The sequence below is a fragment of the Paenibacillus sp. J31R109 genome (assembly GCF_059692055.1).
Map to the genome: position 1 here is coordinate 1 of NZ_JCAUAR010000031.1, position 56,716 is coordinate 56,716.

Below are 56,716 nucleotides of genomic sequence, written 5' to 3' on the forward strand. Positions count from 1 at the left end.
TGATTTAGTAAATTCAGTTAGATGGACCGCGGAGTGCTTGGAAACAGGCACGCTCCGTGCGGAGCAGGGGAAAAGCTGGAGATCACTTCAAATGCTTACCTATTGCAAACCCCAAGGATTCTGTACGTATCTTTGGGGACATTCTAGGGCGCAAAGCAGAAGCGGAACAATGGATTACGCAATTTGATACGAAAGTAGAAGCAGCTCGGAAAAAGGTTTCCAGTAAAGTTAGCAAAGATGAAACATTCACTATCTTTAATATTTGGAAAAATAAACTGCGCGTATATGGGTTTGTCAATATGGGAGGCTACGCTTTGTATGAAGGCCTGCAAGTGACGCCTAATCCCAAAGTAGATAAAGAATTCCGCAATGCTAAAGAGTGGTATCGTGAGATCTCTTACGAAGTGCTGCCTGAATTTGCAGGCGATCACATTATCTTGACGACCTATGACCCTGATGGTACTTCGACTGTTCTTAAAGAACTGGAGAGCAGCCCTCTCTGGAAAAATTTAAAAGCAGTCAAAAATGGAAACGTCCACGTTGTTAACTATAATTACTTGTATAATGATGATCCTATTGCCGTCGAAAATCAGATCGATATCTTGGCAGATGCCATTCTGGCTGGCCGATAACATGTAATGCCGTAATCTAAATGCAGACCCTCTTCTATCCGTTCGAATACGGTTATGAAGTGGGTCTTTTGGCGCATAAAGGGATTTGTAAAAATTTGTCGGCAACGAAAGGATGTATGCATAATTTTGTCGAATCTATAGGTATACATGAAAATTTTGGGTTATTCCCCCAAGAGGTGCGCAAATGAAGCGTTTTCAATTAATCTTGTTACTACTCACATTAGGCGGAGCTGCCTTCTTGGCATTGCTCTTGTATCCCAATTTAAGCTCATCGGAGAATTCCACTAATACTCCAATAACCACCTGGGAAGTGCAATGGATTCCTGTGGGAGCTCCAGAAGAGGCCCTACCTGACACAGGCGGAGAGTGGCTGTCTGCCACGGCTGAGCACCCGTTCGATGCCATTCCCGAAGGGAATGTCGGCGCATGGATTCACCTGACGGTTCCCCCGACGTCCAACCTTTCCAAACCCGGGTTGTATATTGAACGCCTATACGCCATGAACGTAATGGTTTATGAGAAAGGCAGGCCCGTCTATCAGGTCAATCACAACTTTGACTTCGAGCGCACCCTTCTCCAACTGCCGCTTGATCATACTGAGATAACTAGCGATCTCTATCTACGGCTTACGGCAAAGGAACGGGCAGGCATCAGCAGTGCTGTCCAGCTTGGTGAGCTTCCCGAAAACTCCCGGCAAGCTGTCCGCAAGGAACTGCCTAACTTGTTGCTGGGGGGAGGCTTCGTTTTCCTCTCATTCTTGATGCTTCTCTGCTCCTGGTACCTAAACCGGTCCCAACGCAGCACCGCCTTAGCGCTGACCCTATTCGTCATGTGCAGCGGCATCCTAATCATGACCTACTCGGCTATGCCTTACTACTATTTTCCTGAACTTGGACACGTTTTCGTATTTCTATTTGATACATCTATTTATATTTTGTTTCCTGCCCTGCTGTACTTCGTCATCCATATATTTGAAGGTCGGTACCCATGGTTTAAGCGGGTGTTCCGCTGGCTCGTCGTTTATTATTTGATTAGCTTCTGCATAATGGTATTGTATAAAATCATCGGAACTCCCTTGTATTCTCTTTACGGGTTTCTGACCTTCTGGCTGGGTGCACCGCTCATTATCGGACAATTAATTCTCGTCAGCGTCCTCGCCTTTCGGAACGCCATGCGGAATCCGCTTTCCCGGATCCTCTCCCTGGGTATTCTGAGCTTTACCCTTTGCAGTGTGGCAGATCTCTCGCTGATGTATGCGATAGATACACTTCGTATATTCAGTTTTTGGAAGCTTGGCATCATCATTCTGATCGCTTCTCTGGTGATCATCCTGAACCGCCGCATTGCATCTGACTATGCCCGGCTCCTATCCTACTCCAAGGAGCTAGAGCTCTACAATCACCAATTGCAACGGACGGAGAAAATGGAGATCATCAGCGAACTGGCCGCATCCATTGCTCATGAGGTGCGCAACCCGCTTCAGGTCACAAGAGGCTTTTTACAGCTACTCTCTGGAAAATCAGTGGATCACGACAAGTCCTACTTTAGCTTAGCCATTCAGGAGCTGGATCGAGCGTCAAGCATCATAACGGACTTCCTGACCTTTGCTAAACCTGAGCTGGATACCCTGGTAGAGCTGAATTTGCAGCATGAACTCGCACAGATCGAAACCATGATGACGCCGCTGATCTTGCTGAACAATGGTGAGCTGGAGGTCCACGTGCCCGAACCTCAAATCATTCTGGGCAACTCATCCAAGTTCAAACAAGCATTGATCAACATCATCAAGAATAGTATCGAGGCCATTCAAGAAAATGGCCACATTACCATCAACGCTTGGGCCGAGGGAGGAACCGCAGTCATCCGAATTGTAGACAACGGTGAAGGCATGGAGCCGGAGCAGATCGCGAAACTTGGAGAGCCTTACTTCTCAACGAAATCCAAAGGAACCGGCCTTGGCCTAATGGTTACCTTTCGTATCATCGAAGTCATGGAGGGCACCTTAGCATTCTACAGTGAAAAAGGAAAAGGAACCGAAGCCATCGTCCGATTCCCTCTCGTTTCCAACCCTAGTTCCAAGAAAACTTCACTTCTGCCCCAGTAGACTTTAATTGATCCATTTCCTCTGGTTGCGGGGGAATGACCAGCGCATAATGAGCTGGTGTTTCTGCCAGTACACTTAGCTCAATATCTTCAGGAACTTCAATGCCGAAGTCCTGCTTTAGCGCACTACGGGGATCTGCCAACAAGCGTGCCTTGAAATCGGCGTCTTCCCAAGCTTTCTGAATAATCTTCACTCTCAATGCATCCGTGGACATGACAACACAACCCTTCAAAATTTAGGATATCCTGCCTTTTCATAATACCACGGAACTAGATCTTTTGTACCATTGTTTTCCATTTATAGACAAAAAAATTTCAAATTCGCCATTATTCAACAAATCCAGGCGCCCTGAAATTCCATAAGTACACAGGAAAGGAACCGAAGCCATCGCTCGGTTCTTTTCCTGTTTTACTCAAGCTCCAAGCAATGAACATAGGTGTACATATTGTACTACACCTGAAACCGGCTCACGCCATCATCTAGCTCGCCAGCGAGTGAACGGAGCTGGCGAGCGGCTCTGGCGACTTCTTCGACGGAGGCAAGCTGCTCCTCCGACGCCGCAGCCACTTGCTGTGAATGGCTGGAAGCTGCTTCGGCGTTGCGTCCTGATTCCTCAAGTGAAGCGGCAATCTGCTCGCTGCAAGCGGACATTTGCTCGGAAGCGGCGGATACTTCCTGCACCTGCTCCGAGACTTGCTTCACCGATCCCAGAATCGCGCGGAACGATTTACCGGATGTTCCGGCAAGCTCCGTGCCGATGCGCGCCTGTCTGGCGGATGTGGACAAGGCCTCGCTGACTTCGCCGGCCTGGGAGCTAATGGCATGCAGAATAGCGGCGATTTCCTCCGAGGACTCTTTGGAGCGCTCGGCCAGCTTGCGAATTTCTTGAGCGACGACAGCGAAGCCTTTACCATGCTCGCCGGCTCTGGCCGCTTCAATGGAAGCGTTCAAGGCAAGCAGATTCGTCTGGTTAGCGACATCGGCAATGTGATTAAGAATGTCGCCGATTTTACTGTTGGACGCATTGAGCTCCTCCATTGTTGCCGCCGCTTGAACGACTTGATCCTCGATCGTCTGCATCTGAACCACGGTGCGGTTGATAACCTGCTCGCCATTTACGGCTTGCTCCGTCGTCTCCATAGCCAAGTCCGAGACCGACGACGATGATTCCGCGATGCGTTGAATGCCGACGGCCATCTCAGTCATTGCCCGCAGGCATTCGTCCATGCTTACCAACTGCGTGGAAGCGCCTTCCGCCACCTGTTGGATAGCCAGCGTGATTTCGTTTGTGGCCATAGCCGTTTGACCAGCGGTTTCTTTCAGATTGCCGGAAGAAGAGGCGACTTCGCCGGCGGTTTGTTTAATATGGACCGTCAAGGTGCGCAGGCTGCCGATCATTTCGTTGAATGAGCTTGCCGCCTGACCGATTTCATTCTCTCCGAATGCGGGCACCTTGACAGTTAGGTTGCCTTGAGCGGCAATTGCTGCCGTTTGCGCGAGCAAGCGGAGCGGCCGGACGACAAGGCGGACGAGCACCAGAACAAGCGCGATAGCAAGCAGAGTGACGAGCAAGCCGACACCAATGGCTTTGGCCAGAATGAGATTTATTCGATTCTGCACTTTCCCATAATCGTAGTCCAGCCCGATCACGGCGATTGTTTGGCCTTGCGCGTCGACGATCGGCGACAGGTAAGTAATCCAAGTGCCAAATGCATCTTTGTACGTAGCCGAAAGGGAAGCTTGTCCTTTAACCGCTTGTTTGAACGCATCCAGCAACACGTCTGGAGGGAGAACTTCGCTGCCGATGGCTACGCCCGCGGCGGCGAGCTCCTTACTGGCCAGCACGTCGAGCAGGTAAGTGCCGTCAGTTTTAGCTATGGAGACGGTTGATACTAAATAAGCATTGGTCATGATATCCTTATCCGTCATGCTATCGAGCATGAGCTGTAAGGTTTGCACATCGTTATCCGGCGTGGGCCCCTTCGTATTGACAGCTTCTGTGAGCAGTCTAACATGGTTAAGATTCGCTTGTGCTTGGGCGCTGAGCTTGCTTCCGAGGTCGATAAACTCGTCATACGCAGCGTTCTTCTGCGTGTTGTAGAGGAGAAAAGCCATGATCCCGATGATAAGTAAAAAAACGAGAGACAGAATCAGCGAGCTGCTGAACAGGAGACTTTTTCGTTTGAACCAGCGTAACAAAAACATACACCTCTTCGTTATAGGTCATCATAAATCTCTTCAAATTCTTCTTCTAAGAAGAATTCAAGGTAGGCACAGCCATTCCAATATTACAAACATTATAATATTGCATGGAGATGATCAAACAAGAGATTATTAACTCTGTGTACAGAATTATTTAACAGCTGTTATCTCCACACTCCGCTTTACCACTATTTCAATATGTTCGTAACGATTCGATTATTATTGCTGCATTATCCTTAATCCCTCAGGGAGTAGGCATGCTATGAGTGATGCCTATACGGAAATTAAACGCAAAAGGGCGCCCTATTGGACGCCCCTTCCGTCATAACTACAGCAATTTAATCAGCTCTTCTAACTCTTCCACCAATACTTTTGCCTGTTCAAAATTAGTATCTTTTAATGCCAGTTCAATTTTAATTTCAACTGCTTTTTTATTTTGTTCTTTTTCTAGATAGTCTCTATCAAAATGGCTCGCATAAATCATCTGTCTAAATTTGCGCATGCTCATCTTTCTAATCGTCTTCTCATCAATGATTAACACATAATCCATCCCATTAACGACAGAATAGAAATCATGAGAAATCATGAGAATCGCACCTTTATAGTCCGTAATGGCTTTCTCCAGTGCAATTTGTGTATAGGTGTCCAAATGGCTTGTCGGTTCATCAAGTAGCAGCAGGTTTGCCTTACTAGCTGAAACTTTAGCCAATTGAAGTATATTTTTTTCTCCACCAGATAAAGATGCGATCTTTTGATCAACGATTTCCCCTTCAAAGCCATAGTTTAAAAGATACGATCTAACCTCATCATACGTTTTAAACCCAGCATCGATGAATTCTTCTAGGATTGTATTAGAATCCTTTAGCACTTCACCTTGATTCTGAGATAAATAAGCGACTTTAACATCAGCATTTATTTCAATTGAAGCATGATTATTAGCAAAAATATCTCGGAGTAAAGTCGTTTTCCCGGTACCGTTTGGACCAATAATGGCTACTTTATCTGTAGATTTTATTTCAAAGTTAACCTTGTCTAAAAGCAACTCATCAAACGTAACACTGTAATTATTGACACTTACAACGATCGTGTCTTCCAGCTCATTTTCAATACCAAAGCTAATTTGGGGTTGCTTAATATCAACAAAAGGCGCTTTAATTCTACGCGCTTCCAATCTTTCTTGAAACCTAACTCTAGCTTTTAACGCTCTACCTCTAGAAGCTTCTGAATTATACGTTGCAATAGCTCTAAGATTATCAATAATGTTATCGTATCTCTCAATTTCCACTTGTTCAGCGACTGCGATTTCTTGCAGCTCTATTTTTGTTTGAAGTAACGAGAAGTTGTATTCGATATATCGCCCATCAAACTCTTGGATTTCCCTATTTTCAAGGTGTAGAATTTTGTTGAAACAGTGATTCAATAGATATCGGTTGTGCGTAACAACTAGCAGTATGCCTTTGTGAGAATTAATCAGATTCTTAAGTGCATTTAAATTTTCAAAGTCTAAAAATACATCGGGTTCGTCCATTATCAATACGTCAGGACTACTAAGCATTTCCTTCATCACTTGAATCAGTTTGAATTCCCCGCCACTCAGGTCGGATACACTAAGATCTTTGAGCTTCATGAGGTTTGCTAGATTTAGTTTCTTATTAATATTACTTTCAAAATCAGCCCCGCCGATGGTATCAAATGTGTCTAAAGCCAATTGATACTTTTCTAATAACGCATCCATATCCGATGATGTTTCCATCTCCGTACAGATAGCTGTTATTTCATCTTGTATCTTAATAAATTCTTCCCCTAAATATTCAAAAACTGTTATTTCTTTCGTTTTGTCGAATTGTGGAAATTGACTAACATGCCTAATATTACAAGTCGGGTCTATTTCTAACTTGCCCTCGAACAAATATCTTTCTGGATCCATCAGTATATCGATTAATGTACTTTTCCCACTGCCACTTGTACCTATAAAAGCGCAATGTTGCCCCTCTTCAAGCGTAAATGAAACGTTTGTATATAATTCTTTTTGCGGAAATGAGAAGGATAAATTATCAACTTTTATCATCGTATTACCTTTCTTTATAACTAAAATAGTGACTATTAGTAGGTGTTTCGCAAAATATAGTTTTTGAGTATACCGTTGTAAGAGTAACACTGTTTATAACCAACTTCAATGGGGTCAAATTTCCATGTTACTTTTTCAAATAAGGCCGAATGATCTCGTTGAAAGAGCTATTCTAAAACCAAGATCATCTATTTTAAAATCGGGCATGCTTTTCCTTCTACTCGTAGAACCACAATTGTTCTCGATCTCAGCCCAACTGCCACCGCGGAAGACTCTATAGTTCCCATATCGTTGCGTATCATATAGGTCCCAACACCATTCCCAGACGTTCCCAATCATATCGAAAAGCCCCCATGGATTAGGAAGCAATTGTCCCACTTGTTGAGCTGATCCATTGGCGTTATCTTGATACCATGCAATTTGTTCAATTCCTGCATACCGATATCCCGTGGTACCCGCTTTGCACGCATATTGCCATTCAGCATCTGATAGTAATCGAAAGCCATTCGCTGACTTGTTATATATCGTGTTCACACTTTCATTTGCCATGGTGTAGCATTCAGTCTTCCCAAACATTCTAGACAATTCATTACAAAAGACAATCGAATCCAGCCACGAAACGCCGGTAATTGGTAGATTATTCGAAATTAATTCTATTTCTTCTTCGTTCATTACAAAATGATACAACTGCTGTGTTACCGGATACTTCATTACATAGAAACGTTCAATCATCTCCGTTCTTGTAATGGCCTTTTTATGACCTCCGGGATTCGATAGCTTGTAATCAGAACTTAACCATTGATCCGTATTAACATAATCGCGTAATTCAACAGTTCCTTCTTTTACTGGGACCATCATATTCATTAATTCGATTAGAATACGTTCTCTGTCACTTCCGTACTTTTGGACTGGCATGATGACCACCCGCTTATCTCCGTATTTACGGCAAGTTTTGATGTTTAGTAAGCTTGTTTCTATTGTTGAATGAACCGGCACGTTATCATAATCCCCAAATCGCGTCTCGTCAAGAGATAATGTGCGAATGTGCGACATTGCGGGAGATCCCCCTTATGCTTTCTAAATAAGAATGATATTGCAGGTATGCGGGGTGTTATCGCTTTTTCCAATTCATCCGGTGTCACGTAAAATATTCTTCAGACCGATGAGGAATAAGGAAGGGAGATCTGCATGAACAGCGTGGAAAAAATTAAATTTTTGCTCCTTTCTGGCAAAGCACCTGAGGCTACTTGTTACGGGTATATGGAGCTGAATCGGGATGGCCATATGATCTCGCTCTACAATAGTTCCGGCGAGGAAATCGACATGTTTGGCGGACATGAATTTGTTAGGGTGAGAGCGCTTGGCAAATTTGATAATGAAGACCGTGATAATTTTTACACTTTATTAGAAAGTGATGGTGTAGGATAACCTGCATGACAGACAGGTGAAAGTTCGGTGTCAAGCGCCCATCAAGATGCTTCATACCCATCGCGCATAAGTAGAAAATATTGTATATTTAAGTAAACATGTTAAGAAGCTTGAACGCTTCTTTGGAAGAGGTTGCAGATATGGGTGATTTCAAGAGCGTGTACTGCCAAGGATGCTGGCAACAAATGAAGGTGCCGATCTTTATCCGCAGCCCGATATCTATTCCTTTTCGGCTAATGGGAATAAAACCTAGCCGAATGCATCCAAATCTATGCACGATTTGTGAATCTATGTTTACAAGGGTTAAGAAAAACAAACAGATCGAAATCCAGGCCACCGTCATGTTTGCCGACTTGAGGGGATATACCCGTCTATCGGAACATGCCGATCCAGCTGACATTGCACGGTTGTTAGAGAAATTTTATGATGAATGCGCGCCGGCGATTTGGAAGAGAGATGGCATTATTAATAAAATGATCGGTGATGCGGTGCTTTCTATATTCAATTTCCCCTTGGAGCGGCACGATCACGTCCATCAGGCTGTCATGGCCGCCATAGAGATCCAAAGGAAATGTAGAGATATGCAGTCCGAATTTTCAGCTATATCAGGCGTGGACGCCCCGGTGAAGATCGGAATTGGCATTCATACAGGGACGGCCTCTATAGGCGAATTTGGCACAGCTTATAAAGATTTCACGATTATTGGGTCTGTTGTCAATAAAGCTTCCCGAATTCAAGGCGCAGCCCAAAACGGGGAAATCTTAATATCAGACGATGCCTATCACTGCATCAAAGCCAATTATCCATATTTGGAACCCCATACTTATAACCTCAAGGGTATTGATCAACCCGTTGTTGCCTACGCTGTTCCGTTGTAATATAACCTAGCCGGTATTAAACTGGCACATATTGCTATCGGCTGCCTTACCACTACTTATGATAAGGCTCCCCCCGATTTATCCGCATCGCGCGATAAATCTGCTCCACCAGCACCAGCCGCATCAGCTGGTGCGGCAGCGTCATGCGGCCGAAGCTCAGCCGCATATCCGCACGGCGCAGCAGCTCGCTGGACAGCCCCAGCGAGCCGCCTATAACAAAAGCCACCTGGCTCCGCCCATAGGTGGCCAACTTATCGAGCGAGCTCGCCAGCTGCTCGCTCGACCACATCTCGCCGTCGATGGCCAGCGCCACGACGTACACATCTTGGCGCAGCGCAGCCAGCAGCCGCGCGCCCTCACGATCCCGAACCTGCTGTTCCTCAGCAGGGCTCATGTTCTCCGGTGCCTTCTCATCCGGCACCTCCACAATGCTGATCTTGGCATACGGGCCAAGACGCTTCACGTACTCCGCGATCCCATCCACGAGATAGCGCTCTTTTAATTTACCAACGGTCAGTATCTGTATCTGCATAACGTTTCGTTCCCCTTCTTTTATCTCAATCTTTTATCGATTCATTCTTTCTCAGATAATCGTTCATTCTTTTTTCATTTATTCATTTCCTCCCATCATACCATTCGAAGTATATACGCACCAATAGCACCTGTTAACGCCAAAAAAGCCCAGAGTTATACCAACTCCAGGCCCAGGCTCCCTGCTCATTCACATTTAATTCGAAACGATTAATTTCGGGTCCGTTTTCCAGAACCGTTCAAGGACCATGACCACGACAGTGGCAATTAACAGCCCGTTGCCAAACGCATACTGCATCACTACAGGAAGTTCAGGCATAGGTGAAGCCGCAATAATGGTGAAGCCGGCACCGACGAGAATTCCCATTCCCAGAATCGTCAGCTGGCGCTGTGTCTGAACGACGCGCGATAAGGAGGAGAATGAGTTACTGGTCATCTGCACGAAAGTCGCTAACGAGACTGCACTAGCTACGGATGTAGGCAACTGAGCAAGGAAATGAACGATCGAAGGAACAAGAGCAATTGCCGAGAGCGCCAAGCAGGCGATGATGAACGGCATTCTTCTCGTTTGCCCCGTCATTTTGATAAAACTCGCCGTAACCGGAAGCGAAACGACACCGACAGCGGAAAATAAAGCCGAAAGCCCATGAGATACGCCTGCAATTAGGCTCCCCCGGTTGTAGACATCCTTGCCAGGGAGTTCCTTCCGCGGGACGGCCTGCTGGCCCGCTGTAATAGCGGCAACAAGATTTGAAACAAGGATCAGCGTAAATAGCGCAGCCGTCAAAGCCATGCCTGGATTCAACTGGGGTGATCCCCATGCCCATATATCGGGAAGTTTGATCCATGCACCAGAGGCCGAACCTGAACTAGAGTCTCCTCCGACGGCTAATGCTTGAAGCACCCAACCTCCGGTAATCCCCAGTAGTACGGCATAGTTACGCGTCCATCCTTTCCCTTTTACATTCAGGAACACTACGCCACTGAATACCACGAATGAGATCAGAATCGTTCCATAATCTATGGCACCTTGCCCTGCTTTCAAGCCGAACATGCCTTTCAGAAATACACCACTTAGCTGCAAAGACAAGATGAACAAGAATAAATTCGTAACAAGCGGTGTAAATAAGTTGAGGAGTTTATAAAAAAGACCTGTAATGCCCAGTAAAAACAACAGCACACCGGCCATCAGCAGCCCGCCTTCTAGAACCTGCAGCACTTCTTTGGCAGTGTGACCTTGGTTTGCGGAAATACCGGCCATCATGACAAATACGCTTACCCATGAACCCGCTGGACCATCCACGATTGGAAACCGATGCCCAAGTACTGCTTGCAGCATGGAACTGAGTCCCACTACGAAAAATGTACGCTGCATCAACGAGGCAATCTCATCCTGAGACAAATGAAACAGACCACCAATTACGATAGGAAGTGCCACGGAACTAGCGATCATAAAAATAAACCATTGTAGAACATGTAAATACGGATTGGAATGATACTTTCGAAGCATAAAAAGGCTCCCCCTTTTCTGTCGGCTTCTATGGTATCATATCGATAAGCATACGAATAATATCTATATTCTTTGGTTTTCATACTTTAATCGTTTGGAAAGGAACGTCACTACGATGGATATCCGTCAACTTCGCTATTTCATCGCAATCGCTGAAGAGAAGCAAATTACGGCTGCCGCCCAACGATTGCACATGACGCAGCCCCCTTTAGGACAACAATTGAAGCTAATGGAGCAAGAGCTCGGCGTCGACCTTATTCTACGGACAGGTAAGGTCATCGAACTGACCGAAGCCGGACAGGCCTTATATAAGCACGCCCTACATGTAACGAAGCTTATGGAGGAAGCGGAGAATGATGTCAAAGAGATCGGCAAGGGAACGCGCGGCAAGTTACAAATAGGCGTTAACACCCTGTCCTCGGCCCAGCTGCCGCAACTGCTGCGTATTTTCAAAACTCGCTATCCAGAGGTTACGTATAAAATACAACAGAATGAATCCGCGCAGTTGCTCCGGCTTATTCGGGAACATGCCATCGAGCTTGCTATCATCCGGCTTCCCATGGAACTAAGTGATTTTGAAGTCATCCAACTGCAATCTGAACCTTTTTATTTCGTTACAGCGAAGTCTTTCGCTTCGGAATCACAGGCATTCTCTTTCGCTGATATTCAACGTTATCCGCTCATTTTGCCTAGTACAGAGGGTCTTGGGTTGTATCATAGTATCATCGATCAATTCACGGAACGCGGTTTGCAGCCTAACGTCATCGGGGAATGTTCCGACATGGTCACGCTATTGGAATGGGTATCCTCTGGGGATGCAACAACGATTGTGCCAGAGTCCATTGTGAAATGGCATCGCGAATATGCGTTCCAAGCTAATGAAATCGCAGACAGTCAGCTCAAATTAGCAACCGGAATAATATGGTTGAAGGAACGCCATGTATCCAAAGCAGCCCAGCATTTTATCGAGCTTCTGCAAGAAACCCAATAACATTTTCTCTCCCCATTTAATTTCAAGATATCAATTCGATGAGAAAGCTCAAATCCCAAACATATTCCTGTTTATACAAAGAAAAAAGAGGCCTAAAGGCCTCCCTCATACGATTAGAAAACGTGATAATGACTGGCAATGCTCGCAGTGCTCAGGCGGTGCCCAGTGGGCAAAGTGGGTTTTCTGCAAATCCACAACGTCTGGAGCTTCCTCGTACTCATCAACAAATTCATCTATGGCTATTTCCACATGATCTTTACAAACGACATGCATGTTTAGTACCTCTCATCCGATAGCGGTTCTGTAGATTTCTTTAATCTTTTATCCTATACTACTTATCCGTCGCCTCAACCAGCGTCAGCACCGTCGATAACTTCTTCCCGCCGCGATAGTACACCACGTTGATCTTGTCGCCGATTTTCTTTTCATTATACAGGTATTTTCTCAACCCAATCGTGCTCTCAATCTTGCGATCATCTAACTGTACGATCACGTCTTGCGCTTTCAGTCCCGCTTCCTTCGCAGGCCCTGACACGTCAAAGACGATAACTCCAGTTTTGACATCTGCAGGCAGCTTTAATACATCCGTGCCCTTAAAAGCTTGCAACTCCTGTGTCGACACCCCAATCAATGGCCGTTTCACCTTGTGATCCTTGATAAGACTATCAATAATCGGTTTGACACTATTAATCGGAATCGCAAAACCTAAGCCTTCCACGCCCGTATCCGATATCTTCATGGAATTGATGCCGATAACCTTGCCCTCGATATTGACCAGCGGTCCCCCGCTGTTGCCTTGATTAATCGCGGCATCCGTTTGGATGACGTCCATTTCCCAGTCATAATCCGTGCCCTCACGGGAAAGTGAGACAGGTATCGTCCGTTTCGGCGATGAAACGATGCCTTGCGTCACCGTTGGTGAAAAGCCCAGTCCTAGCGGATTGCCCACGGCAATCGCCATCTCACCCGCACGCAGCGTGTCAGAGTCTCCGAACTCAGCAAGAATTTTAATGTCTTTGCCATCTGCCTCTAACACAGCAAGATCCGTAATGCGATCACGGCCAACCAACGTAGCTTTGCGATGCTCACCTTCGAAGTTCACGATTTCGAACTGGTTCCCGTTCTCCACGACATGACTATTCGTCACAATGCGAACTTTATCCCCGTTCCGTGCAAACATAACGCCTGATCCAATGCCGATGCCCGACTCTTGCCCCGCTTCATCTTTTTTCGAGGAGATGACGCTGACCACGGCTGGTTTTATTTTGTCCGTTGCCGCAACAACCGAGTCATTGCTATTCATTGGATGGACATCCGCTTTGGCTACCACAGGAATCGCAAGCGCGTTCTCTGACGAACTACTTCCACCAATAGCTTGAACGATCCCTACAACTATCAGCATGCCTAGTGCCCCGATGAACCCTGCGATGAGGGCAACATACCGTCTTCGACCAGCAAAACTCGTGAAACTGGATAAATTCCCTGTCCCTTTGGGACGCCAAACCGGCTCGCGCCTTCTGGATCTTTTGGTCGAATAAAAATCATCATCAAACAAACTCATTTCGGATCCCTCCTCGCTGACGGGGCCAACTTAACACTCGCGTTGCTTTATTTCAATCGGTGGACGCGTTCAAGACATCCTGTGATTGTTTTTTTGCAAAAAATAGGAATGTTTCGCTCGCTTCTTGCCTACAATAATAGTAAACCAAATCTCTTACAGAATTACTAGAGTGATAGCAAATTTTTAATAGACCTTATTTAAAGGAGAATGCCAAGATGAACCGTATTCCTTCTCATTTTGAAGAAATTAACATGATCGGTAAGCTAGCTGACCTCAAGGAAAGCCACTATCACCAGTCCCTCGTTCTCTCATCTCTCATTCAAGTATTGATTGATAAAGGTCTCATTACCGCACAAGAGCTTCAGCTCAAATCCCAGGAGCTTGACGCAGCGCTTACTCCGAATCCAATACATCCCATTTCGTAGAACGGTCAAAATACGTATCCATCAGCCGCAGCTGTTTCGCCTCTGGCGCCCGCTCTTGTACTATATTATTCACGGTTAGCCTGGCCAAATCCATTAAGTTATGATCACGGCTAAGGTGCGCCATATAGACAGATTTCGTCTTATTCGTCATGATATCACAGAGTGCTTCCCCTGCGGCTTCGTTGGATAAATGTCCCTTGTCTCCAAGAATGCGTCGTTTAATGCTCCATGGATAATGACCCACGCGCAGCATGTCGACATCATGATTGGTTTCCAGGACCAAGGCATCGGAATCTGAGATCTTTTCCTTCACCTTTTCGCTCATATAGCCGAGGTCCGTCACTACACTTAACTTTTGTTCCCCTTCATAAAAGACGTAACCAACCGGCTCCGCCGCATCATGTGAAATCCCGAAGGATTCCACTTTGAGCGTTCCAAACTCCTCTACGCCGCCCGTGTCCATCACGCGCTTGTTCCCTTCAGCAATGACGCCAATTTGGCGATCTAGCTCTACCCACGTCTTCTCATTCGCATAAATCGGCACATCATACTTACGAGCGAACGCACCCAACCCTTTAATATGATCAGAATGCTCGTGTGTGACCAAAATGCCATCTATACTGCTCGCCGCGAGCTCCCGCTCCTTCATGAGCAGCTCCATCTTCTTCGCACTGAAGCCTACGTCGATCAACAGCTTAACCTCACCGTTATCGACAACCGTTGCATTCCCCGTAGAACCACTTGATAATACCGTAAATCGAATTCCCATCTTCCCTACTCCTCTATGCCTACCTGTGTGCCAATTCGTTAATCCTTACTACTTCTTAGGCGTACTCTTATCGCCTGGAGATGGAGAAGCTACTCCACCTTCTGATTCAAATGGTACGGGCTCAGAGCCCTTTTGCAGTGACTCTACTGCTCCATTGAATGCTTGCACATAATACACATATCCATTATCAATCGTAATCCGCCACTGTGGGAACATCGGTTGTGTTTGCGAATTATAAGGTTGTCCATGATACCCTAAGCGAACCTCTGTAATAATCGAGCCATCGCTTAAGTAATTGTCCACTAAACTGCGGACCGCTAATTGGGCCGAAATTAACTTCTGCTCCGTCTGTTCTACTTCTGATTCTACTTCAACAAAAGCTTGACGGTAACTGGTAATTTCTCCATTATTCTCTTTGAGTTCGACTGTCACATCAAAGAGTGGAACCTTGCCATACAATTGGGAGAATACATAGATCCCATTTTGACTCATAACAGAATCTAGTTGATACATGGCGAAGTTCGGAATCTCCGAAAGTGACTGCGCTTCTTTACTTGCCCCTTTTCCGAGCAACGTGCTCATGTAAATGGGAGATTTGAGCTTTTTCACCTCACCCAGCTTGATGCTGTCATCATATTTCACGGTTATGACCTTTAGCTTAGGCGAATCTGTCGGCAGCTCGTCTGTCAGACGAATATTTTTGTTGCGGAGCGCACGATTCAAATCCTCTACCGTACTGGATGGGTCTAAAGAAGTCCCCTGGTTGGAGCGATTGGTGGACCACAGCTGGAAGCCGAGAATCATATTCAACAGTAAAAATGAAGCAATCAAAATTGTCTTGGCCCTACTCCAATTCATACTCTCACCAACCCACCCCTGTGATTCTGTCTATTCAATAAAATCATACGTGCCATCCCGCAGCTCCAGTGCCCATGCACTCGTTAAGGTTAATGTCTTATCCGAAATGACGGGACGATAGGCTGGAAAAATAGAAACGATACTGGATCGACGCTGGTAGTATTGTAATCGTTGCTCTACAGCCTCGCCTGACATCAACTCATTCTCTCGCCGCTGCCCCGACTTCAGGTCAGGAATCACCATGGATCGCTCGAATCCGGAAATGACACCCTTCTGCACGTCCATTCTCATCGTACCAAAGCCATCCGGCTGCGCGGTTATAATGGGAAGTGATTCATAGTACTGGCGGAACCTGAAGGTCTGGTTGTCCAACTGTTTCTCTGGCGTACGGGCGACCATGTATCTGCCATCCCAACCAATGTGCTGATTGATGAATTTGATTCCTGCCATCAAATCTTCCAACACCTCTGTTTTACTAGCCGCAGGTGCTACCGGATCGAAATACGTAATCCATCGTTGATCTCGATTAAGCTGGAATCCTCGCTTGCTATCAGTGTATATCTCCGACCCGTCTCGCTCTTTCAAATAACGAGTAATCCCAGGGTCCACGAATAAGCTCTGCTTCAGCTGCTCCGCTGTAAGCTGCGTATATGTGAACGAAAAGCTAGGTAAGTGCAGCGGTTTCAACGGCAAATAGTAATCACCGCTATTGGTTGTCTTGTATAGGTTCGTTGGCTCGCCATAAGCAACGAAATTTTCAACGTCCTTGCTCGTGAAATCCGCCCCAATGACCTCATAGCCAACACCCGGCGAATCCGTGAAAAAGAACGCACGAACCTCATCATTCGTTCCCTTGGAGTAAATCCAAATTTTCGTAATTTTATCATTCTCAACTGGAATTTCGCCTTCAATACGGAATAGCTGTTGCAGGATCGTGAAGGGAATTCCTTCCCGGAACCGAATCTCTACGCCAAGCTGCTTCGTTCGAACATCTTCCCAGTTTACATTAACTAGGTACATTGACGTTTTGCGAAAGCCTTTGAAGCTCCGTTGCTTAATATTATCTAGCAATCTGGTGTAGTAATAGTTGTTCGGGTATAGCACAGAATGCTGCTGATTACCTAAGTGAATAATAAGCTGATCTGGAAATAGCATATCCGACAGCTCTGATTGCTTGCCCAAAGTCTCAGTCTGAACATAATTACTTTGCTGAATCGGTTCAATCTTCGGAGGGCTGTAGGAAGCAAGGATAAAGCTCTGATACAAGCTTGTCCCGATCAACAGCACAAGAAAGATCGTTTTCAAGCTCTCTATCATACTTCCCCCTCCTCTTCTTGCCGAATTGGCAATGTAAATAGGACGCGTGTTCCTTGACCAAGCTCGGACTCCAAAGCAATTGTTCCACCATGCGCTTTCACTATTTCCCGGGCAATGGACAGACCTAGTCCTGTGCCTCCCATGTTGCGAGAGCGTGCTTTATCTACCCGATAGAATCGGTCGAAGATACGCGACAGATCCTTCTTCGGGATCCCCATGCCATTATCTTGTACCGATATTTCTAGCATGTCTTTGTCTACTTTGCGTGCTTCCAACCGAATGGTTCCTTCATCGCCTGTATATTTAATCGCATTGGATACCAAATTATCGAGGACCTGATCAATTTTATCGCGATCAAGCAATAGGCGTGTTACGCCATGTTCCACGTGTAACATTATTTGAATTTTTCGTTGCTGCAGCTGAAAAGAAAACCGGTCCGCAACCTCCTCCAGCATCTCGCTGACAAGTGTTGAGGACTTACTCATCATCGACTGCTTCGAATCCAGTCGTGACAAATGCAGCAAATCCGTCACCAAGCGGATCATCCGCTCCGTTTCACTGCGTGTCACGCTGATGAACCGTGACGCGAGCTGCGGCTCCTCGATCGCTCCGTCATCGAGCGCTTCGAGATAGCTCTTGATCGTCGTCAGCGGTGTTCGCAGCTCGTGAGAGACGTTCGCTACGAACTCCCGTCTGGCTTGCTCCAGCTTCTCTTGATCCGTTACGTCCTGCAGCACCGCAATGATCCCGTGCTGGCCTTCGCCACGTTTATGAATCGGCGTGAACGTAATCCGAACCGACAATTGCTCATCCTCGTCGTCTGGTAGCTGAATATCCAGCAGCGTCGTATTCACTTGCCCAGTAACTAAAGCGCGAATCGTATCGATTGGAATGCTGATAACCTCAGCAATATCCCGACCTAGCGTTGTTTCCTCTTCTACTTGCAGGATCTGCTTCGCGCGACGATTCAACACGATCACTTGTCCTCTATCGTCTGTAGCAATGACGCCATCGTTCATATTCGTGAGAATCGAGGCGAGCTTCTCCTTCTCCTCTTCATTCAGCGAGAGTGCTTCCTTCAGCCGATTCATCATGAAATTAAAGGTTTGTCCCAGCTGACCGATCTCATCCGTCCCTTGAATGACGACTTGTTGATCGAAATTACCCTCGGCTACAGCCGTTGCTTGCTTCGTAATCTCTTTAATAGGATTCGTAATGGTACTCGTTAAAATGACACCCAGAATCGCTGTCAGCCCCAACGCAATCAAAGTACCGGAAATGAGGATTCGGTTAATCGAGCGAATCGTCTTGTATACATCTTCCATGGAGGCGATAATGTACACGGCCCCTAAGACACGTACCCCGCTGCCGACCGGCTTGGCGATAATCACCTTCCGGTACCCATCCTCATCTGTGAAAATCCGCTGATTATCCTTAATCCCTTGCAGCGCCCGAATGACTTCTGGCTGTGTATTTTTTTGCTTCAAATGGCTCGCGACCGACGTGCTAATCACATTCCCATTCGCATCAATGATTTGGATTTCTGCATTATTAATAGAGAATAGATTGCTAACGAACTCATTTAAATCCGCATACGTCTTCTTACCTTCTGTCGCATTCTTGCTCTCCTGATCCCCCGTCAAATACGATTCAACGAAGCCAGCAAGCAGCGTAACCTGACTATTGCGGGAAGCTAAGAAGTCATTTTTGAAATATGTCTCTACCGTCTTATAGAAATACACGCCAATTAGCTGCATCGCGATCAGAATCAGTAAAACATAAATAATAATTAGCTTCGCTTGAATCGATTGAAAGAAGCGGATGCCCTTCATCTTTAGAAGCCTCCGGCTTTCGGACTGCGCATCAAATAACCGAGGCCCCTACGCGTCATAATGTATTCCGGACGGCTAGGATCTGTCTCCAGCTTCTCGCGCAGACGGCGAATTGTCACATCGACAGTCCGTACGTCGCCGAAATATTCAAAGCCCCACACTGCTTGCAGCAGGTGCTCACGGGTCATTACTTTACCTGAATTTTTGGCTAAATATTGAATAAGCTCGAACTCCCGATGCGTCAGATCCAGCGGAGTTCCATCTTTGTAGACCATGTACATATCGTTATCGATGAACAACGCATGAATGCGCATCCCGTTCCGCTGTGCTTCCGGCTCGTTCGTAGTCGATTGCACCTTCGTCTGTCTGCGCAGATGCGCCTTTACACGGGCTAGCAGCTCTCTCGTGCCGAATGGCTTCGTCACATAGTCGTCTGCGCCCATCTCTAAGCCCAACACCTTGTCCAGCTCCGTATCCTTCGCTGTCAGCATAATAATCGGTGTATTGAGCTTAGAGCGCACCTCACGGCATACATCCATGCCATCTTTTACAGGCAGCATAAGGTCAAGGAGAATGAGATCCGGCTGTTCGGAGAACGCCAGCTCTACAGCGCTTCCACCATCGTACGCACAGATGACCTGATAGCCCTCTTTCTCCAGGTTGAATTTCAAAATATCTGCAATTGGTTGTTCGTCATCCACCACGAGAATTTTTCCAAACATGTGACCACCGCCTACTATAAAGTAACTGACACTGCCACACCTCATTGCGCGCACAGCTGTCAGAGTTAGATCCTTGTTCCAGCCAGTAATTTCCTACATACTCTTCTTCATTTTAACATACATTTAACTAAAAAGAGACAAGGCCCCCGAGTTGTCCGGTTCGACCTTGCCTCTATTTTTATTTAGCGATTTAAATATTTCAAAGGATTTTCTAAGTTACCACTGCTGTGAACTTCAAAATGCAAATGCACGCCAGTAGAGTCGCCTGTGCTTCCCATAATTCCAATTTTTTCGCCCTTTTCGACGATGCTGCCTGACTTCGTAGTAATTTGGCTTAAATGTCCATAAAGTGTTTCATAACCATTCAGATGGTTAATAATAATATAATTGCCGTAATCTGACTTATAGCCCGTTTCAACGACTTTCCCATTATCTGCTGCCATAATATTTCTGTTACCTGTGATGTCGACGCCTTTATGTAGCTTGCCCCAACGATAACCGAATGTACTTGAGATGCTTGGTGAAATAACAGGCCATGCGAACTTCCCAGTACCTTCACCCTTAATGACTTTCGTTCCTTTTTTCACCTTGGCCGTGACAGGCTCATCAATAATGTCCTCATTCACAACCTGCTCTTCAGTCAACAAACCATCGACTTTCGTCACTTGAATCGTTACTTTCTTCAGTCCATTCTTACCTGCGGAAATCGGTTGGATGACACCTAAGCGCATCGAATCGTCCTTCACATACTCGGTATCGTACTGAATCTCTTGATTCTTTACGATTTTCTCCGTCGTTTTCACAGAAAGAGTTGGCTTCAGTACCGTTACGTCTAACTGACTGCCCAGCTTAAGCTTATCATCTTGAATCCCTGGATTATTATCATAAATAAATTGCTTGGTAATCCCTAATTTCTTCGCAATACAAGAAACACAATCCCCTTCAACAACGGTATACTTAGCTGGTGCAATATTGCCAGTCTGCAATGTCTTCACGACATCTTCAGGCTTTGCTAGCTCCGTTGGATCGATGGGAACTTCCGCTGTATCGACCTTTTGCACGAACTCCACTTTTTCAAGCTCGGATGGTGCAGTAGATATATCCTCACCTAGACCGGTAGATAAGGCAGCTACTTTTTCGTTGTTTTTCCCTTTGGGTGTGAATGGTTCACTTACTTGATTGAGAATTTGATCGGCAGTAGCCTTATCTTTCACAATCGCGACCGTCTTGCCATCCACTTTCATGGCTACACCCACTGGTTGCGGTACGAGCAATTGATCCAAGGTGGAAATAACAGCAGAATCGTCTGTTTTCTTATTGTAAGCCCTTTCAGACGTGTAGGTGATTCCATCTGTTTTAAGCACCACATGAACACTTGGGAAATTCTTCTGTACATCTAACGGTTTGTTCGTTTTATATTCATCAATTATTGTATTGTCGCTTACGATACCTATTTCTTGGTTGTTAAGCATCACATGATACACATTGTCCATGCCCGCTTCTACATATTGATGTCCGGCGAACGTAATCGCTCCAGTAAGTGCTATAGCACCTACGCCTAATGAAAGTGCCCATTTGTATCGTTTGATCACCGTTAGTGTCTTGGATGTCGTTACTTCGTCTGGTTGAACTGTCTCTAGCTGCTTGTCTGATAATGATTCATTTCCGGTCAAGCTTTCTCGCTTAGGCGTGAATCTCTTCATGAGATCCATGACAAAACGCATTCCCCTGAAACCTGTCATGATCTTCTCCCTTTGAACGGTTTTGCATCCGTGCTGTAACATCGTTACTCTGTGGATACATAAATAAACCTTGATTAGACATAATATCCATTATGACTATCTTTCTTTTGTTAAATTTAACACACTTTCTGTGCCTATTTCAACAAAATACTCGATAACCATGTGATAGATTCGTGTCCACCACCAAAAGAAGTCGCTAAAAGTCTGGTTTTTTGTTCGAATTCCCAATTTCATTTGCCTTTATTTCACAACAATTGACGAAAAGGCATGAAACTTAGCAGGGAAGCTACGGATGAGATCCATGGGTCAGCAACTCCCCTAACCTAAACCTAATATTTGTTTAAAATATCAGTTAACTGCGCCAGCTCTTTGTCGTTCAAATATTTTTTAAGCGTCGCATTTACTTCATCAAGCTCTTGCGTTGTAATCCCATTTTCCAGGATCCCGGAGAGAGTCTGCACCTCTGTCTGTGGAAGCTTAGCAACAACAAGAGAAAATATTTTCATTTTATCATCACTGGAGAGGGCTTCCTTCTTCTTCGCAAAATCCTCTGTAGACATGACAAGCTCCTTCTTCTCGCTCTCCTCCGTTCGAGCGCTTCCCATCACGGCTATCGCATCGTCCTGATTTGTTGTAGATGTAGATGCGTCTACACCGCTTGACGAACTAATACCGCCTACAGGTTGTTGATCATTCGGATTTGGACTTGAACTTGGGCTTGGAAACGCCCCTGACGGGTTAGGATTAGGAGTTGGCGTTGGCTTTGTTGTAGGTGTTTCCCCTAATGCTGCCTTCTTCCCCCCGTCTTTCCCCTTAACTATATTCAGCTCTTCCGCCAATCTTGACGCAAATTCACCAAATTGAATCTTTTTACCCATCGCGGGTAGCTGATACTGTCGAAATATATCCTCCACGTACATGTTTACCACATACCACGTTGTAAACATCGTAATAGATGTAATAAGGACGGTACTTATGACGATTTTACTTAACCAAGTTAATAGTTTCATATGCTTTATATCACTCCTAACATTGCTCACACAGAGATAAGCTTCTCTTCCCAGTATGGACGAAAACCCTGCCATTATATCCCTATAGGCAAAAGAAAAATCCCCTAAGCTGCGAAAGCAGTCTAGAGGATTGTTTAGGTTATCTATGATTTAAGCGTAGATAGGACGAACTAGATTTGTTTGCTCACGGTTACGACCTACGGAGAAGATCGCGATTGGGATACCTGTCAGCTGGGAAACACGCTCAACATAGTGTCTTGCGTTCTCAGGAAGATCGCTGAGCGTACGTGCCTCAGAAACATCTTCTGTCCAACCTGGAAGCTCTTCATACACCGCTTCACACTCGGAGATAGCTTTCAAGCTAGCTGGGTAGTGCTCAATCAACTCACCGCGGTACATGTAGCCTGTGCAGATTTTGACGGTTTCTAGACCTGTCAGAACGTCGATGGAGTTCAAGGACAAGCCTGTGATGCCGCTAACACGTCTTGCGTGACGTACGACTACGCTGTCGAACCAGCCTACACGACGTGGACGACCTGTTACTGTACCGTACTCGAAGCCTTTTTCACGAATCCAAGCGCCAATTTCATTATCCAATTCCGTTGGGAAAGGACCGTCGCCGACACGTGTTGTATAAGCTTTTGCCACACCGATGATGTTGTGAATCTTCGTTGGACCTACACCAGAACCGATACACACACCACCAGCTGTTGGGTTGGAAGAAGTAACATACGGGTATGTGCCTTGGTCGATATCCAACATAACGCCTTGCGCGCCTTCGAACAACACTCTGCGGCCTTGGTCAATATATTCATTCAGGATAACCGAAGTATCCTTCACGTATGGACGAATGATTTCAGCGTATGCGAGGTACTCTTTAAGAATTGGCTCTACATCAAGACCTGTTGAACCGTAGACTTGCTCGATCAAAACATTTTTCTCAGCAACAATACGACGAAGCTTCAATTCGAACTCTTCCGCATCCATCAGATCCGCGATACGAATACCGTTACGAGCAGCTTTATCCATGTAAGCAGGACCGATCCCTTTGCGAGTCGTACCAATTTTGCTATCGCCTTTACGATCTTCTTCCAGACCGTCAAGTACCAAGTGATACGGCATAATGACATGCGCGCGATCACTGATGTTCAAATTCGTTGTTGTAAAACCATTATCATGAATGTAATTAATTTCTTCAATGAGTGCAGCCGGATTAATAACCATCCCATTCCCGATCACACAAGCTTTATCTTTGTAAAAAATACCGGAAGGAATCATCGTTAGCTTGTACTTTTTCCCGCTAATAATGATCGTGTGGCCTGCATTGTTACCACCTTGATAACGCGCAACAACCTCAGCAGATTCCGCTAAGAAATCCGTGATTTTACCTTTCCCTTCATCTCCCCATTGCGTACCGACAACAACAACCGTTGACATATGCACTTACCTCCGTACGGTGACAAGTCACCCATAATGAGCCTGTTATGGCTGTAAGACCACAGATGAAAGTTGGACTTCATTAAAGCGCTAAAGCGTTCAGCGTCCATTGCACTTTCCCTCTGGCGATTCTGGTGATGCAACTACCTCTATTCACTGCTACGCGCGGCAACAGCAAGAGAGCTAACTCTCACTTACTCACCGCAAAGGAATATCTGGTCTCTTTCGGCAGTGATCTGCAGGAAGGAAACCTACCCTTCGGCATGAAAAAACGACCTTATTTCGAGTTACCTGCTTGAAGCCGGCTTATCGATCAAGGTTTTTTCACCGTCTTTAGTTTAGCAGTCCCCCATGCCAAAGTCAATGAAAAACGAACGATTATAGGGGTGTATGTATAATTGTTCGGAAATTACGCATACTTTTTCATTGCTGTCGCTGAAAGAAAGGAAACCTCTGGCTTTGCCATTTTCGCATGGATTTTGTTACCCCTAAGATTCCTCTTCGGGGCTATTTTTATGTCTGTTGCATGGAAAAAGTCATACATATTCGGTCCAATCTTACTGGATTCTTCACCTGAGACGTCGAAAAATGCAGGCTCAGCAACACGGCGACATCACTTTCCTTCCGAGACGTCAAATATTGCTGGCTCGTTCATTTAAGTCAAGCTATTTGAGCGTATTGCCACCTGAGACGTCGAAAAATGCAGGCTCAGCATCGCGGCGACATCACTTTCCTTCCGAGACGGCAAATATTGCTGGCTCGTTCATTTAAGTCAAGCTATTTGAGTGTATTGCCACCTGAGACGTCGAAAAATGCAGGCTCAGCATCGCGGCGACATCACTTCCCTTCCGAGACGGCAAATATTGCTGGCTCAGCACAGCCTCGCCCCCTCCCGACTCGAAAAAAAGCAGCCGTCAATACTGCCCGGCTGCTGCTTCTTGATGACTACGATCCATATTCACGAACTTATTGAATTGTTTAAGGAAAGCCAGCTCAACGGTTCCTACGGGACCATTCCGCTGTTTAGCAATAATAATCTCGATAATGTTCTTCTTCTCCGATTCCTTATCGTAGTAATCATCCCGGTATAGGAACGCTACGATGTCGGCATCTTGCTCAATGGAACCGGATTCCCGAAGGTCAGACATCATCGGACGCTTGTCCTGCCGCTGCTCAACGCCCCGGCTCAGCTGCGAGAGCGCGATAACCGGTACATTCAGCTCACGGGCAATTTGCTTCAGCGTACGAGAGATCTCAGAGACCTCCTGCTGACGGTTGTCGCCGCCTTTTCCGCCACGGCCAGCAATGAGCTGCAAGTAGTCGATGAGAATCATGCCGAGGCCCTTCTCCTGCTGCAGTCGCCGACACTTCGCGCGGATATCCGCAACCGTAATCGTCGGCGTATCGTCGATAAATACATTCGCCTCGGACAAAGCACCGATCGCCATCGTCAGCTTCTCCCAGTCGTCTCCTTCTAGATTACCCGTACGCATGCGATTCGCATCGACGTTCGCCTCAGCGCAGACCATACGTTGTACGAGCTGTGCGGCGCCCATCTCGAGCGAGAAGATCGCGACGGTCTCTTTGGCTCGGACGCCGACATTCTGCGCTACGTTCAGCGCGAAGGCGGTCTTTCCTACGGAAGGACGCGCCGCAAGAATGATCAAGTCTGAGCGCTGGAAGCCAGACGTCATCTTATCCAGATCAATGAATCCCGATGGGATTCCCGTTGATCCGCCTTTGTTCGAGTAGAGACTTTCAACCTTCTCGAATACTTCCATCAACACGTCTCGGATTACCACGAAACCCGTGGAGCTGCGGCGCTGCGAGATCTCCAGGATCTTCTTCTCCGCGTCGCTGAGCATCATCCCGACATTGTCCTCATTGGCGTAGCCATCGGACACGATCTGTGTCGCGGTACGGATCAAACGGCGAAGCATCGATTTCTCCTCGACAATTGCCGCGTAATAGTCAATGTTGGCAGCGGTTGGTACCGCGTTCGCTAAATCGGATAAGTACGTGACACCGCCGATCTCTTCCAACTGTTGCTTGTTTTGTAGGAGCGCCGTTAGCGTAATGAGATCGATCGGCTCTTGCGCTTCGGCGAGCTCAACGATCGCCTCGAAGATGCGCTGATGAGAGCCGCGATAGAAATCATCGCTCGTGATCCGCTCCATCGCGGTAATTAACGCATCACCATGAATCAGGATCGCCCCTAGGACGGCCTGCTCTGCTTCTATATTTTGAGGCGGAACACGATCCACAAACATATTATCTCCATTGCTCATGCTACTGTGCCCGCCTTTCATTTTCACTATTTAATAGATTACTAGTTTTATGTCTACAAGAGAGAAGAGCCCCAGACTGGGACTCTCGTTCTCTTCTTTCTATGCGAATCTTCATGCCCTGTGCTCCAAAAGCTTACTTCTCTTCCGTAACTTGAACGTTCAAACTAGATGTTACTTCTGCATGCAGCTTAACGGGAACCTTCGTTACACCTAGTGTACGAATTGGCTCTTCCAGCACGATTTTACGCTTATCAATAACGATTTTATATTGTTTTTCCAACACTTCTGCGATTTGCTTACTTGGAATAGCTCCGAACAGACGTCCACCCTCGCCAGATTTCGCCTTAATTTGTACCGTCATTTCACTAAGCTTCTCGCCCAGTGCCTGCGCATCCGCCTTCTCTTGATCCTTACGGCGTTGTTCGGCTTTCTTTTGATTATCCAACACTTTTACCGTGCCCTGTGTAGCTGGAGCAGCAAGTCCTTGTGCGATTAGGAAATTTTGCGCGTATCCCTCGGATACTTCTTTTACTTCGCCCTTTTTACCTTGGCCTTTTACGTCTTTCAGTAGAATAACTTTCATTCGAAAAGTCCCTCCTCTTCCTCTATATCGGCTAGTACTTGTTTTAATCGATTCGTTGCTTCCTCTAATGTACAGTCCGTCTGTGTGGCTGCATTGGTTAGATGCCCACCACCGCCAAGACGCTCCATGACCACTTGAACGTTCATTTGACCTAGCGATCTCGCGCTAATCCCAATTAATCCGTCCGGTCGTTCGGCAATTACAAAGGAAGCCATAATATTCGTCATATTTAACAATGTATCAGCAACTTGCGCAATCATCAACTGAGAATATTTGCGTGACGGCTCAGCAACTGCCAATGCGATATGATCATAGATTGTTTCTGTGTGTTTAATAATCTCGGAACGCTCAATATAAGAATCCAAATCTTCCTTCAACAGCTTCTGAATGAGTGCAGAATCTGCTCCATTACGTCGTAAGTAAGACGCTGCCTCGAAGGTTCTCGCACCTGTCCGAAGACTGAAGCTCTTCGTATCGACAACAATACCCGCTAGGAGCATCGTAGCTTCCAAAACTTCCATGGACAGCTTCTCGTTGATATATTGCAAGAGCTCGGTCACTAACTCACACGTAGAGGACGCGTAAGGCTCCATATAGACAAGCGTAGCATCATGGATGAACTCCTCACTCCTACGGTGGTGATCGACCACTACGACCCTGTGTGTCAGCTGCAGGAGCTTGGGCTCGGCGACCATAGAAGCTTTATGCGTATCGACGACAACTGCAAGTGAACGCTGTGTTGTAATTTGCATCCCCTGCTCAGGTGTAATGAACCAACGGTGCAACCGCTCATCAGCCGAAATCGTCTCCATCACCTTCTGAATTGCAGGATTCACACCCTCCAGCACGATGTAGCCTTCCTTGCCGACAACCTGAACCGCCTTGAGCACACCTATCGCCGCGCCGATCGAATCCATGTCCGCAAAACGATGCCCCATGATAATGACCTTGTCGCTGTCCTTCATTAGATCACGCAGTGCATGAGAAATCACTCGCGCTCTTACCCGCGTACGTTTCTCGACCGCATTCGTTCTTCCGCCGTAAAAGGACAGACGCTGCCCGACCTTCACTGTCACTTGATCGCCGCCGCGGCCGAGTGACATATCCAGTCCCATTTGTGCCATCTGACCTAGCTCTGTTAAGGATTCCGAGCCAGAGGCGATCCCAATACTAAGCGTTAGAGGAAGCTTATTCTCAATCGTCAGATCGCGAACATCATCCAATAATTCAAAGCGGGTTTGCTCTAATTGACGCAACGCTTTCTGATCCATCAATATCAAGAAGCGATCTGAGGACGTCCGACGTAGATAAAGTTGATTCTTCTGAGCCCATTCCGTAATCTCACCGGTCACCTTGGCCAACATAATACTGCGTGCCTGATCATCCAGTCCCTGAGTAGCCTCTTCCAAATTATCCATCATCACGATACCAATCGCCGTCTTACTATCTTCGTACTTCTTCGCTAGTACAGCATGCTCCGTAATTTCACGTAGATACAGGAGTCGCTCTTCCGGTTTGGTCCACACTTGATAAATAAATTGACCAACCGTCAGCTCGATTTTATCACTTTTGTCTTTCTTGTTTTTGAGATCTGGGAAATAATCAAAGAGTGATTCACCAATCACGGAATCCTGTCCTAGCATTTTCGCTACAAAAGGGTTGTGCCACTCGATACGTTTCTCTTCATTATATAAAATAATGCCGATGGGCAGCCCGCTCATCACTTCATTGCCGGCTTTCTTCACGCGATGGGTTATCGTTCCGACGTACGTATTCAATTCTCGACGAAAAGCTGTCTCCGCTTGCAGTGTAAAATACGCCATTGCCCCGCAGAGTAAGAAAGCCGTTAGGCCCAGCCACCATTTGAACATATAAATAATGGCCGTCAAGGCGATGAGCAGAACGAACATCCACACAATATGCTGACCGTGCCACCGCTTCAAAAGGAACTTCGGCATTCGAACTAGCTCCTAATCCTATAAATTTTTCTTGAACCGTTCACGGATTGGAAACGCAACATCAAATACCCCTAATAAGCTATACACAATAAATAGTGGCGGCATGAACACCAATACGATGATCGCCACAATCGGCAGGATGGGTTTCCATTTATTCGCATGTGCCACATAGAACAGAAAGCCTATCGCTTGAACAGCGAATGCAAGCATCAACAGCGGCATGGCATTCATCAGCAACGTCGAAATAAGTGAGCTCGAATCAGGTTTTGAAAATAGATCTAAGACAAATGCCACTAAATAAATCCAGACTAGCGATCTCTGCAGCTTCCACTCTCTCATTGGTCGCAAGCCTGGGATACCTTCACCGGATTTGTTCAAAAACCATCGCGTTACGCCATGCGTCACAAAAGTTATGAACAACGCCACAAAGATCAAATACAACGGAATGACTTGCACAATGAACCCAACGTACCAGTCTTGATCCTTCGGTAAAATGTCTTGAATGCTTTGCGGCATGGTTGCAATACTATCTATCATAAATTGTTTGAATTTCGCAACCGGATTAAGACCTAATGCAAAGCCTAGTAGCAAGCTTATTAATGACTCAGCCAAAATGGTAACGATACCTGCGGTTAACACAGATCTTGCTGCCGCTTTACGTTTGTACAGATTCCCCATCACTAACACAGGTGGCAATATGAACAACGCAATTGTTATTAAATAGAGGCCTATCCACTGTGTAAGTATGTAAATAACGAGCAGGCTAAGTACATAACTTACGACGAAGCGCTTTGTACTTGTTTTGACATATAACATTAGAACCGGAACCAATAGAAAACTACACGTGAAAATAATAAATGGCGTCATCAACGATAGCAATGAAATAATCATAACTACGCTCCAGATGACACTTTGCCAACTTCGATTCCCCAACCGGGCTCACCTCTTACGTAAATGTTCTTCGAGCGATGAAATGTCGCCGTACCAGTCCTCAAGTTGATGGCCCTCTTGGCGGTGCTTCTTCATTTTCTCAATAATAGCTTCGTCCAAACTGTGATAAGAAATCCCCAGTCTTCGGCCTAAAATATAGCCACTCGAAATCAGACTGGCCAATCCGTCCATCATCTTTGCATGACTGCCTTCCCACATGCCTTTGAGCAGGTGAGCTACATGATCTACGACTTCTGTTTTGAGCCACTCAATGACTTTGGCCCGTCTGGCTAGGTCAACTTCTTTTTCCCTATTCAGCAACCGTCATCACTCCTCATCTCAGCAGAAACGATATTGATCAATTATACCACAAATAGGCACTAGAAAAGAAAGCCTCTGCCCGAGTATTCATTCTCTTTCTGGACAAACAAAAAAGACAGCCGTCTGACCAGCTGCCTTTGATGATAAAACCTATTCCGTTGTGTAAGGAAGCAACGCGATTGTACGGGAGCGTTTGATCGCAATCGTCAAAGCACGTTGGTACTTAGCGGAAGTACCAGTTACACGTCTAGGAAGAATCTTCCCGCGCTCACTGATGAACTTTTTAAGAGTCTCGATATCTTTATAATCAATATGCTTGATTTTGTTTACTGTGAAGTAACAAACTTTACGGCGTTTGCCTTTACCGCCTTTGCCACGAGGAGCAAATTTGCGATCAGCACGATCATCACCATTGTTGTCTCTTTTTTGGAAAGCCATTGTGTCTCTTCAGTCCTTTCTACGTTTAAAATGGCAAATCATCATCGGAAATATCGATCGGTTTTCCGTCATCTATGAAAGGATCCTGCTGCTCGCGCGATCCACCGCCACGATTGCTGCTTCCGCCGCCGCTATAGCCGCCGCCTGCGTTTGCATTAGAGGATCCGCCCTCTTCGCGATTCCCGCCGCTAGATTCAAGGAAACGAACATTGTCGGCAATAATTTCGGTCACGTAAACACGTTTTCCTTCATTGTTGTCGTAGTTACGCACTTGAATGCGTCCTTCAACTGCTGTTAAACGACCTTTACGCAAGTAATTCGCGCATGTTTCGGCAAGCTGCCTCCACGTGACGATATTGATAAAGTCCGCTTCACGTTCTTTCGAGCCACCGCTCGTGAAAGGACGATCTACAGCTAGTGTGAATTGGGTAACTGCTACCCCAGCTGGTGTATAACGAAGTTCTGGATCTCTGGTCAATCGACCGATAAGAATGACACGGTTCAACATGGAATAACCCTCCTGACGAAAATACTGGCATTGATTAAGCTACGTCGTTTACGATTAAGTGACGAATAACTTCGTCCGAAATCTTAAGTACGCGATCAAGTTCAGTTACAACAGCAGGTTCTGCGTTGAAGTGTACAAGCACGTAGTGCCCGTCACGGAACTTCTTGATCTCATACGCAAGACGGCGTTTACCCATCAGGTCATGTTTGGAGATTTCTCCCCCACCGTTCGTGATGATGCCTTGAAATTTTTCTACCGTAGATTGAACAACTTCTTGCTCAACGTCAGTACGAATGATGTACATCATTTCATATTTGCGCATGTATTTCACCTCCTTTTGGACTAAGCGGCTCCTATTCAAACTTGCTAGGCAAGCGATGGAGCAAGGAGCGAGGATTCTTATTCAAAACTCGCACCTGAATACTATAGCAAATCACGCGGCAAATTACAAGTTTTTATCCCACGATTCGCACAGGTGGAAGCTGGTAAGTAATACGCTACATGCTTCCGCCCTCTTGGGGCAATCTAACTATGATTGTTATTCTGATAAAGAGGTGATTCAATCGTGGGTGAATGGACACATTTTAATGAAGGCGATCATGTTCCTAACGATGGTGAATATATGGAAGTTGGCGAGAATGCCTTCCATATGGGGATTAACAATCCCAAGACAGTTACTTTGAGAAAAGGCGATACCTTCCCAGCAACAAGCAATCATAATCGCAAATGGCATAAAAAAGGCGGCAAGCGGATGTAACTTCATACAAATAACAAACACCCCTCACTTTAATATAAATGAGGGGTGTTCGTTATTCTATCATTTCATTACTTCTGAAGAACGCGCTTCTCCGAAATCTTCCCATCGGCAAAGTAGACAATTTGAGCGTAATATCCTGGTTGATTCGTAATAACAAATTCATACGTGCGTTTGCCATTCTCTTCTTTCACTAACTTACCTTTCGATCCCGTTTGTTTCACCATATCATCGTATGTGCTCGTCATCGTGATCTTCTCTACTTGTTCTTTGGTTATCGGAGAAGGTGACTCTGCCGCTCCACCGCCTGTCGTAGCTTTCGGTGTAGGAGACGCTGTTCCAGCCCCACCACTCGGCGTCCCGCTAGGCGTCGCTGAAGCCCCAGCTGAAGGCTGAACCGTCACACCCGGTGTTGGACTAGCTGTTGTCGCATCTTCCTTCTTAGCGCAGCCTGAGGCCATTACAGCAACCACCGCAAGTGCTATCATCCATCTTTTCATGTATATCGTCCTCCTATAAGCTATTTTCCATAACCTAACTTTTATTTTGCTACGTGTTCTTAGGTTTTATCCCTTATCTTTCATATAAACCACTATCACGATATCTAAACAGGAAAAAAAAACCGCCTATACCCTTGAAGGATATAAACGGTTTTATCTTGTGTGTTCTAGTACGGAAAGAGTGGGAGTCGAACCCACGCACGCCTCGCGACGCCTAACTGATTTCGAGTCAGCCCCCTTGGACCACTTGGGTACCTTTCCAAGAAAATGAGAACAGGACTTATTGTATCAAAAAAGTCTGTCTCTCGCAAGTGTTTTACTATTTTTTGTGAAAAGTTTAGCTCGGCTCTTCTTCTGTCGCGGCATTGCTGCGCAATATTTTTTTGAGCTTGCTTTCGAACTTCGTTCTTGGCACTAGGACACTGTGCTTGCAGCCTACACATTTAATCCGAATATCCATGCCCATTCGAATAATTTCCATTTCATTTGTACCGCATGGATGGGGCTTTTTCATCTGCACAACATCGCCAAGTTGGTATTCTTTCTTCTCCATCTTAGTTCCCCTCCACCTTTTCTTGTTTAATGCCATGGGTATCTAAATACTTCTTAATCTCTGCATTTAAAATTCGGCTGACTTCCCCTTGTTTGTTCGGTTTGCATTCCGCAATCACTCGGATCTTCAAGTCCGTGTTCCCGATCATTTGCACACCGAGTACTTGTGGCGCTTTAACGATACTTTCTGTGCGCTCATGCACTTCAGCGACAACTTCATTTAATAAGACCATCGCACGATCAATATCAGCGTCATACGCAATGGATACATCAACGATTGCAATTGAATTATAAGTGGAGAAGTTCGTAACCTGCTTAATATTTCCGTTAGGGATAATGTGAACCTCACCGGTCCAGCTTTTGATACGCGTCACACGAATGCCAATTTCCTCAACGGTCCCTTTGAATTGATCAATTTGAATAACATCGCCAACTCCGAACTGATCCTCGAAAATAATAAAGAATCCTGTAATAACATCCTTCACCAAACTCTGTGCTCCGAAACCTATTGCCAATCCGAGAACACCTGCACCTGCAAGTAAGGGACCTAAGTTCAAACCTACCTGACCGAGAATTAACATGATAGCAACTAGATTTACTGTATACGCGATAAGATTATGTACAAGAATTGAAATGGTATTGGATCTACGTCTATCAATTTTGAGAGGTGACTTCTCTCTCGCAATGACCATATGAGCGATTGTTTTGTCAGCAATTTTGATGATAATTCTAGCAATAACATAGATTAGTACAATTTTAATCGTAATCCAGAATATCGAGGCAATGATTTCAGGTTTACTAATGTGCTCCCGAATCCAATGCATCATATTTTCAAAAAATTGTGTTTCAAAAGACACTAGTAAGCCTCCTTATTTTTCTACTATGGTACCATATCCATCTTCTTTTTTAAAATAGATTCCCCTAATCTCAACGTTCTCGCTCTCTATGATTTCTTGAACTTGCACAAGATCGGCTCCTGGAAATTCAATAGATAGCGCACATCCCGCTGTAATCTCTTTCGGTGTGGGCCTGATATCGATCTCGATATCCGCATACTCTAGCAGCATCTCTGCTCTTAATGCTTGTTGGGTAGAATCGAAAGCTAGCAACATAATCGAATATTCCAGAGAAAGCTCTCCCCTCTACGTATAAATGTGCCTCTCTCTCCATATACTAGTAAAAAAAGATTACTACCTACTTTGGAGGGATATCATGAAATTCCATTTTGGATTCGACGGCGATAAAACCCCAGTGCAAGAACCATTGAAAATTCAGCATACCGATTCCAATACACCATATCTTCTCGCAAAGCATTTGCAAGCCATTTTTAGTAAACTACCAACCTATCAACCTATTGTTGTTATCTGTGTAGGGACAGATCGTTCTACAGGGGACGCTCTCGGTCCATTGGTTGGTTCTCATCTAAATCGTACAACGACTCTCCGCAATCTTCATTTATTCGGCACATTAGATGAGCCTGTTCATGCGATGAATTTAGCCGAAACGGTTGAAACCATTCACAAGCAATTCCAAAATCCATTCATCGTAGCGGTTGATGCATGTTTAGGGCAAGTTGCTAGTGTGGGCTGTATTCAGGTAGCTTATGGACCGCTTAAGCCAGGTGCCGGCGTCAATAAAGATCTACCTCCCGTTGGTGACATTCATGTCACGGGGATCGTGAACGTAGGTGGATTCATGGAATACTTCGTCTTGCAAAATACACGGCTTAGCCTTGTTATGAATATGGCGACGGTCATCGGCGATGCCCTTTACGCTGCAATCAGACGTACCCAATCTTTTGCCCCAAGTGCTACGACTGCTTTAAAGTTTGAGTAAGGGTTTCTTTCTCTTCTGGACTTAATGTGTAACTGGATTGCCCCTTGGTGATTGGCTTTGCATATACATACATTTGCTCTCGACTATGTATTCCTGTAACAATCACACCATCTTGTTCTTCATTCAGCATGGCCAACGAAAAGCTGAGATCACTACCACCTTCATTGAAAGCATTGTAGCGACGAATTTTTATGCTTGATGTCATCTTCTTCATGGATTGATGAATATTAGAAATTTGGGTCGAAGCCTCTTGGGATTCGGCCTTTTGCTCATTCAACGCGGTCTGCATATCGAGTAATACCTGCTCCATATTCTCAGCACTAGAACCATTAATCATCCGCGTATAACGTTTCCGCAAAGATGACAAACGAACTGAAATAATAATAATCGTAATAAATAACACCAGAATACATGCGAAACAAACTAACATTACGTATTCTGCATTTAAGCCAAACAGTTCCCCCATGCCCAATCCCTCTTTCTACTTCGCATATTGCGTTTGAATCTCTTTGACAGCTTCAATAAGTGCAGCTACTTCTTCATCCGTTGTAAAATAACCGATACTCGCGCGCACTGCACCATTTGCTAGGGTCCCCGCAACTTCATGGGCAAGTGGTGTACAATGGTAACCTGCTCGTACGGCTATTTGGAATGACTGATCGAGAATGAAAGCCACTTCCGATGAATCCACATCTTGAATGTTAAAGGAAACGATTCCTGTTTTATTTTGTCCAAGCTTCGGCCCTAGAATCGTCACTCCTTCAATTCCCAGTAGCCCCTCCATTAATTGCTGCGTGTGGGCCCACTCTCTCGCATGAATCTTGTCCACGGTTTCGCTAAGCACGAATTTTACACCTTCATTTAAACCTGCGATGCCAGGTGTGTTCTGTGTCCCTGCTTCATAGCGATCAGGACGCACCGTAGGTTGATGGATCGCTTCAGATTGACTGCCCGTTCCACCGTGTAGTAACGGTTCCAAATCCATGTCCGGATGGATATATAACCCACCCGTCCCCTGAGGCCCCAGGAGCCCCTTGTGGCCTGGGAAGGCAAGCATGTCTATATTCATATCTGCGACATGAATGGGCAGTACACCGGCACTCTGAGCCGCGTCTACAAGCAGCTTCGCACCATGGCTTTTGCATATCTCGCCGATTTCGGCAATCGGCATAATTGTGCCAAGCAGGTTAGAACTATGATTCACCACAACCAATGTTGTATTTGGTCGAAGAGCTTCTTTCAGCTCATTTAAATTCATATTTCCTTGTTCATCATGTTGCAAATAGGTAAGCTCAACCCCAGCAGCTGCCTTCAAATATTCAAGAGGTCTTCTCACCGAATTGTGCTCAACATTAGAGCAAATGACATGATCGCCAGACTTGACGAAACCTTTAATTGCCTGGTTTAAAGCATGAGTAGTATTTAATGCAAAAGAAATGTCATTGGGGTTTCTAACACCGAACAACTTTGCTAGATTCTTTCTAGTCTCAAATAGCGTACGACTTGCCTTCACCGCCATTTGGTGGCTGCCCCTACCTGGATTGGCTGCATACTCTTGCATGCATTGTATCATCGAATCCATCACTGCAGGCGGCTTTGGCCACGAGGATGCTGCTTGATCGAAATACATAACGCCCTTCATGTTCCCAACTCCTTTGAGAAATTTCTACCTGCATCATCAACACTTGCCCATAAAAAGGAGACGTCTATATTGGAAAGTAGGTTCTATCGCCAATAGAAAGTACACATTTGAGCTCTTTAATTACCGTTTCTATATATGTGTGGTCAAAAATATAGCATACCTTAGTTTGTTCCTTCTTCTCGAAAGAAAAACATAGGAGACAGTCGGTTCACTGTTAATGAACTGACAGCCTCCATAGGTACGCTAGCAATTTTTAAGAGATTTTACCTTGCAATAATTCTAGCAGACGGTTGAGATCATCTTTTGAGTAATAGAGCAGCTCGATCTTCCCTTTATCCTGCTGAGTTTTAATTTTAACGGATGTCCGATAAATGTCTCGCAATTGCTCTTCTGCTTGATTAATATACGGATCTCTATTTTTTTCTTTTTGTTTTGCTTTTTCCTTTTCAGGACCAGGTTGTTCTTCTAGCATTTTAATCGCTTCTTCAAGCTCCCTAACACTCCATTGTTTAGAGATCGTTGACTCGGCAAGTTCTTTCTTAATCTTATCGTCCTTCACACCGACAATAGCTCTCGCATGTCCCATTGATAATGTTCCACGTGAAACATATTGTTTAATCGCTTCCGGTAGAGAAAGCAAACGAAGGAAGTTTGCAATGTGTGATCTACTTTTCCCAACCTTCGCTGAAAGTTCTTCTTGCGTTAACGAGAACTGATCAATGATACCTTGGTAAGCAAAAGCAATCTCCAATGCATTGAGATCCTCGCGTTGAACGTTCTCAATCAAAGCAATCTCCATGACCTGCTGATCTGATAGAATGCGTTCAACGGCTGGAATCGTTGGCGTTCCTGCAACTTGTGATGCACGGAAACGACGCTCACCTGCAATGATTTCGTAACCTTTAAGAACTTTCCGAACAATGATTGGCTGAATAACGCCATGCTCTTTGATCGATTCTGAAAGCTCTTTGATGCTATCTTCATTGAAATGTTTCCTTGGTTGATACGGGTTAGCTCTTAGCTGAGCCAATGGAATTTGAATGACTTTATCGCTCTCATCAATATGCAAGGACGTAATTAATGCGTCTAATCCTTTACCTAAACCTTTAGAGAGGCCTTTGGTCATACTGAGATCACTTCCTTAGCAAGTTCTAAATAAACTTCCGCGCCTTTTGATCTAGGATCGTACGTAATAATGGATTGCCCATGACTCGGCGCTTCACTCAAGCGTACATTGCGAGGGATAATCGTCTGATATACCTTTGTTTGAAAATACTTTTTAACTTCTTCAATAACTTGGATACCTAAGTTTGTTCTTGCATCAAACATCGTCAATAGTACGCCTTCAATTTGAAGACCTGTATTTAAATGTTTTTGCACCAAACGCACGGTGTTCAGAAGTTGACTTAAACCTTCTAATGCGTAGTATTCACATTGAATAGGGATGATTACGGAATCCGCGGCAGTTAAAGAGTTGATCGTTAAAAGGCCAAGTGATGGAGGGCAATCTATCAAAATATAATCATATAAGTGTTTGACAAGTTGAAGTGACTTCTTTAATCGTACTTCTCTTGAAATGGTTGGTACTAATTCAATCTCTGCACCAGCCAATTGAATTGTAGCTGGAACAATTTTAAGATTCGGTACATTCGTATCAAACGTCGCATCTTTCGGATGCACATCATTGATCAAGACATCATAGATGCAATTTGTAACATCAGCTTTATTAATACCAATACCACTTGTTGTGTTCCCTTGAGGGTCAATATCGACCAAAAGAACGCGTTTACCAAGCGAAGCTAATGAAGCGCCTAGATTCACAGAAGTCGTCGTCTTACCGACGCCACCCTTCTGATTCGTTATTGCAATAATTTTAGACAAAACCATTTCACCTCTATCGCTTATGTTCCATAATGCTATTTAACAAGCAGTAGTACTATCTTACCATATCTAACTCTCAGTTACCTTATGAATATTTAATAGATTCGTGCCATTAGATGCAAAAAAAACGGCTTGCGCCGTTTTAGGTAGCAGGAATGCCTAAATTATCGCTTAGGAATCTTAATTATAATTTCGTAATGATCTTCATGATCTTGTTCTGATGTATTAATATGTAAGCCCGAACTAGAAACCATTTCAACGGATTGTCGAATCGTATTGAGGGCAAGACGAACATCTTTTGTAAAGGATACACGACGCGACTTCTTAATCTTCGCCGCTTCCTTTAGAAAGCTAATTTTGATTTCTGTTTGTTTCACATTTAATTCTTTGGTGATAATTTCTTCTAATAACTTAACCTGTTGCTCTTCTTCATCCAAAGCTAATAAAGCTCGTGCATGGCGTTCCGTAATTTTACGTTCCATCAAAGCCATCTTAACCGGTTCACTCAATTGTAAAAGGCGAATCTTATTCGCAATCGTTGATTGACTTTTGCCAAGCCTTTGTGCGAGACTCTCCTGCGTAAGATCATGCATTTCGATCAATTGATGATAAGCAGCAGCCTCTTCTATCGCAGTAAGTCCTTCACGCTGCAGATTCTCAATAAGCGCAATCGATGCAGCTTGTGAATCATTAAAATCTCGAACAATAGCTGGAATAGTATCGAGCCCTAACTTTTTCACAGCTCGCAAACGTCGTTCGCCAGCAATCAATTCAAAAGTACTATTTTTGACTCGAACAACAATGGGTTGAATAATTCCATGTGTACGAATAGTTTGGCACAGTTCGTCAATACGATCATCATCGAATAATGTTCTCGGCTGATAGGGACTAGGAATAATACTATTTACGGGTATGTTTTTGACCTCATCTGTCGTTGAACGATCTGCAAGGCCAAATAGCTTCGATATTTGTTCTTTCATAGGAAAACTTACCACCAACTCTTCCCGTAGTTTAAGCGATCAGTACAGTTGCAATAAACGGCTACATCGTCCGCTAATAATCAAAGGGTTCTGTCCGTCCTGTACAAGGTGAAACGATCTATTCGCCGTTCCGAGACGATGTCATTCATGCTGTCTGATTCTAGTAAATTTAATCTATCAATTGCGAATATCCTACTACAACAGCACAAATAAAATCTAAGGCGAAGCCAGTATGAGACGGGCTTTCACCTTATATAAGTATTCTCCATTGAAGGCAATAATCCTTCTATTTAGCAAGATTGCTATGAAATGTTTCACGTGAAACATTTCATTATTTGGTAAGTGGTTCTTTTAGCGGAAGTCCTGCCTTACGCGGGTATTTAGCAGGAGTCGCAGCCGTCTTCCGAATTTCAACAAAGTGTCTCACAGATTCTTCAACAGGTAAAATCATTCGATGAATCGTGAAAACTTTGCCTCGTAATTCTACTAAACTAAAGGAAGAATCGTTAATCTCCTCCTCTATTTCAGATCCTTTCATTGCAATAAAAGTGCCGCCATTCTTAACAAACGGTAAACAGAACTCATTCAGCACCTGCATCTTTGCAACTGCTCTAGCAGTTACGAGATCGAAGTGATCTCGATAACGAGGCAATCTTGCAATATCCTCTGCCCTACCGTGTACGCAATCCATATTCGTTAGACCTAATTGAGCCACGATTTCTTTAAGAAATAAAATCCGCTTATTCAAGGAATCAACGATCGTAACTTGAAGATGAGGAAAGGCAATCTTAAGCGGTATACTTGGAAATCCAGCACCTGAACCGATATCAGCAAGAGACTTAACCTGCGCCATATCATAGTTAAAAGCCACGGAAAGAGAATCATAGAAATGTTTGAGATATACTTGATCTCTCTCCGTAATGCCAGTCAAATTCATTTTTTCGTTCCACTCTACAAGTGTCTTGTAATACTGTTCGAACTGAACTAGCTGTTGTGTAGAAAGTGTAATATTTTCTTTTGCTAATAAATCTGTGAATTGTTGCTGTATAGCATCCATATCTTAACCTCTAGCCGCTATGACTCTATTGTAATGTTCGAGATATACGAGCAAGATCGAAATATCCGATGGCGTAACGCCACTAATCCGCGATGCTTGACCGATTGAAATTGGGCGGATTTTCGCGAGTTTCTGCTTAGCTTCCGTAGCAATTCCATGAATTTCGCTGTACTCAATATCATCCGGAATCTTTTTCTTTTCCATTTTACGTAGACGATCAACTTGATTGCTTTGTTTTTCAATATAACCTGCATATTTCACTTGAATGCCTACTTGCTCTTTCATATCTTCATCTAAGTCAAAAGGAGACATCGTCATTTGTTCAATATGCTTATATTCAATCTCCGGACGACGCAATAATGAAATCGCAGGAACCGAATTCGTTAATTCAACACTCTCTAAGCTTCGAAGCAATTCTTGAACGTGAGGTTCTGGTTTTACCTTCACCTCAGATAACCGTTCGATTTCTTGCTCGACTAACGTTTTCTTATTCAAAAACTTCGCATAGCGCTCTTCCGAGATTAACCCAATCTCATGACCTATTGGCGTCAAGCGTAGGTCTGCATTGTCATGGCGAAGTAGCAAACGGTACTCAGCACGTGAAGTAAGCAAACGATACGGTTCGCTTGTTCCTTTCGTAACCAGATCATCGATCAGCACCCCGATATATCCTTCCGAACGATCCAAAACAATCGCTTCTTTGTTTTGTACTTTACGCGCTGCATTAATACCAGCCATTACACCTTGACCGGCTGCCTCTTCATAGCCAGATGTTCCGTTGATTTGCCCAGCCGTGAACAGGCCACTAACCAACTTAGTCTCTAATGAAGGTTTAAGTTGCGTAGGCACAACCGCGTCATATTCAATCGCGTAACCAGTACGCATCATTTCTACTTTTTCTAGACCAGGTATGGAACGTAGAATACCCAGCTGTACGTCTTCTGGCATACTTGTCGACAAACCTTGCACGTAGTATTCAGACGTACTGTGACCTTCTGGTTCTAGGAAGATCTGATGTTTAGCTTTATCCGCAAAACGAACAATTTTATCTTCAATAGAAGGACAATACCTCGGCCCCGTCCCTTCAATAGCACCAGAGAACATCGGAGCGCGATGCAAATTATCATTAATAATTTGATGCGTCGTGGCTGACGTATACGTTAACCAGCAAGGCAGTTGTTGATTATGATTAGAGCCATACTTCGTTTCGAAAGAGAAAAACTTCGGCTGCTCATCACCTGGCTGAATTTCTGTTTTACTAAAATCAATCGTATCACCATGAACGCGCGGAGGCGTACCGGTTTTGAAACGAACTAGATCGAAACCAAGCTTGCGCAAGGACTCGGATAATTTAACAGATGGCTGCTGATTATTAGGGCCACTCTCGTACATCAGTTCGCCCATAATCACTTTACCGCGTAAATATGTCCCCGTGGTCAAAACGACAGATTTCGCGTAATATTCAGCGCCGGTCTTCGTGATCAGACCTTTACAAATGCCGTTTTCAACAATGAGTTCCTCCGCCATTCCTTGACGTAAAGTTAGGTTAGGTGTGGCTTCAATTGTTTCTTTCATTTTGTGCTGATACGAAAATTTGTCAGCTTGAGCACGAAGTGCATGAACCGCCGGCCCCTTGCCTGTATTCAACATACGAAGTTGAATATATGTTTTATCTATGTTGCGACCCATCTCGCCACCAAGAGCGTCGATCTCACGAACAACGTGTCCCTTCGCTGGTCCACCGATAGATGGGTTACAAGGCATAAAAGCGACCATGTCTAAATTGATCGTTAAAAGCAAAGTGTTGCACCCCATACGAGCTGAAGCTAACGCGGCTTCACAACCAGCATGACCGGCACCGATAACAATAACATCATAATCTCCTGCATGATATCCCATAGAAACGTCCCTCCCTCTTTTATGAAAACGCAAATGCTGTCGATTTTCATTTTCCTAAGCAGAATTGTGTAAAAATTTGATCTATCAGGGACTCGCCTACCGAATCTCCTATAATTTCGCCAAGCTGCTCCCATGCAGCTCGGATGTCAATTTGAATCATATCAATCGGAACATATTGTTCATTCGCATCCAAAGCATCCTGCAGAGAACGCTTAGCCTGCTTCAACAATGAAATATGACGAACATTGCTCACATACGTTAAATCACTCGACTCTAACTTACCTTCGAAGAATATCGCAGCGATTGCTTTTTCCAAATCCTCAATACCTTTATTCTCAATCAGAGATAGCTCTACGATACGTTCTTTAGGGAAATAACTAAGAACTTGTTCCACATCTAGCTTGCGATCCAAGTCAATCTTATTCAGAATAACGATCGTTTGTTTATCAGCTAATTGCTTCATTAGTGCTATCTCATCAAGTTGAAGCTCATCATTACTATTCAATACCAGTAAAATAAGATCCGCCTCAGCTAACGCTGTCTTCGAACGCTCCACGCCAATTTGCTCGACAATATCTGATGTTTCTCGAATTCCTGCTGTATCTAGCAGCTTCAACGGAATACCACCAATATTAACAAACTCTTCAATGACATCCCGCGTAGTTCCCGGAATATCAGTAACGATAGCTCGATTTTCTTGTGCTAACTCATTTAACAAAGAAGACTTCCCAACATTAGGTTTGCCGACAATCGCAGTCTCAATGCCTTCACGCAGTATTTTACCTTGTTCCGCGGTCACCAATAAACGATCAATATCATACATGACCGTCTCGCACTTCGTCTTGATGAACGTGTTCGTCATTTCCTCCACATCATGTTCCGGATAATCAATATTAACCTCAACATGCGCCATCAACTCAACAAGAATATAACGTAAATGTTTAATTTGCTTAGACAAATTACCCTCAACTTGCTTCAACGCAACCTTGAATGCGCGATCCGATTTGGCACGAATCAGGTCAATAACCGCTTCTGCTTGCGTTAAGTCTATACGGCCATTCAAGAAAGCACGCTTCGTAAATTCACCTGGTTCTGCTAATCGAACACCCTGTAATAAGAGTAAATCAAGCACCTTCTTAACCGATACAATCCCGCCATGGCAGCTAATTTCAACAACATCCTCCATCGTAAAAGAACGCGGAGCTTTCATTAACGTAACTAGAACCTCCTCTACCTTTTCGGCAGAAGCAGGTTCTATAATGAATCCATAATGTACCGTATGCGTGTCAGCAACAGATAATTTCGTTTTTGAGCGGAAAATACGTTCAACGTATGTGACAGAATCCTCGCCGCTCACACGAATAACCGCTATCCCACCCTCACCGAGCGGTGTAGAAATAGCAGCAATCGTATCATTTAACATAGTATTTGCACCTCGAATTTACCTCATCTTAAAGAAAAAGCAATGACATATGAACCAAGTCATTGCGATCTGAATTATTTAACAGCGATGACAACCCGACGATTCGGTTCTTCGCCTTTACTGTACGTTTTGATAACAGGATGCCCCTGCAATTCAGCATGAATAATTTTGCGTTCCTGCGAATTCATAGGCTCCAGAATCACTTCTTTTTTGGACTTAATGACGCGGTTCGCCAATCTTAGCGCTAGCTCTTCCAGCGTTTTCTTCCGGCGGTCACGGAAATTCTCCGCATCTAAAATAATGCGGAAATGAGAATTCGCATACCGATTCCCAACAATATTGACTAAATATTGGAGGGCGTCGAGTGTTTGTCCTCTTTTCCCGATCAAAATACCTAATTCCGAACCACTCATGTTTAAGATATAGCCTTCACGATCTTTATGCGTATCTATGGTGATGGAAATTTGCATCGCTTCGAACATATCTTGTAAGAAAGCTATCGCTTCCTCAAGTGGATCGGGTATCAATTCGAGCTCTACCTTCGCAACTCTGGATCCAATAAACCCGAACAACCCTCGTGAGGGCTGTTCCAAAATATGAATATGTACACGATCCTCCGAAACTTGCCATTGATCTAGACCAGATTTAACGGCTAGTTCAATTGTCTTTCCAGTCACCACGATTTTCTTCATTTCGACAGGCCACCCTTATTATTTTGAGATCCAGGCTTTTTTTGTGAACCAGGAGCACCATAGATGAAATAAGACTGAACAATTGTGAAAATGTTACCGTAAATCCAGTATAGCGGAAGCGCTGATGCAAAATTCATGGACATAACGAAAATCATGACCGGGAAAATGTACATTAAGCTTTTCATTTGTTGATTCATTTGAGAAGACATAAACATTTGTTGAATGAACGTCGTAGCCGCAGCAATCAACGGTAGAATGTACAAGTGATCCGGTTTACCAAGATTCAACCACAGGAACGTGTGCTCATGGATCTCTTGATTACGCATGATCGCTTGGTATAGCGCAATTAGAATTGGCATTTGTACGATGATAGGAAAACAACCAGCTAACGGATTAACACCATTTTGTTGAAATAGCTTCATCGTCTCTTCTTGTTGCTTTTTCGCATCATCTTTATATTTCTCTTTAAGCTTCTTCATTTCAGGCTGCAGATCCTGCATCCGTTTAGAGCTTTTGTATTGCTTAAGCGTAAGCGGCAAAATAATCAATCGAATAATCAAGGTAACAACCAAGATGGATAATCCATATTGACCCCAAAGATGATCGGCGAACCAGTCAAGCGTTTGTGAAAGCGGGTACGTAAAGTACTTAGTAAAGAAATTAGCCGTGTTCAGGTCGATTGGCGCAGATGCTGCATTTGACGGGCTACATCCGGACAAAAGTAAAATCACCGAAGACAGTGCTACTAGCATATAAATTCGACGAGTCAAAATGAGATCCTCCTAAATGTCTTTTCCAAGATAAACTATAACACATCTTCAGTCCGCAAGGAAATATTGCTTCACTTTTTTGTGGTGTCATTTTTTTTATATAAAGAAGCTTTACGAATGACATGCCAGATGCTCTTCTCCATGTCCGCGTAGGCCATATCAACAACCGGTTTTCTGGCCAGCAGGATGTAGTCATATTGAGGCGTCATATTTTCTTTTTTTAACCGAATAATTTCTTTCATCATTCGTCTTAAGCGATTACGTACAACTGCATTGCCAATTTTCTTGGAAACAGACACACCAAAACGAAATTCTTCTGCTTTGGGCTGCGGCAAATAATAGAGCACGAATTGCTGATTGGCCATAGATTTACCATAGCGATACACCTTGCTAAAATCTTCTCTTTTCGCTAACCGATACTGTTTCTCCACAGCCATGTACACTCCAGACAGATCACAATCATTATATTGAAAGAACACTACATATCTTATCTAGTTTTAACAAAACCAGCTCGATGTAAACCAAACAACAAAATGCAAAAAAAAAAGCCCCTTTCGGAGCCTCTTCTTACGCGCTAAGAACTTTTCTTCCTTTAAGACGACGAGCTTGTAGAACTTTACGACCGTTCTTCGTGCTCATTCTTTTACGGAAACCATGGTTCTTCTTACGCTTTCTCGTATTCGGGTTAAATGTTGGACCCATCTATAGCACCTCCCTACCTGGCTGAGGATATCCATCCTACAAAATTTCTACTACTCATTAAATCATTTTCACAGAAGAAAGTCAACCTACCCAAGTGTGCAGTTTTTGGGTGACAGGGTGATGACAGAATGTCGGGACGATGATCAAAAGAATAAGCTGTGAATAAACTTTTGACGAGAAAGAACAAACTTTGTCGAAAATCAACAGAATATCAACAATATCTTGTGTTGTGAACAATTTCTACCCACAACTTGTTGTTATTGTGGATAATACGAAACAATCCGTTGATTAACAAGGTATCTTTTGTTAAGATAGTAATGTTTCTGCTGTGGATATACACCACTAAACCTCCGAGTTATCAACATCCTGTGGATAACAATGTGCACAAACTATCCTCTATAAGAATAAGTCATTTCTGCGGATCCTTAACAATGTGGATAAAACCGACAAAAGTCATCCTTTTTTGACCCCACCAGACATAAGATTCTTTTAGTAGAAATTTGGGCACACTATATACTAACTAACTAAACTATACGATTCCAACGTGAGTTATTCGTTTCACGTTTTATCCATAAATCATAACCATGTTTCACCTGGCCTATGCCACATGTTTGATTCAAAAGGAGTGAAGTACTGTGGAAGGCCATTCTACGGACCTTTGGCAACAAATTTTAACGATTATACAAACAAAGCTCAGCAAACCCAGTTTTGACACCTGGCTCAAGTCTACTAAGGCAACCGTATTCAACGATTCCACAGTCATCATTTGCGCGCCGAATAATTTTGCGCAAGAATGGCTTGAAAGCAGATACACGAAGCTAATCGAAGGTACGATCTACGATTATACGGGTAAGCATGTATCCGTAAAGTTCGTCATTGAAACCGAAGAGCAAAAGACACAATCGATGACATCCATTCAACCAGTTGTCATCCCTCCTAAAGGTCCAGCTATTGTAGCTGGAGAAGAAAATTTCACAAGTATGATGAATGCCAGGTACACTTTTGATACCTTCGTTATCGGATCTGGTAATCGTTTTGCTCACGCAGCTTCCCTTGCAGTAGCTGAAGCACCGGCAAAAGCGTATAATCCGCTCTTTTTATACGGGGGAGTTGGATTAGGTAAGACTCATCTCATGCATGCTATCGGACACTATGTACTTGAACATAACCCTGGTTCTCGGGTTCTATATATATCCTCCGAAAAATTTACGAATGAATTCATTAACGCCGTTCGTGATAACCGCGGGGAAGGATTTCGCAATAAGTACCGTACGATTGATGTCCTGCTCATCGATGATATTCAATTCCTTGCTGGAAAAGAAGGAACGCAAGAAGAGTTTTTCCACACATTTAATGCGCTTCATGAAGAAGGAAAACAGATTATTATTTCAAGTGACCGTCCGCCCAAAGAGATTCCGACCTTAGAGGATCGGTTGCGTTCACGATTTGAATGGGGACTTATTACGGATATTCAGCCACCAGATTTAGAAACACGTATCGCTATCTTGCGCAAAAAAGCAAAAGCCGAAAATTTAGAGATTCCAAATGAAGCTATGATCTATATCGCTAACCAAATTGATACGAATATTCGAGAGCTGGAGGGTGCTTTAATACGTGTAGTTGCGTATTCATCACTTATTAATCAAGATATCAGCGTACATTTAACAGCCGAAGCGTTGAAAGATATCATCCCATCGAACCGGCCAAGGGTCATTACGATACAGGATATTCAACAGCGAGTTGGAGAATTCTATGGTTTAAAGCTCGAGGATTTCAAAGCGCGTAAACGAACAAAAGCCGTAGCGTTCCCAAGACAGGTAGCGATGTACCTTGCACGGGAGCTCACAGACTTCTCATTGCCGAAAATCGGAGATAATTTTGGGGGTCGCGATCATACAACGGTCATACATGCGCATGAGAAAATCGTGCAGCAGCTAAAAGTCGATCAAGAATTATATAAGATTGTCCATAACCTAACGGAACGTATAAAAAACCCCTCTTAATAACATCACTTTTTTCATAAGCCTATGCACAATCTATTCACATGTGGATAGGCTTGCTCTATCTCAGGTTCATCCACATATCCACATATCCAGAGCCCCTACTGCTATTACTAATAAAGAATGTTATTATATAATGATTATGCTAACGCACCGTAAAAAAAGAACTGCAGGAGTGAAGTCATGAAATTAACTATCCTAAAAGACCATTTAATCGAATCCATTGGTCACGTTTCCAAAGCCATATCCTCTCGAACTACGATACCCATTCTTACAGGAATCAAAATAGATGCAACCTTAAGCGGTGTAACACTAACAGCTAGTGATACCGACATCTCTATTCAAAGCTTTACAGCCAGTGAAAACAGCACAATTAAAATTATTGAACTTATTCAAGCTGGGAGTGTTGTACTTCCCGCTAAATTTTTCGTTGAAATCATTCGTAAGCTGCCAGCTCAATTAATTGAAATTGAAGTCAAAGCAAATTTCCAAACGATCATTCGTTCAGGATCTTCTGAAATTCAGATCATGGGGCTAGATCCAGATGAATATCCACTGCTTCCTGAAATTGAAGAAAGTAAAATGCTTCGTCTACCAAGTGATTTACTCAAAACTATGATTAAACAAACGTCTTATGCGGTATCCACCAATGAATCGACACCTATTCTTACTGGGGTTCTTTGGAACATTACCGGAGATAAATTAAAATTTATTGCCTGCGATCGTCATCGTTTGGCAAGTAGAGAAGTAACTGTTGATAATGAGCACGCGCAAAATCTGCCTAATATCGTTATTTCAGGACGAACGCTGAATGAATTAAGCAAAATTTTGCCTGATCAAAATACGCTTATAGATATAGTTATTTCGGACAACCAGGTTTTATTCAAAATTCAATCGATTTTATTTTATTCGCGTATTTTAGATGGGACTTACCCGGATACATCTAAGCTCATTCCTCAATCTTTTCAAACGGAAATGGTTGTACCAACGAAGGAATTGGCGGAAGCAATCGATCGTGCTTACCTTCTATCCAAAGAAGATAAAACGAATATTGTTAAAATGATGATGCTTGAAGACAAAACAATCGAAATCTCTTCCAGCTCCTCTGAGCTAGGGAAAGTGACGGAGCAAATTGCCCTTCAGCATATCGTTGGTGACTTACTTAAGATTTCGTTTAACTCCAAATATATGTTGGATGCACTTAAAGTGCTCGACTCCGAGTTTATTCAAATTGGATTTACAGGAGCTATGCAGCCGATCATCATGAAACCGCAGGATTCCACGAACATCTTGCAATTAATTCTGCCATATCGAACAACGAATTAAGGAGCGCTCCCATGAAACAAATAGTTATCAACACTGCATACATTACACTTGGGCAGTTTTTGAAATTATCGGACTGTATATCCACAGGTGGACAAGCTAAATTTTTCGTTGTGGAAACCAAAATTGAAGTAAACGGGCAAGCTGAAAATCGAAGAGGTCGGAAACTTGTGCCGCAGGATATCGTTAAGGTAGAAGGTTTTGGACAATTCGAGGTCATAAGCTCCTGATTGAATGAACCAGGAGGATGATCGGCCATGTTTCTGAACAAACTCATACTCAGTCATTATAGAAATTACGATCATGTTGAATTATCAACATCGAATAACGTGAATATATTCCTTGGTCCTAATGCGCAAGGCAAAACCAATTTGCTGGAATCCATTTATGTGATGGGCATGACCAAGTCACACCGCACACATCAAGATAAAGAATTAATTGGCTGGAATGGCGAGCAAACATTGCTGCATGCAGAGATTCAGAAATTGTACGGGAACTGCAAGTTGGATCTCTCCATCTCATCTAAGGGGAAAAAGGCGAAGATTAATGGCCTTGAGCAAAAAAAGCTCAGTAATTTTATAGGTGCACTGAACGTCGTCATGTTTGCGCCAGAAGATTTAGAGATCGTCAAAGGAACACCTGGCATCAGGCGTCGCTTTTTGGATATGGAGATTGGCCAGGTACAACCCTCATATATTCATGACCTATCCCAGTATCAGAAAATTTTGGTGCAGCGGAACAACTATTTAAAGCAAAATTACCCGGGGAAAAGCTCACCGGACGCCATGTTGGACATCTGGAACGAACAATTAGCACAGTATGGTGTTAAAATTATGAAAAAGCGTCAAAACTTCATAAAGAAGCTTCAAAAATGGGCGGAGAACATCCACAGAGGGATAACGAACGATAGTGAATCGTTAGTTATTCGTTACTCCCCTTCTTTTGACATGGAGCCATTTGAAGATGAATCTGTTTTATTAAACCAATTTATGATAAAGTTATCTTTGGTGAAAGATCAGGAATTCCGAAGAGGCGTTACGTTAGTTGGCCCTCATCGTGACGATCTTCTCTTTTACATAAACGACAAAGAAGTCCAAACGTACGGCTCCCAAGGTCAGCAGCGTACAACCGCGCTATCACTCAAGCTAGCAGAAATTGAGCTCATTCATGAGGAAGTGGGCGAATACCCGCTGCTTTTGCTTGATGATGTCCTATCGGAGTTGGATGAATATAGACAGACACAGTTAATTCGCACGTTTCAGCAGAAAGTCCAAACATTTATTACGACAACGGGTCTAGAGAGTGTTCATTTGGACCAACTGGATCATGCTTCCGTGTTTCATGTTTTGAAAGGAAATGTAAGCGGCAGGAGCTGAGGAGCATGTTTATTCATTTGGGTGGAGAGAAAATCATTAGAGCGTCTGAATTAATTGCTATATTTGATATTTCGATTGAGAAATCATCCAAGATCTCGAAGCAATTCATCCAACAAGCATTAAAAGATAAACGAACCGAGCAAATTGGCGAGGAAGATTGCAAGTCACTCGTCGTGACCAAAAGCAAAGTGTACTATTCCCCCATCTCATCAACAACGCTCAAGAAAAGAGCCAACCAGTTATTGACGAATTAACTTCTTTTAATATAAAAAAGCAGGTGAAGAGTAGCATGTCTGTGAATCAAAATGCGTACGATGACAGTCAGATTCAGGTTCTGGAAGGTTTAGAAGCCGTTCGCAAAAGACCGGGTATGTATATTGGTTCAACCAGTGCCCGAGGACTTCATCATCTCGTTTGGGAAGTTGTAGATAATAGTATTGACGAGGCTTTGGCCGGATTTTGTACAAAAATTGATGTAATCGTCCATAAAAATAACAGTGTTACTGTTGTTGATAATGGACGCGGAATTCCAGTTGGGGAAAATGCCAAGCTGAAAAGACCAACACTTGAAGTCGTACTTACCGTGCTCCACGCAGGTGGTAAATTCGGTGGTGAAGATTCCGGTTACAAAGTATCAGGCGGTCTACACGGGGTAGGTATTTCCGTTGTTAATGCCCTGTCTGAGCACTTAACTGTGCAAGTAAAGAATAAAGGCCAAATTCATCAACAAGAATACCGCCGCGGCACGCCGCAATATGATGTGAAAGTCGTCGGTGAAACCGAAGAAACGGGCACCACGGTTACGTTCCAGCCAGATCCGGAGATTTTCAAAGAAACGGTTGAATACGATTTTGATACACTGCAATCCAGAATTCGAGAGCTTGCTTTCTTGAATAAAGGCATCGAGATTAACTTGATTGATGAGCGTACGGATACGGTAGCAACACATATGTACGAGGGCGGTATTGTGTCCTTTGTGCAACATTTGAATCGCAACCGTGAAGTCGTCAATGAAGTCCCGATCTATGTAGAAGGTGCAAAGGATAACATTTCGATTGAGATTGCTCTTCAGTATAACGATAGCTATACCGAGAACATTTACTCTTTTGCCAATAATATCAATACGCATGAAGGTGGAACGCATGAGTCCGGATTTAAGAGCGCGTTAACGCGTATTCTGAATGACTATGCCCGTAAGAATAACTCCATCAAAGAAAGCGACTCCAATCTTTCTGGGGATGACGTGCGTGAGGGTCTTGCTGCGATTATTTCTGTAAAAATTCCTGAGCCACAGTTCGAAGGTCAAACCAAGACAAAGCTTGGCAACAGCGAAGTTCGTGGTATTGTCGAATCTCTTTTTGCAGAGAAGCTGCAAGAATTCCTTGAAGAAAATCCAGCTGTAGCTCGCAAAATCCTTGAAAAAGGGATCCAAGCTGCTAGAGCGAGAGAAGCTGCGCGTAAAGCCAGAGAGTTAACTCGCCGCAAAAGTGCTCTTGAAGTCAGTGCCCTGCCAGGTAAACTAGCAGATTGTTCTTCCAAAGACGCTTCAATCAGTGAAATTTACATTGTAGAAGGTGACTCTGCAGGTGGTTCAGCGAAGCAAGGACGTGATCGTCACTTCCAAGCTATTCTGCCTCTGCGCGGTAAAATTTTGAATGTTGAGAAAGCTCGTTTGGATCGAATTTTATCCAATACGGAGATTCGTGCCATGATTACAGCTTTCGGTACAGGGATCAGCGATGATTTCGACATTGCCAAAGCCCGTTATCACAAAATCATTATCATGACAGATGCCGACGTAGATGGTGCGCACATTCGTACTTTGTTGCTTACTTTCTTCTATCGATACATGAAAAAGCTCATTGAGTCTGGCTATGTGTATATCGCACAGCCGCCACTCTTTAAGTTGGAACGAAATAAAACTGTTCGTTATGCCTATAACGAGAAACAACGCGAAGCTATTATGCAAGAGTTTGGTGAAGGCGTCAAAGTGAATGTCCAACGTTACAAAGGACTTGGCGAGATGAATCCGGAACAATTATGGGAAACAACCATGGATCCGGAAAGCCGGACATTCTTGCAGGTGACAATCGAGGATGCAATCGAAGCGGACACTCTCTTTGATTCATTGATGGGCGATAATGTTGAACCTAGACGTGATTTCATTGAGGAACATGCAAAATACGTGAAAAATTTAGATATCTAACGTCGGTTCTAGACGTTGCAAACGATGTAAGCTTTCAGGAGGAACATTCATGAGCGAAGAATTACATTCGCAAGTCAAAGAAATTGACATTTCGACCGAAATGCGTACATCCTTCTTAGACTATGCGATGAGTATCATTGTCAGTCGCGCACTGCCAGATGTTAGAGACGGTCTAAAGCCGGTTCATCGTCGTATCTTGTTTGCGATGTCTGAGCTGGGTATGTCCCCGGATAAGCCATATAAGAAATCAGCGAGAATCGTCGGTGAAGTTATCGGTAAGTATCATCCACATGGTGATACGGCCGTATACGAAACGATGGTTCGGATGGCACAGGACTTCTCGCTTCGTTATATGCTTGTTGATGGACATGGGAACTTCGGATCGATCGACGGTGACATGGCAGCAGCTATGCGTTATACGGAAGCACGTTTGTCCAAGATCGCGATGGAGCTCCTTCGTGATATTAACAAAGAAACAATCGACTATGCGCCAAACTACGATGGGGAAGAACAAGAGCCTGTTGTTCTCCCTTCTCGTTTTCCAAACTTGCTCGTTAACGGAAGTTCAGGGATTGCCGTTGGTATGGCGACGAATATTCCCCCACATAACCTAAGAGAGGTTATCGAGGGTATCCAGATGATGATCGAAAATCCGGATGTCACCCCAATGGACTTAATGCAAGCCATTAAAGGTCCAGATTTCCCGACGGCTGGCTTTATTCTTGGCCGTGAAGGAATCAGACAAGCCTACTCCACTGGGAGAGGTTCCGTTACGATGCGTGCAAGAACCGTCATTGAAGAGAACAATAATAAAGCTAGAATCATTGTCAATGAGCTGCCATATCAAGTAAATAAAGCAAGATTAGTAGAGAAAATCGCTGAGCTTGTACGTGAGAAAAAGATTGATGGTATTACCGATCTGCGAGATGAATCCGATCGTAATGGTATGCGCGTGGTGATCGAACTTAGACGCGATGTGAACCCGAATGTTGTGTTGAATAACTTATTCAAACAAACAGCGATGCAATCGAATTTCGGTATTATTATGCTTGCTCTTGTTAACGGGGAACCAAGAGTTTTGAATCTTCGTGAGATGATTCATTACTACCTCAAGCATCAACAAGAGGTCATTCGCCGTAGAACCGAATATGATCTGCGTAAAGCGGAAGCTAGAGCACATATCTTAGAAGGTTTACGTATTGCACTTGATCACCTTGATCAAGTCATTGCATTAATTCGTTCTTCTCGTACAACGGATGAGGCGAGAGAAGGACTCATGTCAACATTCAGTCTGAGTCTAGATCAAGCACAAGCCATTCTCGATATGCGTTTACAACGTTTAACTGGTTTGGAACGTGAGAAGATTGAAGCTGAGTATGCTGAACTTATGAAGCGAATTGCTGAACTTAAAGCGATTCTAGCTGATGAGAAGCTTATTCTAGCTATTATTAGCGAAGAGCTGAATGAAATTAAAGAAAAATTTGGCGATGAGCGACGTTCCGAGATTACAGTTGGTGAAGAAAGCATTGAAGACGAAGACTTAATTCCACGTGAAGATGTCGTTATTACCATCACACACACGGGTTACATTAAGCGCCTACCAGTTACGACGTACCGTAACCAGAAGCGTGGAGGCCGCGGTGTAGTCGGTATGGATACGAAAGATAATGACTTTGTCGAACATTTGTTCGTGACGAATACGCATCATTATCTGATGTTCTTTACTAACAAGGGTAAAGTCTATCGTTTGAAAGCCTACGAGATTCCAGATTTGAGCCGTACAGCTCGTGGGACACCGATCATTAACCTGATTCAAATCGAACAAGGGGAAACCGTTAATGCGGTAATTCCTGTGGAAAGCTTTGAAACAGAACAGTATCTCTTCTTTGCAACGAAACAAGGGGTTGTGAAGAAAACGCCAATTGATGATTACTCCAACATTCGTAAAGGTGGTTTAATCGCCATTAATTTACGAGAAGATGATGATCTCATTGGGGTTAAGCTAACCGACGGTAACCAAGGTATTATTATGGGGACCAAGCTAGGGATGTCCATTCACTTCCCTGAGAGCGATGTTCGTTCAATGGGTAGATCGGCTACGGGAGTAAAAGGCATACATTTGGATGATGAAGATGCTGTCATCGATATGGACGTTGTCCACGAAGATAACAGTGTACTCATCGTAACCTCCAAAGGCTTCGGTAAACGGACACCTGTCTCTGAGTATCGGATTCAAACACGTGGTGGTAAAGGTATCAAAACGTTGAATGTCACCGAGAAAAATGGCCCGATCGTTGGTCTTAAAGTCGTGCAAGAGGACGAGGATCTGATGATTATTTCTGCATCGGGTACTGTCATTCGTACAAGTATGGACGGCATTTCTGTTATGGGACGCAATACACAAGGTGTTCGTCTGATTAACATACGTGAAGATGATGAAGTTGGAACATTGGCTCGTGTTCAGAAGAATGAAGAACAGAACGAGTCTGATGAAGACGGCGACTGGGAAGAAACATCTGAGGCAACTGAGACGGAAGAGTAAGAAATTGTTCTTCCTAATAACCAGAAGCTTATAAATTATTATATGATAAAAAGTAGGGATGGGGGCTTACAAACCCATCCCTTTTACTTTACAATATGGAGTATACGAAATAGTAAGGTGAGTGAATGACAGTGCCGACAGTAGCCGTTTCGCAACTAAAATATGGTGAAAGATTAGGCGATAACGTAATAACCAAAATGGGTAATACACTTTTTCTCAAAGGAAAAGTCATTCAGGAAAGAGAACTCGAAATTCTAAAGGCATTCCTCATTCCTTCTGTTTATATTGAGGCAAAGAACAGCAATGAAGTGGAGCAAGTTGCGGAAGATACTAAGGTGAAAGAAGTGGAGACAGTCCATCCGTTTTATGTGGAATATCATAATATGGTGAAACTGCTCAAAAGAGTTTTCCTTCTAGCTAATGGTGGACAACAGCTTCCCATTTTAGAAATTCGTACAGGTCTCGAATCGCTTATTCGTCATATTGATGCCTATAAGGTGCTCACCTTTGCTCCCAAAAACCGGAATCTTCATGAGTATATCTATCATAAAAGTATACTAGTCAGTTTAACATCGTACTCACTGGCTAAATGGGTAGGCCTCCCACAAAAGGATTTGGTTCAAATCGCTTTGGCAGGTTTACTGCACGATATTGGTAACAGTAAGGTGGATAGTACACTGCTGGAGAAAAAGAATAAATTAACAGCAGCTGAAATGGATGAGATTAAGCAACATACGTTGATTGGTTACCAGATCCTCAAGAATATATCTGGAATCAACGAAGGTGTTAAACTAACAGCCCTTCAACATCATGAAAGGGAGGACGGCTCAGGCTATCCGTTAGGTTTGAAGTCCGATAAGATACATATCTATGCCAAAATCGTAGCCATTGCCGATATATTTAACTCGATGACAAATGATCGCTATTACAAGGCTGCTTTATCGCCTTACGTTGCACTAGAACAGCTACTAACAGAGTCCTTCGGAAAAGTAGATCCTACTTTTGTCCAAATCTTCATGAACAAATCCACGCAAATCAGTAATGGAACACTAGTGAAGCTGAGTGACAATCGTGTAGGTGAGATCGTGTTCTCGGATCGCTCCCATCCAACAAGACCATGGGTTAATGTGAATGGTACGATTATTAATCTAACTGTCGAAAGAAATCTATTTATACAAGATGTAATCGGCCATATTTAATAAGGGAATTGAAACCTTACTCGCGCAGAGTGAGGCTTTTTTTATTTATTAAACGAATTTGAAAATAAAGCTTGCAATCCTATATGGGATTTGTTATATTACTCCTTGTCGCTTCGGCGGCCGAACAAAAGAACGAAAGAAATTTAAAAAAAGTTCTTGCAATTGAGTAGGCCGATGTGGTATATTAATCAAGTCGCCTTTGAGGGGCGAAGGATTAAAAAGGAAAAAATTGATCTTTGAAAACTGAACAACGAGTGAGTAAGCACAGTCGAGTAATCGACTATAAATGAGATTGCAAAATCTCGCTAGCTTCAAATGAGCAAGTCATCTTTCTATTAT

At 44.0% G+C, this 56,716-nt stretch carries 56 protein-coding genes and 1 tRNA gene; 16 read left to right on the forward strand and 41 right to left on the reverse strand.

Features of this window, described 5'->3' with window-relative positions:
- Positions 1 to 56: 56 nt before the first annotated feature.
- Both AC58QT_RS34230 and AC58QT_RS34235 read left to right on the forward strand, forming a co-directional pair.
- Positions 57 to 632 (forward strand): ABC transporter substrate-binding protein, encoded by a 576-nt coding sequence (locus AC58QT_RS34230; RefSeq protein WP_497412854.1) that lies wholly within the window; start codon positions 57 to 59, stop codon positions 630 to 632.
- A 184-nt stretch (positions 633 to 816) separates the two neighbouring features.
- Positions 817 to 2,736 carry an ATP-binding protein gene (locus AC58QT_RS34235; RefSeq protein ID WP_497412855.1) on the forward strand — a complete coding sequence of 640 codons (1,920 nt, stop codon included), beginning with the start codon at positions 817 to 819 and terminating at the stop codon, positions 2,734 to 2,736.
- Here AC58QT_RS34235 and AC58QT_RS34240 read toward each other — a convergent pair.
- The 4 genes from AC58QT_RS34240 to AC58QT_RS34255 form a co-directional block, all read right to left on the reverse strand.
- Positions 2,702 to 2,950, reverse strand: a complete 249-nt coding sequence (locus AC58QT_RS34240) for an NHLP leader peptide family RiPP precursor (RefSeq protein ID WP_310499911.1) — start codon at positions 2,948 to 2,950, stop codon at positions 2,702 to 2,704. The two genes, AC58QT_RS34235 and AC58QT_RS34240, sit on opposite strands and share 35 nt — an antisense overlap.
- A gap of 236 nt (positions 2,951 to 3,186) precedes the next feature.
- Complete coding sequence (locus AC58QT_RS34245; protein WP_497412856.1) at positions 3,187 to 4,935, reverse strand: methyl-accepting chemotaxis protein; 1,749 nt, start codon at positions 4,933 to 4,935, stop codon at positions 3,187 to 3,189.
- Positions 4,936 to 5,266: 331 nt separating this feature from the next.
- Positions 5,267 to 7,006, reverse strand: a complete 1,740-nt coding sequence (locus AC58QT_RS34250) for an ABC-F family ATP-binding cassette domain-containing protein (protein WP_497412857.1) — start codon at positions 7,004 to 7,006, stop codon at positions 5,267 to 5,269.
- 135 nt (positions 7,007 to 7,141) lie between these two features.
- Entirely contained in the window at positions 7,142 to 7,921 is a 780-nt protein-coding gene (locus tag AC58QT_RS34255) for a formylglycine-generating enzyme family protein (RefSeq protein ID WP_497412882.1), read from the reverse strand.
- 273 nt (positions 7,922 to 8,194) lie between these two features.
- On the opposite strand from AC58QT_RS34255, the gene AC58QT_RS34260 reads away from it, so the two are divergent.
- On the forward strand, positions 8,195 to 8,434 hold the full coding sequence (locus tag AC58QT_RS34260; protein WP_497412858.1) for a hypothetical protein: 240 nt from the start codon (positions 8,195 to 8,197) through the stop codon (positions 8,432 to 8,434).
- 140 nt (positions 8,435 to 8,574) lie between these two features.
- On the forward strand, positions 8,575 to 9,312 hold the full coding sequence (locus tag AC58QT_RS34265; RefSeq protein ID WP_497412859.1) for an adenylate/guanylate cyclase domain-containing protein: 738 nt from the start codon (positions 8,575 to 8,577) through the stop codon (positions 9,310 to 9,312).
- Between the two features lie 52 nt (positions 9,313 to 9,364).
- On the opposite strand, the gene rlmH is transcribed toward AC58QT_RS34265, so the two are convergent.
- Both rlmH and AC58QT_RS34275 read right to left on the reverse strand, forming a co-directional pair.
- Entirely contained in the window at positions 9,365 to 9,844 is a 480-nt protein-coding gene (gene rlmH, locus AC58QT_RS34270) for a 23S rRNA (pseudouridine(1915)-N(3))-methyltransferase RlmH (RefSeq protein ID WP_497412860.1), read from the reverse strand.
- Positions 9,845 to 10,039: 195 nt separating this feature from the next.
- A complete protein-coding gene (locus tag AC58QT_RS34275) occupies positions 10,040 to 11,353 on the reverse strand; it encodes a purine/pyrimidine permease (RefSeq protein WP_497412861.1) in 1,314 nt (437 codons plus the stop codon).
- A 115-nt stretch (positions 11,354 to 11,468) separates the two neighbouring features.
- Between AC58QT_RS34275 and AC58QT_RS34280 the strand changes: the two genes are divergently transcribed.
- Entirely contained in the window at positions 11,469 to 12,344 is an 876-nt protein-coding gene (locus AC58QT_RS34280) for a LysR family transcriptional regulator (protein WP_497412862.1), read from the forward strand.
- 105 nt (positions 12,345 to 12,449) lie between these two features.
- Here AC58QT_RS34280 and AC58QT_RS34285 read toward each other — a convergent pair whose 3' ends face one another.
- The gene (locus AC58QT_RS34285; RefSeq protein WP_063795715.1) at positions 12,450 to 12,617 is read right to left on the reverse strand and encodes a CxxH/CxxC protein; all 168 of its coding nucleotides are present in this window, start codon (positions 12,615 to 12,617) and stop codon (positions 12,450 to 12,452) included.
- Between the two features lie 58 nt (positions 12,618 to 12,675).
- A complete protein-coding gene (locus tag AC58QT_RS34290; protein ID WP_310499898.1) occupies positions 12,676 to 13,905 on the reverse strand; it encodes a S1C family serine protease in 1,230 nt (409 codons plus the stop codon).
- 215 nt (positions 13,906 to 14,120) lie between these two features.
- Here AC58QT_RS34290 and AC58QT_RS34295 point away from each other — a divergent pair, with 215 nt between their 5' ends.
- The gene (locus tag AC58QT_RS34295; protein ID WP_310499897.1) at positions 14,121 to 14,330 is read left to right on the forward strand and encodes a hypothetical protein; all 210 of its coding nucleotides are present in this window, start codon (positions 14,121 to 14,123) and stop codon (positions 14,328 to 14,330) included.
- Here AC58QT_RS34295 and AC58QT_RS34300 read toward each other — a convergent pair.
- From AC58QT_RS34300 to rpsF, 16 genes are all read right to left on the reverse strand, one after another.
- Positions 14,299 to 15,099, reverse strand: coding sequence for an MBL fold metallo-hydrolase (locus AC58QT_RS34300; protein WP_310499896.1), 801 nt, complete (start codon positions 15,097 to 15,099; stop codon positions 14,299 to 14,301). The genes AC58QT_RS34295 and AC58QT_RS34300 overlap by 32 nt on opposite strands.
- A 48-nt stretch (positions 15,100 to 15,147) precedes the next feature.
- Positions 15,148 to 15,957, reverse strand: coding sequence for a two-component system regulatory protein YycI (gene yycI, locus AC58QT_RS34305; protein ID WP_310499895.1), 810 nt, complete (start codon positions 15,955 to 15,957; stop codon positions 15,148 to 15,150).
- 30 nt (positions 15,958 to 15,987) lie between these two features.
- Positions 15,988 to 17,274, reverse strand: coding sequence for a YycH family regulatory protein (locus AC58QT_RS34310; protein ID WP_497412863.1), 1,287 nt, complete (start codon positions 17,272 to 17,274; stop codon positions 15,988 to 15,990).
- Positions 17,271 to 19,106 carry a cell wall metabolism sensor histidine kinase WalK gene (gene walK, locus AC58QT_RS34315; RefSeq protein WP_497412864.1) on the reverse strand — a complete coding sequence of 612 codons (1,836 nt, stop codon included), beginning with the start codon at positions 19,104 to 19,106 and terminating at the stop codon, positions 17,271 to 17,273. The genes AC58QT_RS34310 and walK overlap by 4 nt, the downstream gene beginning before the upstream one ends.
- A gap of 2 nt (positions 19,107 to 19,108) precedes the next feature.
- On the reverse strand, positions 19,109 to 19,828 hold the full coding sequence (gene yycF / locus AC58QT_RS34320) for a response regulator YycF (RefSeq protein WP_310499892.1): 720 nt from the start codon (positions 19,826 to 19,828) through the stop codon (positions 19,109 to 19,111).
- Between the two features lie 182 nt (positions 19,829 to 20,010).
- Positions 20,011 to 21,570: a peptidoglycan DD-metalloendopeptidase family protein gene (locus AC58QT_RS34325; RefSeq protein ID WP_497412865.1), complete on the reverse strand. Its 1,560-nt coding sequence runs from the start codon at positions 21,568 to 21,570 to the stop codon at positions 20,011 to 20,013.
- A 329-nt stretch (positions 21,571 to 21,899) separates the two neighbouring features.
- Positions 21,900 to 22,580, reverse strand: a complete 681-nt coding sequence (locus AC58QT_RS34330) for a hypothetical protein (protein WP_497412866.1) — start codon at positions 22,578 to 22,580, stop codon at positions 21,900 to 21,902.
- A gap of 150 nt (positions 22,581 to 22,730) precedes the next feature.
- A complete protein-coding gene (locus AC58QT_RS34335; RefSeq protein ID WP_310499889.1) occupies positions 22,731 to 24,017 on the reverse strand; it encodes an adenylosuccinate synthase in 1,287 nt (428 codons plus the stop codon).
- Between the two features lie 914 nt (positions 24,018 to 24,931).
- Entirely contained in the window at positions 24,932 to 26,305 is a 1,374-nt protein-coding gene (dnaB, locus tag AC58QT_RS34340; protein ID WP_310499888.1) for a replicative DNA helicase, read from the reverse strand.
- Between the two features lie 133 nt (positions 26,306 to 26,438).
- Positions 26,439 to 26,888: a 50S ribosomal protein L9 gene (gene rplI, locus AC58QT_RS34345; RefSeq protein ID WP_057314898.1), complete on the reverse strand. Its 450-nt coding sequence runs from the start codon at positions 26,886 to 26,888 to the stop codon at positions 26,439 to 26,441.
- Entirely contained in the window at positions 26,885 to 28,846 is a 1,962-nt protein-coding gene (locus AC58QT_RS34350; protein WP_497412867.1) for a DHH family phosphoesterase, read from the reverse strand. The genes rplI and AC58QT_RS34350 overlap by 4 nt, the downstream gene beginning before the upstream one ends.
- Positions 28,847 to 28,864: 18 nt before the next feature.
- Positions 28,865 to 29,779, reverse strand: coding sequence for a DUF2232 domain-containing protein (locus tag AC58QT_RS34355; protein ID WP_497412868.1), 915 nt, complete (start codon positions 29,777 to 29,779; stop codon positions 28,865 to 28,867).
- 6 nt (positions 29,780 to 29,785) lie between these two features.
- Positions 29,786 to 30,097 carry a MazG-like family protein gene (locus tag AC58QT_RS34360; RefSeq protein WP_310499885.1) on the reverse strand — a complete coding sequence of 104 codons (312 nt, stop codon included), beginning with the start codon at positions 30,095 to 30,097 and terminating at the stop codon, positions 29,786 to 29,788.
- Between the two features lie 150 nt (positions 30,098 to 30,247).
- Complete coding sequence (rpsR, locus tag AC58QT_RS34365) at positions 30,248 to 30,535, reverse strand: 30S ribosomal protein S18 (RefSeq protein WP_028557221.1); 288 nt, start codon at positions 30,533 to 30,535, stop codon at positions 30,248 to 30,250.
- Between the two features lie 25 nt (positions 30,536 to 30,560).
- Positions 30,561 to 31,043, reverse strand: coding sequence for a single-stranded DNA-binding protein (gene ssb / locus AC58QT_RS34370; RefSeq protein ID WP_497412869.1), 483 nt, complete (start codon positions 31,041 to 31,043; stop codon positions 30,561 to 30,563).
- A 34-nt stretch (positions 31,044 to 31,077) separates the two neighbouring features.
- Positions 31,078 to 31,365, reverse strand: a complete 288-nt coding sequence (gene rpsF / locus AC58QT_RS34375; protein ID WP_310499883.1) for a 30S ribosomal protein S6 — start codon at positions 31,363 to 31,365, stop codon at positions 31,078 to 31,080.
- A 243-nt stretch (positions 31,366 to 31,608) separates the two neighbouring features.
- Here rpsF and AC58QT_RS34380 point away from each other — a divergent pair, with 243 nt between their 5' ends.
- A complete protein-coding gene (locus AC58QT_RS34380) occupies positions 31,609 to 31,800 on the forward strand; it encodes a YjzC family protein (protein ID WP_497412870.1) in 192 nt (63 codons plus the stop codon).
- Between the two features lie 68 nt (positions 31,801 to 31,868).
- Here AC58QT_RS34380 and AC58QT_RS34385 read toward each other — a convergent pair whose 3' ends face one another.
- The 5 genes from AC58QT_RS34385 to AC58QT_RS34405 all read right to left on the reverse strand — a co-directional run bounded on the left by AC58QT_RS34385 (position 31,869) and on the right by AC58QT_RS34405 (position 33,961).
- Positions 31,869 to 32,297 carry a hypothetical protein gene (locus AC58QT_RS34385; RefSeq protein ID WP_497412871.1) on the reverse strand — a complete coding sequence of 143 codons (429 nt, stop codon included), beginning with the start codon at positions 32,295 to 32,297 and terminating at the stop codon, positions 31,869 to 31,871.
- 173 nt (positions 32,298 to 32,470) lie between these two features.
- Positions 32,471 to 32,558: transfer RNA gene (locus tag AC58QT_RS34390), tRNA-Ser, on the reverse strand.
- 76 nt (positions 32,559 to 32,634) lie between these two features.
- Positions 32,635 to 32,850, reverse strand: coding sequence for a DUF951 domain-containing protein (locus AC58QT_RS34395; RefSeq protein ID WP_310499880.1), 216 nt, complete (start codon positions 32,848 to 32,850; stop codon positions 32,635 to 32,637).
- 1 nt (position 32,851) lies between these two features.
- Complete coding sequence (locus AC58QT_RS34400) at positions 32,852 to 33,706, reverse strand: mechanosensitive ion channel family protein (protein ID WP_497412872.1); 855 nt, start codon at positions 33,704 to 33,706, stop codon at positions 32,852 to 32,854.
- Between the two features lie 12 nt (positions 33,707 to 33,718).
- Positions 33,719 to 33,961 (reverse strand): putative Se/S carrier protein, encoded by a 243-nt coding sequence (locus AC58QT_RS34405; RefSeq protein WP_063795718.1) that lies wholly within the window; start codon positions 33,959 to 33,961, stop codon positions 33,719 to 33,721.
- Positions 33,962 to 34,061: 100 nt separating this feature from the next.
- Between AC58QT_RS34405 and yyaC the strand changes: the two genes are divergently transcribed.
- Entirely contained in the window at positions 34,062 to 34,685 is a 624-nt protein-coding gene (yyaC, locus tag AC58QT_RS34410) for a spore protease YyaC (RefSeq protein WP_310499877.1), read from the forward strand.
- Here the strand turns inward: yyaC and AC58QT_RS34415 are convergent.
- From AC58QT_RS34415 to rpmH, 12 genes are all read right to left on the reverse strand, one after another.
- Positions 34,660 to 35,151: a DUF4446 family protein gene (locus AC58QT_RS34415; RefSeq protein WP_497412873.1), complete on the reverse strand. Its 492-nt coding sequence runs from the start codon at positions 35,149 to 35,151 to the stop codon at positions 34,660 to 34,662. The two genes, yyaC and AC58QT_RS34415, sit on opposite strands and share 26 nt — an antisense overlap.
- Before the next feature lie 15 nt (positions 35,152 to 35,166).
- Positions 35,167 to 36,327 (reverse strand): aminotransferase class V-fold PLP-dependent enzyme, encoded by a 1,161-nt coding sequence (locus AC58QT_RS34420; protein WP_497412874.1) that lies wholly within the window; start codon positions 36,325 to 36,327, stop codon positions 35,167 to 35,169.
- Between the two features lie 253 nt (positions 36,328 to 36,580).
- Positions 36,581 to 37,453, reverse strand: coding sequence for a ParB/RepB/Spo0J family partition protein (locus tag AC58QT_RS34425; RefSeq protein WP_497412875.1), 873 nt, complete (start codon positions 37,451 to 37,453; stop codon positions 36,581 to 36,583).
- Positions 37,450 to 38,208, reverse strand: coding sequence for a ParA family protein (locus tag AC58QT_RS34430; protein ID WP_068667017.1), 759 nt, complete (start codon positions 38,206 to 38,208; stop codon positions 37,450 to 37,452). Before AC58QT_RS34430 ends, AC58QT_RS34425 begins: the two co-directional genes overlap by 4 nt.
- A gap of 164 nt (positions 38,209 to 38,372) precedes the next feature.
- Positions 38,373 to 39,188, reverse strand: a complete 816-nt coding sequence (gene noc, locus AC58QT_RS34435; protein ID WP_310499873.1) for a nucleoid occlusion protein — start codon at positions 39,186 to 39,188, stop codon at positions 38,373 to 38,375.
- Positions 39,189 to 39,519: 331 nt separating this feature from the next.
- Positions 39,520 to 40,245 carry a 16S rRNA (guanine(527)-N(7))-methyltransferase RsmG gene (gene rsmG, locus AC58QT_RS34440; protein WP_497412876.1) on the reverse strand — a complete coding sequence of 242 codons (726 nt, stop codon included), beginning with the start codon at positions 40,243 to 40,245 and terminating at the stop codon, positions 39,520 to 39,522.
- Between the two features lie 3 nt (positions 40,246 to 40,248).
- Positions 40,249 to 42,144, reverse strand: a complete 1,896-nt coding sequence (gene mnmG / locus AC58QT_RS34445) for a tRNA uridine-5-carboxymethylaminomethyl(34) synthesis enzyme MnmG (protein ID WP_497412877.1) — start codon at positions 42,142 to 42,144, stop codon at positions 40,249 to 40,251.
- 46 nt (positions 42,145 to 42,190) lie between these two features.
- On the reverse strand, positions 42,191 to 43,567 hold the full coding sequence (mnmE, locus tag AC58QT_RS34450; RefSeq protein WP_497412878.1) for a tRNA uridine-5-carboxymethylaminomethyl(34) synthesis GTPase MnmE: 1,377 nt from the start codon (positions 43,565 to 43,567) through the stop codon (positions 42,191 to 42,193).
- Positions 43,568 to 43,641: 74 nt separating this feature from the next.
- Positions 43,642 to 44,259 (reverse strand): RNA-binding cell elongation regulator Jag/EloR, encoded by a 618-nt coding sequence (jag, locus tag AC58QT_RS34455; RefSeq protein WP_057314190.1) that lies wholly within the window; start codon positions 44,257 to 44,259, stop codon positions 43,642 to 43,644.
- Entirely contained in the window at positions 44,256 to 45,029 is a 774-nt protein-coding gene (gene yidC / locus AC58QT_RS34460; RefSeq protein ID WP_068667027.1) for a membrane protein insertase YidC, read from the reverse strand. The genes jag and yidC overlap by 4 nt, the downstream gene beginning before the upstream one ends.
- A 71-nt stretch (positions 45,030 to 45,100) precedes the next feature.
- The gene (gene rnpA, locus AC58QT_RS34465) at positions 45,101 to 45,460 is read right to left on the reverse strand and encodes a ribonuclease P protein component (RefSeq protein ID WP_497412883.1); all 360 of its coding nucleotides are present in this window, start codon (positions 45,458 to 45,460) and stop codon (positions 45,101 to 45,103) included.
- A 136-nt stretch (positions 45,461 to 45,596) separates the two neighbouring features.
- A complete protein-coding gene (gene rpmH, locus AC58QT_RS34470; RefSeq protein WP_028557239.1) occupies positions 45,597 to 45,731 on the reverse strand; it encodes a 50S ribosomal protein L34 in 135 nt (44 codons plus the stop codon).
- Between the two features lie 635 nt (positions 45,732 to 46,366).
- On the opposite strand from rpmH, the gene dnaA reads away from it, so the two are divergent.
- From dnaA to AC58QT_RS34510, 8 genes are all read left to right on the forward strand, one after another.
- Positions 46,367 to 47,734 carry a chromosomal replication initiator protein DnaA gene (gene dnaA / locus AC58QT_RS34475; RefSeq protein WP_497287428.1) on the forward strand — a complete coding sequence of 456 codons (1,368 nt, stop codon included), beginning with the start codon at positions 46,367 to 46,369 and terminating at the stop codon, positions 47,732 to 47,734.
- 180 nt (positions 47,735 to 47,914) lie between these two features.
- Entirely contained in the window at positions 47,915 to 49,057 is a 1,143-nt protein-coding gene (gene dnaN, locus AC58QT_RS34480; protein WP_310499868.1) for a DNA polymerase III subunit beta, read from the forward strand.
- An 11-nt stretch (positions 49,058 to 49,068) separates the two neighbouring features.
- Positions 49,069 to 49,284 carry a S4 domain-containing protein YaaA gene (yaaA, locus tag AC58QT_RS34485; RefSeq protein ID WP_056622694.1) on the forward strand — a complete coding sequence of 72 codons (216 nt, stop codon included), beginning with the start codon at positions 49,069 to 49,071 and terminating at the stop codon, positions 49,282 to 49,284.
- A 27-nt stretch (positions 49,285 to 49,311) separates the two neighbouring features.
- Positions 49,312 to 50,430: a DNA replication/repair protein RecF gene (gene recF, locus AC58QT_RS34490; RefSeq protein ID WP_497412879.1), complete on the forward strand. Its 1,119-nt coding sequence runs from the start codon at positions 49,312 to 49,314 to the stop codon at positions 50,428 to 50,430.
- A gap of 5 nt (positions 50,431 to 50,435) precedes the next feature.
- Positions 50,436 to 50,684, forward strand: a complete 249-nt coding sequence (remB, locus tag AC58QT_RS34495; protein WP_173117070.1) for an extracellular matrix regulator RemB — start codon at positions 50,436 to 50,438, stop codon at positions 50,682 to 50,684.
- A 35-nt stretch (positions 50,685 to 50,719) separates the two neighbouring features.
- On the forward strand, positions 50,720 to 52,636 hold the full coding sequence (gyrB, locus tag AC58QT_RS34500; protein ID WP_497412880.1) for a DNA topoisomerase (ATP-hydrolyzing) subunit B: 1,917 nt from the start codon (positions 50,720 to 50,722) through the stop codon (positions 52,634 to 52,636).
- A 49-nt stretch (positions 52,637 to 52,685) separates the two neighbouring features.
- Positions 52,686 to 55,178, forward strand: a complete 2,493-nt coding sequence (gene gyrA, locus AC58QT_RS34505; protein WP_497412881.1) for a DNA gyrase subunit A — start codon at positions 52,686 to 52,688, stop codon at positions 55,176 to 55,178.
- 131 nt (positions 55,179 to 55,309) lie between these two features.
- The gene (locus tag AC58QT_RS34510; protein ID WP_497412884.1) at positions 55,310 to 56,377 is read left to right on the forward strand and encodes an HD-GYP domain-containing protein; all 1,068 of its coding nucleotides are present in this window, start codon (positions 55,310 to 55,312) and stop codon (positions 56,375 to 56,377) included.
- Positions 56,378 to 56,716 lie beyond the last annotated feature (339 nt).

Excerpts from the sequence above, each read along its gene's own strand:
- AC58QT_RS34235 (WP_497412855.1), top strand. The coding sequence starts at position 817 with ATGAAGCGTTTTCAATTAATCTTGTTACTACTCACATTAGGCGGAGCT.
- AC58QT_RS34240 (WP_310499911.1), bottom strand. The coding sequence starts at position 2,950 with ATGTCCACGGATGCATTGAGAGTGAAGATTATTCAGAAAGCTTGGGAA.
- AC58QT_RS34250 (WP_497412857.1), bottom strand. The coding sequence starts at position 7,006 with ATGATAAAAGTTGATAATTTATCCTTCTCATTTCCGCAAAAAGAATTA.
- AC58QT_RS34255 (WP_497412882.1), bottom strand. The coding sequence starts at position 7,921 with ATGCCAGTCCAAAAGTACGGAAGTGACAGAGAACGTATTCTAATCGAA.
- AC58QT_RS34260 (WP_497412858.1), top strand. The coding sequence starts at position 8,195 with ATGAACAGCGTGGAAAAAATTAAATTTTTGCTCCTTTCTGGCAAAGCA.
- AC58QT_RS34265 (WP_497412859.1), top strand. The coding sequence starts at position 8,575 with ATGGGTGATTTCAAGAGCGTGTACTGCCAAGGATGCTGGCAACAAATG.
- rlmH (WP_497412860.1), bottom strand. The coding sequence starts at position 9,844 with ATGCAGATACAGATACTGACCGTTGGTAAATTAAAAGAGCGCTATCTC.
- AC58QT_RS34275 (WP_497412861.1), bottom strand. The coding sequence starts at position 11,353 with ATGCTTCGAAAGTATCATTCCAATCCGTATTTACATGTTCTACAATGG.
- AC58QT_RS34280 (WP_497412862.1), top strand. The coding sequence starts at position 11,469 with ATGGATATCCGTCAACTTCGCTATTTCATCGCAATCGCTGAAGAGAAG.
- AC58QT_RS34285 (WP_063795715.1), bottom strand. The coding sequence starts at position 12,617 with ATGCATGTCGTTTGTAAAGATCATGTGGAAATAGCCATAGATGAATTT.
- AC58QT_RS34290 (WP_310499898.1), bottom strand. The coding sequence starts at position 13,905 with ATGAGTTTGTTTGATGATGATTTTTATTCGACCAAAAGATCCAGAAGG.
- AC58QT_RS34295 (WP_310499897.1), top strand. The coding sequence starts at position 14,121 with ATGAACCGTATTCCTTCTCATTTTGAAGAAATTAACATGATCGGTAAG.
- AC58QT_RS34300 (WP_310499896.1), bottom strand. The coding sequence starts at position 15,099 with ATGGGAATTCGATTTACGGTATTATCAAGTGGTTCTACGGGGAATGCA.
- yycI (WP_310499895.1), bottom strand. The coding sequence starts at position 15,957 with ATGAATTGGAGTAGGGCCAAGACAATTTTGATTGCTTCATTTTTACTG.
- AC58QT_RS34310 (WP_497412863.1), bottom strand. The coding sequence starts at position 17,274 with ATGATAGAGAGCTTGAAAACGATCTTTCTTGTGCTGTTGATCGGGACA.
- walK (WP_497412864.1), bottom strand. The coding sequence starts at position 19,106 with ATGAAGGGCATCCGCTTCTTTCAATCGATTCAAGCGAAGCTAATTATT.
- yycF (WP_310499892.1), bottom strand. The coding sequence starts at position 19,828 with ATGTTTGGAAAAATTCTCGTGGTGGATGACGAACAACCAATTGCAGAT.
- AC58QT_RS34325 (WP_497412865.1), bottom strand. The coding sequence starts at position 21,570 with ATGACAGGTTTCAGGGGAATGCGTTTTGTCATGGATCTCATGAAGAGA.
- AC58QT_RS34330 (WP_497412866.1), bottom strand. The coding sequence starts at position 22,580 with ATGAAACTATTAACTTGGTTAAGTAAAATCGTCATAAGTACCGTCCTT.
- AC58QT_RS34335 (WP_310499889.1), bottom strand. The coding sequence starts at position 24,017 with ATGTCAACGGTTGTTGTTGTCGGTACGCAATGGGGAGATGAAGGGAAA.
- dnaB (WP_310499888.1), bottom strand. The coding sequence starts at position 26,305 with ATGAGCAATGGAGATAATATGTTTGTGGATCGTGTTCCGCCTCAAAAT.
- rplI (WP_057314898.1), bottom strand. The coding sequence starts at position 26,888 with ATGAAAGTTATTCTACTGAAAGACGTAAAAGGCCAAGGTAAAAAGGGC.
- AC58QT_RS34350 (WP_497412867.1), bottom strand. The coding sequence starts at position 28,846 with ATGCCGAAGTTCCTTTTGAAGCGGTGGCACGGTCAGCATATTGTGTGG.
- rpsR (WP_028557221.1), bottom strand. The coding sequence starts at position 30,535 with ATGGCTTTCCAAAAAAGAGACAACAATGGTGATGATCGTGCTGATCGC.
- ssb (WP_497412869.1), bottom strand. The coding sequence starts at position 31,043 with ATGTTGAACCGTGTCATTCTTATCGGTCGATTGACCAGAGATCCAGAA.
- rpsF (WP_310499883.1), bottom strand. The coding sequence starts at position 31,365 with ATGCGCAAATATGAAATGATGTACATCATTCGTACTGACGTTGAGCAA.
- AC58QT_RS34385 (WP_497412871.1), bottom strand. The coding sequence starts at position 32,297 with ATGAAAAGATGGATGATAGCACTTGCGGTGGTTGCTGTAATGGCCTCA.
- AC58QT_RS34395 (WP_310499880.1), bottom strand. The coding sequence starts at position 32,850 with ATGGAGAAGAAAGAATACCAACTTGGCGATGTTGTGCAGATGAAAAAG.
- AC58QT_RS34405 (WP_063795718.1), bottom strand. The coding sequence starts at position 33,961 with ATGTTGCTAGCTTTCGATTCTACCCAACAAGCATTAAGAGCAGAGATG.
- yyaC (WP_310499877.1), top strand. The coding sequence starts at position 34,062 with ATGAAATTCCATTTTGGATTCGACGGCGATAAAACCCCAGTGCAAGAA.
- AC58QT_RS34415 (WP_497412873.1), bottom strand. The coding sequence starts at position 35,151 with ATGGGGGAACTGTTTGGCTTAAATGCAGAATACGTAATGTTAGTTTGT.
- AC58QT_RS34420 (WP_497412874.1), bottom strand. The coding sequence starts at position 36,327 with ATGAAGGGCGTTATGTATTTCGATCAAGCAGCATCCTCGTGGCCAAAG.
- AC58QT_RS34425 (WP_497412875.1), bottom strand. The coding sequence starts at position 37,453 with ATGACCAAAGGCCTCTCTAAAGGTTTAGGTAAAGGATTAGACGCATTA.
- noc (WP_310499873.1), bottom strand. The coding sequence starts at position 39,188 with ATGAAAGAACAAATATCGAAGCTATTTGGCCTTGCAGATCGTTCAACG.
- rsmG (WP_497412876.1), bottom strand. The coding sequence starts at position 40,245 with ATGGATGCTATACAGCAACAATTCACAGATTTATTAGCAAAAGAAAAT.
- mnmG (WP_497412877.1), bottom strand. The coding sequence starts at position 42,144 with ATGGGATATCATGCAGGAGATTATGATGTTATTGTTATCGGTGCCGGT.
- mnmE (WP_497412878.1), bottom strand. The coding sequence starts at position 43,567 with ATGTTAAATGATACGATTGCTGCTATTTCTACACCGCTCGGTGAGGGT.
- jag (WP_057314190.1), bottom strand. The coding sequence starts at position 44,259 with ATGAAGAAAATCGTGGTGACTGGAAAGACAATTGAACTAGCCGTTAAA.
- rpmH (WP_028557239.1), bottom strand. The coding sequence starts at position 45,731 with ATGGGTCCAACATTTAACCCGAATACGAGAAAGCGTAAGAAGAACCAT.
- dnaN (WP_310499868.1), top strand. The coding sequence starts at position 47,915 with ATGAAATTAACTATCCTAAAAGACCATTTAATCGAATCCATTGGTCAC.
- yaaA (WP_056622694.1), top strand. The coding sequence starts at position 49,069 with ATGAAACAAATAGTTATCAACACTGCATACATTACACTTGGGCAGTTT.
- recF (WP_497412879.1), top strand. The coding sequence starts at position 49,312 with ATGTTTCTGAACAAACTCATACTCAGTCATTATAGAAATTACGATCAT.
- remB (WP_173117070.1), top strand. The coding sequence starts at position 50,436 with ATGTTTATTCATTTGGGTGGAGAGAAAATCATTAGAGCGTCTGAATTA.
- gyrB (WP_497412880.1), top strand. The coding sequence starts at position 50,720 with ATGTCTGTGAATCAAAATGCGTACGATGACAGTCAGATTCAGGTTCTG.
- gyrA (WP_497412881.1), top strand. The coding sequence starts at position 52,686 with ATGAGCGAAGAATTACATTCGCAAGTCAAAGAAATTGACATTTCGACC.